The 55,243-nt window shown below is 61.6% G+C and carries 61 protein-coding genes and 1 tRNA gene (2 of these 62 running past the window's edge); 35 read left to right on the top strand and 27 right to left on the bottom strand.

Going from position 1 to position 55,243, the window contains the following annotated elements; all coding sequences use genetic code 11:
- Positions 1-171 carry the start of a winged helix-turn-helix transcriptional regulator gene (locus PQU95_RS09690; protein WP_272751796.1) on the bottom strand. It extends 270 nt beyond the left edge of the window, so 171 of the gene's 441 nt are visible here — the first part of the coding sequence; its start codon is at positions 169-171; its stop codon lies beyond the left edge, outside the window.
- A gap of 191 nt (positions 172-362) precedes the next feature.
- Between PQU95_RS09690 and PQU95_RS09685 the strand changes: the two genes are divergently transcribed.
- Entirely contained in the window at positions 363-1,193 is an 831-nt protein-coding gene (locus PQU95_RS09685) for an alpha/beta fold hydrolase (protein WP_272751795.1), read from the top strand.
- A gap of 45 nt (positions 1,194-1,238) precedes the next feature.
- The gene (locus PQU95_RS09680; RefSeq protein WP_272751794.1) at positions 1,239-2,255 is read left to right on the top strand and encodes an NADP-dependent oxidoreductase; all 1,017 of its coding nucleotides are present in this window, start codon (positions 1,239-1,241) and stop codon (positions 2,253-2,255) included.
- A gap of 263 nt (positions 2,256-2,518) precedes the next feature.
- Here PQU95_RS09680 and PQU95_RS09675 read toward each other — a convergent pair whose 3' ends face one another.
- Positions 2,519-3,496, bottom strand: a complete 978-nt coding sequence (locus tag PQU95_RS09675; protein WP_272751793.1) for a helix-turn-helix domain-containing protein — start codon at positions 3,494-3,496, stop codon at positions 2,519-2,521.
- Between the two features lie 355 nt (positions 3,497-3,851).
- Between PQU95_RS09675 and eat the strand changes: the two genes are divergently transcribed.
- The 4 genes from eat to PQU95_RS09655 all read left to right on the top strand — a co-directional run bounded on the left by eat (position 3,852) and on the right by PQU95_RS09655 (position 9,150).
- Entirely contained in the window at positions 3,852-5,273 is a 1,422-nt protein-coding gene (eat, locus tag PQU95_RS09670) for an ethanolamine permease (RefSeq protein ID WP_272751792.1), read from the top strand.
- A 43-nt stretch (positions 5,274-5,316) separates the two neighbouring features.
- Positions 5,317-6,696, top strand: coding sequence for an ethanolamine ammonia-lyase subunit EutB (locus tag PQU95_RS09665; RefSeq protein WP_272751791.1), 1,380 nt, complete (start codon positions 5,317-5,319; stop codon positions 6,694-6,696).
- A complete protein-coding gene (gene eutC, locus PQU95_RS09660) occupies positions 6,693-7,520 on the top strand; it encodes an ethanolamine ammonia-lyase subunit EutC (protein ID WP_272751790.1) in 828 nt (275 codons plus the stop codon). Before PQU95_RS09665 ends, eutC begins: the two co-directional genes overlap by 4 nt.
- 220 nt (positions 7,521-7,740) lie before the next feature.
- Positions 7,741-9,150 carry a sodium:proton antiporter gene (locus PQU95_RS09655; RefSeq protein ID WP_272751789.1) on the top strand — a complete coding sequence of 470 codons (1,410 nt, stop codon included), beginning with the start codon at positions 7,741-7,743 and terminating at the stop codon, positions 9,148-9,150.
- Positions 9,151-9,244: 94 nt separating this feature from the next.
- Here the strand turns inward: PQU95_RS09655 and coq7 are convergent, their stop codons facing one another.
- A complete protein-coding gene (coq7, locus tag PQU95_RS09650) occupies positions 9,245-9,865 on the bottom strand; it encodes a 2-polyprenyl-3-methyl-6-methoxy-1,4-benzoquinone monooxygenase (protein ID WP_272751839.1) in 621 nt (206 codons plus the stop codon).
- A gap of 109 nt (positions 9,866-9,974) precedes the next feature.
- On the opposite strand from coq7, the gene ppa reads away from it, so the two are divergent.
- Positions 9,975-10,505 carry an inorganic diphosphatase gene (ppa, locus tag PQU95_RS09645; RefSeq protein WP_017510136.1) on the top strand — a complete coding sequence of 177 codons (531 nt, stop codon included), beginning with the start codon at positions 9,975-9,977 and terminating at the stop codon, positions 10,503-10,505.
- 68 nt (positions 10,506-10,573) lie between these two features.
- Here the strand turns inward: ppa and PQU95_RS09640 are convergent, their stop codons facing one another.
- A complete protein-coding gene (locus PQU95_RS09640) occupies positions 10,574-11,128 on the bottom strand; it encodes a flavodoxin family protein (protein WP_272751788.1) in 555 nt (184 codons plus the stop codon).
- Between the two features lie 234 nt (positions 11,129-11,362).
- Between PQU95_RS09640 and PQU95_RS09635 the strand changes: the two genes are divergently transcribed.
- Positions 11,363-12,253 carry a LysR family transcriptional regulator gene (locus PQU95_RS09635; RefSeq protein ID WP_272751787.1) on the top strand — a complete coding sequence of 297 codons (891 nt, stop codon included), beginning with the start codon at positions 11,363-11,365 and terminating at the stop codon, positions 12,251-12,253.
- 8 nt (positions 12,254-12,261) lie between these two features.
- Positions 12,262-12,927 (top strand): hypothetical protein, encoded by a 666-nt coding sequence (locus PQU95_RS09630; protein ID WP_272751786.1) that lies wholly within the window; start codon positions 12,262-12,264, stop codon positions 12,925-12,927.
- A 48-nt stretch (positions 12,928-12,975) separates the two neighbouring features.
- On the opposite strand, the gene PQU95_RS09625 is transcribed toward PQU95_RS09630, so the two are convergent.
- Entirely contained in the window at positions 12,976-13,548 is a 573-nt protein-coding gene (locus PQU95_RS09625) for a phasin family protein (protein WP_272751785.1), read from the bottom strand.
- 364 nt (positions 13,549-13,912) lie between these two features.
- On the opposite strand from PQU95_RS09625, the gene minC reads away from it, so the two are divergent.
- From minC to PQU95_RS09605, 4 genes are read left to right on the top strand one after another with little or no spacing between them, the layout of a single operon-like run.
- Positions 13,913-14,641, top strand: a complete 729-nt coding sequence (gene minC, locus PQU95_RS09620) for a septum site-determining protein MinC (RefSeq protein ID WP_272751784.1) — start codon at positions 13,913-13,915, stop codon at positions 14,639-14,641.
- Between the two features lie 31 nt (positions 14,642-14,672).
- A complete protein-coding gene (gene minD, locus PQU95_RS09615; protein WP_272751783.1) occupies positions 14,673-15,485 on the top strand; it encodes a septum site-determining protein MinD in 813 nt (270 codons plus the stop codon).
- A 3-nt stretch (positions 15,486-15,488) separates the two neighbouring features.
- The gene (minE, locus tag PQU95_RS09610) at positions 15,489-15,746 is read left to right on the top strand and encodes a cell division topological specificity factor MinE (RefSeq protein ID WP_017510129.1); all 258 of its coding nucleotides are present in this window, start codon (positions 15,489-15,491) and stop codon (positions 15,744-15,746) included.
- 2 nt (positions 15,747-15,748) lie between these two features.
- Positions 15,749-16,687: a LysR substrate-binding domain-containing protein gene (locus PQU95_RS09605; RefSeq protein ID WP_272751782.1), complete on the top strand. Its 939-nt coding sequence runs from the start codon at positions 15,749-15,751 to the stop codon at positions 16,685-16,687.
- Positions 16,688-16,762: 75 nt separating this feature from the next.
- On the opposite strand, the gene PQU95_RS09600 is transcribed toward PQU95_RS09605, so the two are convergent.
- A complete protein-coding gene (locus PQU95_RS09600) occupies positions 16,763-17,176 on the bottom strand; it encodes a GNAT family N-acetyltransferase (RefSeq protein WP_272751781.1) in 414 nt (137 codons plus the stop codon).
- A 70-nt stretch (positions 17,177-17,246) separates the two neighbouring features.
- Positions 17,247-18,398 (bottom strand): aminotransferase-like domain-containing protein, encoded by a 1,152-nt coding sequence (locus tag PQU95_RS09595; protein ID WP_272751780.1) that lies wholly within the window; start codon positions 18,396-18,398, stop codon positions 17,247-17,249.
- 79 nt (positions 18,399-18,477) lie between these two features.
- Between PQU95_RS09595 and PQU95_RS09590 the strand changes: the two genes are divergently transcribed.
- Positions 18,478-18,915: a MarR family winged helix-turn-helix transcriptional regulator gene (locus PQU95_RS09590; RefSeq protein WP_272751779.1), complete on the top strand. Its 438-nt coding sequence runs from the start codon at positions 18,478-18,480 to the stop codon at positions 18,913-18,915.
- A gap of 69 nt (positions 18,916-18,984) precedes the next feature.
- On the opposite strand, the gene greB is transcribed toward PQU95_RS09590, so the two are convergent.
- The 5 genes from greB to PQU95_RS09565 form a co-directional block, all read right to left on the bottom strand.
- Positions 18,985-19,545, bottom strand: coding sequence for a transcription elongation factor GreB (gene greB, locus PQU95_RS09585; RefSeq protein WP_272751778.1), 561 nt, complete (start codon positions 19,543-19,545; stop codon positions 18,985-18,987).
- 61 nt (positions 19,546-19,606) lie between these two features.
- Positions 19,607-20,875, bottom strand: coding sequence for a 23S rRNA pseudouridine(2605) synthase RluB (rluB, locus tag PQU95_RS09580; protein WP_272751777.1), 1,269 nt, complete (start codon positions 20,873-20,875; stop codon positions 19,607-19,609).
- A 101-nt stretch (positions 20,876-20,976) separates the two neighbouring features.
- Positions 20,977-21,567, bottom strand: coding sequence for an SMC-Scp complex subunit ScpB (scpB, locus tag PQU95_RS09575; protein ID WP_017510122.1), 591 nt, complete (start codon positions 21,565-21,567; stop codon positions 20,977-20,979).
- A 75-nt stretch (positions 21,568-21,642) separates the two neighbouring features.
- The gene (locus PQU95_RS09570; RefSeq protein WP_272751776.1) at positions 21,643-22,155 is read right to left on the bottom strand and encodes a GNAT family N-acetyltransferase; all 513 of its coding nucleotides are present in this window, start codon (positions 22,153-22,155) and stop codon (positions 21,643-21,645) included.
- A 59-nt stretch (positions 22,156-22,214) separates the two neighbouring features.
- Positions 22,215-22,535: a YnfA family protein gene (locus tag PQU95_RS09565; protein ID WP_272751775.1), complete on the bottom strand. Its 321-nt coding sequence runs from the start codon at positions 22,533-22,535 to the stop codon at positions 22,215-22,217.
- Between the two features lie 279 nt (positions 22,536-22,814).
- Between PQU95_RS09565 and PQU95_RS09560 the strand changes: the two genes are divergently transcribed.
- Positions 22,815-23,324 carry a hypothetical protein gene (locus PQU95_RS09560; protein ID WP_272751774.1) on the top strand — a complete coding sequence of 170 codons (510 nt, stop codon included), beginning with the start codon at positions 22,815-22,817 and terminating at the stop codon, positions 23,322-23,324.
- Between the two features lie 209 nt (positions 23,325-23,533).
- Positions 23,534-24,172: a DUF4279 domain-containing protein gene (locus PQU95_RS09555; protein WP_272751773.1), complete on the top strand. Its 639-nt coding sequence runs from the start codon at positions 23,534-23,536 to the stop codon at positions 24,170-24,172.
- Between the two features lie 211 nt (positions 24,173-24,383).
- Here the strand turns inward: PQU95_RS09555 and PQU95_RS09550 are convergent, their stop codons facing one another.
- Positions 24,384-24,830 carry an SRPBCC family protein gene (locus PQU95_RS09550; protein WP_272751772.1) on the bottom strand — a complete coding sequence of 149 codons (447 nt, stop codon included), beginning with the start codon at positions 24,828-24,830 and terminating at the stop codon, positions 24,384-24,386.
- Positions 24,831-25,043: 213 nt separating this feature from the next.
- Here PQU95_RS09550 and PQU95_RS09545 point away from each other — a divergent pair, with 213 nt between their 5' ends.
- The gene (locus PQU95_RS09545) at positions 25,044-25,502 is read left to right on the top strand and encodes a carboxymuconolactone decarboxylase family protein (RefSeq protein WP_272751771.1); all 459 of its coding nucleotides are present in this window, start codon (positions 25,044-25,046) and stop codon (positions 25,500-25,502) included.
- A 52-nt stretch (positions 25,503-25,554) separates the two neighbouring features.
- Entirely contained in the window at positions 25,555-26,259 is a 705-nt protein-coding gene (locus tag PQU95_RS09540) for a helix-turn-helix domain-containing protein (protein WP_272751770.1), read from the top strand.
- 93 nt (positions 26,260-26,352) lie between these two features.
- Here the strand turns inward: PQU95_RS09540 and PQU95_RS09535 are convergent, their stop codons facing one another.
- The 10 genes from PQU95_RS09535 to PQU95_RS09490 form a co-directional block, all read right to left on the bottom strand.
- The gene (locus PQU95_RS09535; RefSeq protein ID WP_272751769.1) at positions 26,353-27,171 is read right to left on the bottom strand and encodes a segregation and condensation protein A; all 819 of its coding nucleotides are present in this window, start codon (positions 27,169-27,171) and stop codon (positions 26,353-26,355) included.
- A gap of 236 nt (positions 27,172-27,407) precedes the next feature.
- Positions 27,408-28,604, bottom strand: a complete 1,197-nt coding sequence (locus PQU95_RS09530; protein WP_272751768.1) for a tryptophan--tRNA ligase — start codon at positions 28,602-28,604, stop codon at positions 27,408-27,410.
- 20 nt (positions 28,605-28,624) lie between these two features.
- Positions 28,625-29,269 (bottom strand): site-2 protease family protein, encoded by a 645-nt coding sequence (locus PQU95_RS09525; protein ID WP_272751767.1) that lies wholly within the window; start codon positions 29,267-29,269, stop codon positions 28,625-28,627.
- 18 nt (positions 29,270-29,287) lie between these two features.
- Positions 29,288-29,908, bottom strand: coding sequence for an L-threonylcarbamoyladenylate synthase (locus PQU95_RS09520; RefSeq protein WP_272751766.1), 621 nt, complete (start codon positions 29,906-29,908; stop codon positions 29,288-29,290).
- Between the two features lie 4 nt (positions 29,909-29,912).
- The gene (locus tag PQU95_RS09515) at positions 29,913-30,797 is read right to left on the bottom strand and encodes a 3',5'-nucleoside bisphosphate phosphatase (protein WP_272751765.1); all 885 of its coding nucleotides are present in this window, start codon (positions 30,795-30,797) and stop codon (positions 29,913-29,915) included.
- The gene (locus tag PQU95_RS09510) at positions 30,784-31,020 is read right to left on the bottom strand and encodes an oxidoreductase-like domain-containing protein (RefSeq protein ID WP_272751764.1); all 237 of its coding nucleotides are present in this window, start codon (positions 31,018-31,020) and stop codon (positions 30,784-30,786) included. Before PQU95_RS09510 ends, PQU95_RS09515 begins: the two co-directional genes overlap by 14 nt.
- Positions 31,017-31,235, bottom strand: coding sequence for an RNA-binding S4 domain-containing protein (locus PQU95_RS09505; RefSeq protein ID WP_147683057.1), 219 nt, complete (start codon positions 31,233-31,235; stop codon positions 31,017-31,019). Before PQU95_RS09505 ends, PQU95_RS09510 begins: the two co-directional genes overlap by 4 nt.
- 218 nt (positions 31,236-31,453) lie before the next feature.
- Positions 31,454-32,014 (bottom strand): AAA family ATPase, encoded by a 561-nt coding sequence (locus PQU95_RS09500; RefSeq protein WP_272751763.1) that lies wholly within the window; start codon positions 32,012-32,014, stop codon positions 31,454-31,456.
- A 478-nt stretch (positions 32,015-32,492) separates the two neighbouring features.
- Positions 32,493-33,491 carry an asparaginase gene (locus PQU95_RS09495; RefSeq protein ID WP_272751762.1) on the bottom strand — a complete coding sequence of 333 codons (999 nt, stop codon included), beginning with the start codon at positions 33,489-33,491 and terminating at the stop codon, positions 32,493-32,495.
- A 62-nt stretch (positions 33,492-33,553) separates the two neighbouring features.
- Positions 33,554-34,876 carry a sodium-dependent transporter gene (locus PQU95_RS09490; RefSeq protein WP_272751761.1) on the bottom strand — a complete coding sequence of 441 codons (1,323 nt, stop codon included), beginning with the start codon at positions 34,874-34,876 and terminating at the stop codon, positions 33,554-33,556.
- A 376-nt stretch (positions 34,877-35,252) separates the two neighbouring features.
- Between PQU95_RS09490 and PQU95_RS09485 the strand changes: the two genes are divergently transcribed.
- Positions 35,253-35,326 (top strand) — tRNA-Gly (locus PQU95_RS09485).
- Between the two features lie 37 nt (positions 35,327-35,363).
- Positions 35,364-37,538, top strand: coding sequence for an AsmA family protein (locus PQU95_RS09480; RefSeq protein ID WP_272751760.1), 2,175 nt, complete (start codon positions 35,364-35,366; stop codon positions 37,536-37,538).
- Positions 37,539-37,755: 217 nt separating this feature from the next.
- Here PQU95_RS09480 and PQU95_RS09475 read toward each other — a convergent pair whose 3' ends face one another.
- Positions 37,756-39,723, bottom strand: a complete 1,968-nt coding sequence (locus PQU95_RS09475) for a monovalent cation:proton antiporter family protein (protein WP_272751759.1) — start codon at positions 39,721-39,723, stop codon at positions 37,756-37,758.
- A gap of 102 nt (positions 39,724-39,825) precedes the next feature.
- Here PQU95_RS09475 and PQU95_RS09470 point away from each other — a divergent pair, with 102 nt between their 5' ends.
- The 15 genes from PQU95_RS09470 (at position 39,826) to PQU95_RS09400 (ending at position 51,348) form a co-directional block, all read left to right on the top strand.
- On the top strand, positions 39,826-40,800 hold the full coding sequence (locus PQU95_RS09470; protein ID WP_373321393.1) for a KpsF/GutQ family sugar-phosphate isomerase: 975 nt from the start codon (positions 39,826-39,828) through the stop codon (positions 40,798-40,800).
- Positions 40,801-40,808: 8 nt separating this feature from the next.
- Entirely contained in the window at positions 40,809-41,333 is a 525-nt protein-coding gene (kdsC, locus tag PQU95_RS09465) for a 3-deoxy-manno-octulosonate-8-phosphatase KdsC (protein ID WP_272751758.1), read from the top strand.
- Positions 41,330-41,893 carry an LPS export ABC transporter periplasmic protein LptC gene (gene lptC / locus PQU95_RS09460; protein ID WP_272751757.1) on the top strand — a complete coding sequence of 188 codons (564 nt, stop codon included), beginning with the start codon at positions 41,330-41,332 and terminating at the stop codon, positions 41,891-41,893. The genes kdsC and lptC overlap by 4 nt, the downstream gene beginning before the upstream one ends.
- Positions 41,883-42,383 (top strand): lipopolysaccharide transport periplasmic protein LptA, encoded by a 501-nt coding sequence (gene lptA, locus PQU95_RS09455; RefSeq protein WP_272751756.1) that lies wholly within the window; start codon positions 41,883-41,885, stop codon positions 42,381-42,383. The genes lptC and lptA overlap by 11 nt, the downstream gene beginning before the upstream one ends.
- Entirely contained in the window at positions 42,380-43,108 is a 729-nt protein-coding gene (lptB, locus tag PQU95_RS09450) for an LPS export ABC transporter ATP-binding protein (protein WP_227302682.1), read from the top strand. Before lptA ends, lptB begins: the two co-directional genes overlap by 4 nt.
- Before the next feature lie 5 nt (positions 43,109-43,113).
- Positions 43,114-44,517, top strand: coding sequence for an RNA polymerase factor sigma-54 (locus PQU95_RS09445; RefSeq protein WP_272751755.1), 1,404 nt, complete (start codon positions 43,114-43,116; stop codon positions 44,515-44,517).
- Between the two features lie 60 nt (positions 44,518-44,577).
- Positions 44,578-44,898, top strand: a complete 321-nt coding sequence (gene hpf, locus PQU95_RS09440; protein ID WP_272751754.1) for a ribosome hibernation-promoting factor, HPF/YfiA family — start codon at positions 44,578-44,580, stop codon at positions 44,896-44,898.
- 352 nt (positions 44,899-45,250) lie between these two features.
- A complete protein-coding gene (gene ptsN / locus PQU95_RS09435; RefSeq protein ID WP_272751753.1) occupies positions 45,251-45,706 on the top strand; it encodes a PTS IIA-like nitrogen regulatory protein PtsN in 456 nt (151 codons plus the stop codon).
- Complete coding sequence (gene hprK / locus PQU95_RS09430) at positions 45,699-46,655, top strand: HPr(Ser) kinase/phosphatase (protein WP_017510096.1); 957 nt, start codon at positions 45,699-45,701, stop codon at positions 46,653-46,655. The genes ptsN and hprK overlap by 8 nt, the downstream gene beginning before the upstream one ends.
- Positions 46,636-47,487: an RNase adapter RapZ gene (gene rapZ, locus PQU95_RS09425; protein ID WP_272751752.1), complete on the top strand. Its 852-nt coding sequence runs from the start codon at positions 46,636-46,638 to the stop codon at positions 47,485-47,487. Before hprK ends, rapZ begins: the two co-directional genes overlap by 20 nt.
- Before the next feature lie 2 nt (positions 47,488-47,489).
- Positions 47,490-47,861, top strand: coding sequence for a NusG domain II-containing protein (locus tag PQU95_RS09420; protein WP_272751751.1), 372 nt, complete (start codon positions 47,490-47,492; stop codon positions 47,859-47,861).
- Positions 47,842-48,393, top strand: coding sequence for a Gx transporter family protein (locus PQU95_RS09415; RefSeq protein ID WP_272751750.1), 552 nt, complete (start codon positions 47,842-47,844; stop codon positions 48,391-48,393). The genes PQU95_RS09420 and PQU95_RS09415 overlap by 20 nt, the downstream gene beginning before the upstream one ends.
- Positions 48,363-48,977, top strand: coding sequence for a flavin prenyltransferase UbiX (locus PQU95_RS09410; RefSeq protein WP_272751749.1), 615 nt, complete (start codon positions 48,363-48,365; stop codon positions 48,975-48,977). The genes PQU95_RS09415 and PQU95_RS09410 overlap by 31 nt, the downstream gene beginning before the upstream one ends.
- Positions 48,974-50,452: an NAD(P)H-hydrate dehydratase gene (locus PQU95_RS09405; RefSeq protein WP_272751748.1), complete on the top strand. Its 1,479-nt coding sequence runs from the start codon at positions 48,974-48,976 to the stop codon at positions 50,450-50,452. Before PQU95_RS09410 ends, PQU95_RS09405 begins: the two co-directional genes overlap by 4 nt.
- On the top strand, positions 50,449-51,348 hold the full coding sequence (locus PQU95_RS09400; protein ID WP_272751747.1) for a DMT family transporter: 900 nt from the start codon (positions 50,449-50,451) through the stop codon (positions 51,346-51,348). The genes PQU95_RS09405 and PQU95_RS09400 overlap by 4 nt, the downstream gene beginning before the upstream one ends.
- Positions 51,349-51,431: 83 nt before the next feature.
- On the opposite strand, the gene ispH is transcribed toward PQU95_RS09400, so the two are convergent.
- The 3 genes from ispH to ileS form a co-directional block, all read right to left on the bottom strand.
- Positions 51,432-52,376: a 4-hydroxy-3-methylbut-2-enyl diphosphate reductase gene (gene ispH, locus PQU95_RS09395; RefSeq protein ID WP_272751746.1), complete on the bottom strand. Its 945-nt coding sequence runs from the start codon at positions 52,374-52,376 to the stop codon at positions 51,432-51,434.
- 81 nt (positions 52,377-52,457) lie between these two features.
- Positions 52,458-52,964, bottom strand: coding sequence for a signal peptidase II (gene lspA, locus PQU95_RS09390; protein ID WP_272751837.1), 507 nt, complete (start codon positions 52,962-52,964; stop codon positions 52,458-52,460).
- 10 nt (positions 52,965-52,974) lie between these two features.
- Positions 52,975-55,243 carry the 3' portion of an isoleucine--tRNA ligase gene (ileS, locus tag PQU95_RS09385; protein ID WP_272751745.1) on the bottom strand. It continues 512 nt past the right edge of the window, so 2,269 of the gene's 2,781 nt are visible here — the last part of the coding sequence; the start codon falls outside the window, past its right edge — the gene reads right to left on this strand; the stop codon is at positions 52,975-52,977.

Below are 55,243 nucleotides of genomic sequence, written 5' to 3'. Positions count from 1 at the left end.
CAGCCTGCGAGTCAGCATGGTGGGCGCAATACCCATGCTCTTTCTGAATTGGTCAAAACGCGTGAGGCCAGCATGGGCATCACGCAGGATCAAAAGGCTCCATGCATCACCGGCAACTGCCAGGCTACGCGCAATGGGACAAGGCTCATGATGGTTATCGTTATTGTCCATACTATTTTGATAGTGACTTTCCCGTGAGTTTGCGATATTGTTAGTACTGATTTGATACTAACACTGCGGCGGCACGCAATCCACTCGACACGGAGATTTCATTGATGGGCACCAGCAATACCACAATAGCGGCAGTACAAGGGGGCGCAACAGGCGTGGCTGCCACGGCGGCAGGTCGGCAGGCGGGCCGTATGCTATGGAAAAATGCCCCTACCCGCACGATAGACGCAGGCGGCGTGGGCTTTGCCTATCGGGAGCTAGGCCCAGACTCAGGTGTGCCGCTCATCTTCCTGCACCACCTGATGGCAGTGCTTGACGATTGGGACCCCCGTGTTATCGACGGTATTGCCGCGCAGCGCCGGGTCATTGCCTTCGATAACCGCGGCGTCGGCGCTTCGGGCGGTGCGGTACCGGATACCGTAGAAGCAATGGCACGCGATGCCATCTTGTTCATCCGCGCAATGGGGCTGCAGCAGGTCGATTTACTGGGTTTTTCGCTGGGCGGCGGCGTGGCGCAAATGGTGGCCTTGCAGGCCCCGGAGCTGGTTAGGCGGATCGTACTTGCCGGCACCGGGCCGCGAGGTGGTGGCGGCATCGAGGCGGTAACCAAGGTTGCCGCCGTGGCCTACCTCAAGGCGGCGTTGACCTGGCATGACGCAAGACACTTTCTGTTCTTTCCGCGTACGCCAGAAGGCAAACGCGCAGCCAAAGACTACTTTGCCGCGCTGGCGGAACGCACCCAAGACCGCGACAAACCCATCTCTTTGCAAGCCAGGCTTGCACAGTTGAAGGCTATCAAAGCCGCCGGGCTGGGGGCGCCGGATGACCTGTCGCGCATCACGCACCCCGTTTTCATCGCCAATGGCGATAACGATCTCATGGTGGCCAGCCAGCACTCGGCAGACATGGCCCATCGTCTACCCGATGCCAGGCTCACGCTCTACCCGGACTCGGGGCACGGCGGCGTATTCCAGTATCACCGGGTCTTTGTACCCGCCGTGCTGGCCTTCCTTGCGGACTAATCCGCTCAGGCAAACACCCACAGAATAGACAGGGAGCATCACACCATGAAAGCACTCACATTCCAGCGCTACGGCAAATCCCCCGGTATCGCGCTGCGCGATGTCGCCCGCCCCGCCACCAAAGACGACGAACTACTGGTACAGGTACACGCTGCCAGCATAAACCCGATCGACAACATGATTCCAAGCGGTATGTTCAAGCCGGTGCTGCGCTTTCAGCTGCCCGCCATCATGGGAAGCGACCTGGCGGGCGTTGTGATAGAGGTTGGCCGCAAGGTCACCCGCTTCAAGCCGGGCGACGCTATTTTTGCCAGTATTTTTGACTTGGGTACCGGTGCGATCGCCGAGTTTGCCGTGGTGCCGGAGCATGCGGCAGCGCTCAAACCCGCCAATCTGGATTTTGTACAAGCCGCATCAATCCCCATGGTAGCGCTTACCTCGTGGCAAGCCCTGAAAGAGCGCGCCAACCTGCAAGCCGGCCAGAAAGTATTCATCCCTGCCGGGTCGGGCGGTATCGGCACATTTGCCATCCAGCTGGCCAAGCAGCTTGGTGCTACCGTGGCCACCACGACCAGTACGGGCAACGTCGAACTGGTACGGCGCCTGGGGGCCGATGAGGTCGTCGATTACAAGAAGCAGGATTTCGAGCATGTGCTGCACGGCTACGATGCCGTACTCGGCACGGTCAAGGGTGACACCATCGAAAAATCGCTGGCCATCCTCAAGCCCGGTGGCCGCATCGTCTCTCTGGTCGGCCCTCTGGATGCCGCCTTCGCGCGCAAAAAACAGCTGAATGTCTTGCTGACCTTTGTCTTTGGGCTGATGAGCCGCAAGATCATGCGCCTTGCCGGCAAGCAGGGTGTCAGCTACGCGTTTATGTTCGTCCGCCCGGATGGTAGCCAGCTGGGCCAGATCGGCCAACTGCTTGCCGATGAGCGGATCCTGCCCGTCATCGATAAAGTCTTCCCGTTCGACCAAGCCAAAGAAGCCCTTGCCTACCTTGCCCAAGGGCGCGCCAAAGGCAAGGTCGTGGTCCAGATGTCACCAGACCGGTGGCCGTGACCTAGCTCTCCTTTAGCTTCCCTCTGTGCATTGTCATGGATGCATGGATTTGGCCAGCTGTTGCTGGCCTTTTTTGGCTATGCCCCGGCAGCCCCTTGCAACCAAGCCTCTTGCCGGCAATACACCCGCAGCAGCTATCGCCCAGCCAAGTACACCGGATACAGGCTCGCTACACGATCGTGCCATCCATCCACGGCACTGCGCCGCTGGCTAAAGCTGGCACCAGATCACAGCCAAGGCCTGCCCTTTGGCAAAAGGCCGTATTAACTGCCACGGCCCTGCCACGCCAGCAGTCGCGTCTGGCTGGGCGTTTCAGCAAACTGGCGGCGGTAGTCGTAGCTGAAATGGCTGGGGCTGGCAAAGCCCCAGGCGGCTGCCAGGTCATTGATGGGGGTATTGTCGTCCGGCGCGCTACGCAGCGCCTGACGGACATGGTGCAGGCGTAGCGCACGCAGCCATTGCAAAGGGCTGGTGGCCACCACCTCCTGAAAGCCGTTTTGCAAGGTGCGTCGGGTAACATGCAGCCGGGCGCACAGCTCGTCCACCGTTGGCAGCGCGTCGGCAGGACTGGCTGCCAGCGCACTGGCGGCACTCACCCAGTCCAGGTGGCGCTGCTGGATGGTACTGCGGCCAACATGGCCCCCACCCTGCCCCTGCAACAGCGCCTGCACCAGCGCCGTGATGCTGGCCTGCGCCAGCCGTGACGGCGCGACACTGTCAGCCGGGGTATCAAGCATGCTATCGAGCGTATGGCACAGCTGGGTATACGCAGCAGCCGGCAGGGTCAGCATGCCGCGCTGGTGCCAGCTGGCCGGCACATCGTGGCCAGTCAGCAGCTGGGCGTGCAGCTCCAGCAAGGCCAGCGGCAGCACAATGCCGTAGATCAGGAAAGCAGGCGGGGTACGCAACGTGAAGTCGCTGCCACCAGGTGACAGCAACACGGTGTACTCGGGCACGCTGCGACCACAGTAGCGCAGTTGGCCGCCGCTGCCCGGGCGCGCAATGCCGAACCACACAGCGCCGGGCCAGGCCTGGCAGTGCTGCCAGGTTTCGCAGGATGAAAACTCGCGAAACAGCTGTAGTCGCGGCAGGCACAGTTCGTCCAGCCGCCCCTGGTAGCGGCCGCAGGACAGCTGGGCGTAGTCCTGCTGCCAACCGGTAATAAAAGCCGCGTGATCGGCCGCGTCTTCGGCCATGCGGGTAGTCAGCTGCATGCTGGCCATGCCGGTAAGCGTTTGCATGGCATCCTCCGTTGATCAAAAACCACAGCGGTACCAGCAATATCCACACCAGCGCACCGGCATGACATTGGCTATCCAAAACCGGCAAATTCGCCAGCTTTGTGCACACCTGGCGGCCAGCGTGCGCCAGCCAGGTGCAGCGCGGGCACGCAGCGGCCGGCATGTGCACTGTGGCAGGGCAAACCACCGGCACAGCTTTTGCTGCACTGCGGCAAAGTCATTCATCCCGCTGCCACACACCAGACGCTATTTCCGTTTTGCGATACCGGCCGCGGGCAGCCGCTTTCTACCATGGCGTAGAGGGCCTGACAGCGGGTGCTGCAGGCAGGGAGCAAACAAGCATGGAGCCATCACAATGAGTACAAGCAACCATGGCCTGGCACGCAAGCTGGGCGGCTGGCAGCTCTGGGGCATCGCCGTCGGGCTGGTGATCTCGGGCGAATACTTTGGCTGGAGTTACGGCTGGGCGCAGGCGGGCACGCTGGGCTTTCTGGCGACCACGCTATTCGTGGCGCTGATGTATACCGCGTTTATTTTCAGCTTTACCGAGCTGACCACCGCCATCCCGCACGCCGGCGGCCCGTTTGCCTACGCCCGGCGTGCCTTTGGCCCGGTGGGTGGCTTTGTGGCCGGTTTTGCCACGCTGTGCGAGTTCGTGTTTGCGCCGCCGGCCATCGCGCTGGCGATCGGGGCGTACCTGAACGTGCAGTTCCCGGCGCTGGACGCCAAGTGGATCGCCTGTGGCGCCTACCTGGTGTTCATGACGCTGAACATCGTGGGGGTGAGCATTGCCGCCACCTTCGAGCTATGCGTGACCTTGCTGGCCATCTTCGAGCTGCTGGTATTCATGGGCGTGGTGGCGCCGGGCTTTGACTGGGCCAACTTCACCGCCCACGGCTGGGCCGGCAGCGACGTGTTCAGCGCCACCGCCATCGGCGGCATCTTTGCCGCCATCCCGTTTGCCATCTGGTTCTTCCTGGCCATCGAAGGCGCGGCCATGGCTGCCGAAGAAGCGCGCGACCCGGTACGCACCATCCCGCGTGCCTACATTGCCGGCATCCTGACGCTGGTAGCGCTGGCGCTGGGCGTGATGATCATGGCCGGTGGCGTGGGCGACTGGCGCACGCTGTCCAATATCAACGACCCGCTGCCGCAGGCAATGAAGGTAATCGTGGGCGGTGACAGCGGCTGGCTGCACATGCTGGTGTGGCTGGGGCTGTTTGGTCTGATCGCCAGCTTCCACGGCATCATCATGGGCTACTCGCGCCAGATCTTTGCGCTGGCGCGTGCCGGCTACCTGCCACCGGCGCTGGCGGTGATCCATCCGCGCTTCAAGACCCCGCACCGCGCCATCCTGGCCGGCGGCGTGATCGGTATCGCGGCCATCTTCAGCGATAGCTTCATCCAGATCGGCGGCCTGCCGCTCACGGCCAACATCGTCACGCTGTCGGTGTTCGGCGCCATCGTAATGTACATCGTGTCCATGCTGTCGCTGTTCAAGCTGCGCCGCAGCGAACCGGGCCTCGCCCGCCCCTACGCCGCGCCACTGTTCCCGCTGCTGCCGGCACTGGCACTGGGCTGCGCGCTGATCTGCCTGGCGGCACTGGTGTACTACAACACCCTGCTCACCGGCCTGTTCCTGGCCATTCTGGCTACCGGCTTTGCCTACTACCTGGCCACGCATAGCCAGCGCGCCGCCGCCGCGCACGACGTACTGCTGCACGGCGAGGCCAGCGCGCCGGACGTAAAACCGGTACTGGCCACCGACACACCCTGATACCCCGTGGAGGCAGGGCCGGCGCCGCCGGCCCTGAAGCAGCATGTACCAGATCACCATCGGCCCGCGCCGTTACCACTTTGCCGACCTCAAAACCCTGCTGGCGCGCGCCTCGCCACTGCGCTCCGGCGACCTGCTGGCCGGCGTGGCCGCCGCCAGCGCCGAAGAGCGCGTAGCGGCGCGCTACTGCCTGGCCGATGTACCGCTGCGCGACTTTCTGCAGCACGCCATCGTGCCGTATGAAGAAGACGAGGTCACGCGGCTGATCATCGACAGCCACCACGCCGCCGCCTTTGCCACGGTAAGCCACCTCACCGTGGGCGGCTTTCGCGACTGGCTGCTGTCGGATGCGGCCAACCCTGCCACCTTGGCCGCACTGGCGCCCGGGCTCACCCCGGAAATGGTGGCCGCCGTCAGCAAGCTGATGCGCAACCAGGACCTGATCCTGGTGGCGCGCAAGTGCCGCGTGGTCACCGCCTTCCGCAATACCCAGGGCCTGCCCGGCCACATGGGCGTGCGGCTGCAGCCCAACCACCCCACCGACGACGCGCGCGGCATTGCCGCCGCCATGCTGGATGGCCTGCTGTACGGCGCCGGCGACGCGGTGATCGGCATCAACCCGGCCACCGACAGCCCTGAGACCATCCACACCATGCTGGCGATGATGGACGAGGTGCGCCTGCGTTACGCCATCCCCACGCAAAGCTGCGTGCTGACCCACGTCACCACCACACTGGAACTGATAGGCCGTGGCGCGCCGGTGGACCTGGTATTCCAGTCGGTAGCCGGCACCGAACGCGCCAACAGCGGCTTCGGCATCAACCTGGCCGTGCTGCAAGAAGCGCACGACGCCGCGCGCAGCCTGCAGCGCGGTACAGTGGGCGATAACGTGATGTACTTCGAAACCGGCCAGGGCAGCGCGCTGTCGGCCGGCGCGCACTGGGGCGCAGACCAGCAAACCTGCGAGGCCCGCGCCTACGCGGTGGCACGCCACTTCAGCCCGCTGCTGGTCAACACCGTGGTGGGCTTTATCGGGCCGGAGTACCTGTACGACGGCAAGCAGATCATCCGCGCCGGGCTGGAAGACCACTTCTGCGGCAAGCTGCTGGGGCTGCCGATGGGCTGCGACATCTGCTACACCAACCACGCCGAAGCCGACCAGGACGATATGGACACCCTGCTGACACTACTGGGCACCGCCGGCATCCACTTCATCATCGGCGTGCCCGGCGCCGACGACATCATGCTGGGCTACCAGAGCACCTCCTTCCACGACGCGCTGTACCTGCGCGAGCTGCTGGGGCTGAAACGGGCGCCGGAATTCGAAGACTGGCTGGAAACCATGGCCATTACCCGCGGTGGCCGCCTGCAGGCGCACGGCCAGCAGCCGCCGCTCTTGGGCCTGATGGAGACGGTAGCATGAGCGTGATCCCTTTCCCCGGCCCTGCGGCCAATCCCGACACCATTACCGAAGACAGCTGGCAGGCGCTGGGCCAGCACACGGTGGCTCGCATTGCGCTGGGCCGCGCCGGCGCCAGCCTGCCCACCCGCGAAACGCTGCGCTTTGCCTTGGCACACGCCCAGGCGCGCGACGCAGTACACACCCCGCTGGATGGCGACGCGTTGGCCGCCACGCTGCAACAGGCTGGCCATAGCGTGCTGCAGGTGCAGTCGGCTGCGGCCAACCGTGCGCAGTACCTGCAGCGCCCCGACCTTGGCCGCCGGCTGCACACCGGCAGCCGCGCCCATCTGCTGGCACAGCAGGCAGCGGGTTGCGACGTGCTGTTCGTCGTGGGCGACGGCCTATCTTCGCTGGCCACCGCCAGCCACGCCGCGCCGCTGCTGGCGGCCACGCTGCCTTATCTGGCCGAAGCCGGGCTCAGCGTCGGCCCGGTGGTGATCGCCAGCCAGGCCCGCGTGGCGCTGGCCGACGAAGCAGGCGAGTGCCTGCGCGCCCGGCTGGTGGTGATGCTGATCGGCGAACGCCCGGGCCTGAGCTCGCCGGACAGCCTGGGCGTCTACCTCACCAGCGCGCCCAAGGTTGGCCGCATGGACTCGGAGCGCAACTGCATCTCCAATGTGCGCCCGGCCGGCCTGCCCTACCCGCTGGCGGCGTTCAAGCTGGCGTGGCTGCTTCGCGCCGCACTGCAGCAGGGCAGCGGCGTGGCGCTGAAGGATGGCAGCGCCGCCGAGCCAGGCTGGGCGGCGCTACTGGCTGGCACCCGGACAAGCACCCTGCCCGCCTGACATCCCCCACCACCCGGCACCGCCTTCCCACGCGGTGCCGTTTTGCTTGGCCTATCAGCTGTTTACATTCCGCAACAGCACGGGGAAAGCCCCGATAGCCCCACTGCCGGCAGATACTGGTAAACTGCCGCGCTTCCGGTTTCCCCTGACAGAGCAAACCATAAAGGACGACGCATCCGGCGCCGGAACGGGCTGCGTTACCGACAACACAGGATTCACCATGAACTTCTCCCGTCTGCCGCACTTGCTGGCCGGCGCCCTGCTGCTGTTACCTGCGTTTGCGCAGGCCAGCATCAACGGCGGCGAGCTGGCCATTGCCTGGGCACTGCCGTTTGCCGGCATGCTGCTGTCCATCGCCCTGCTGCCGCTATTGGCGGCCAACGTCTGGCACCACCACTTCGGCAAGATTGCCGCCATGTGGTCACTGCTGTTCATCGTACCGTTTGCCGCCAGCCACGGGCTGGGTAGCACGGCTTACGAAATGGCGCACACGCTGGTGCTGGAATACGTACCGTTCATCATCCTGCTGGTATCGCTGTTTACCGTGGCCGGCGGCATCTACCTGCGCGGCAACCTGCACGGCTCGCCGCTGCTGAATACCGGTTTTCTGGGCGTGGGCACCGTGCTGGCCAGCTTTACCGGCACCACCGGCGCCGCCATGCTGCTGATCCGCCCGCTGCTGCGCGCCAACGACAACCGCCGCTACAAGACGCACGTGTTCGTGTTCTTCATCTTCCTGGTGGCGAACATCGGCGGCTCGCTCACACCACTGGGTGACCCGCCGCTGTTTCTGGGCTTCCTGAAGGGCGTGGGCTTTGGCTGGACCATGGTACATATGCTGACACCGATGGTGCTGGCCAGCGTCATCCTGCTGGTGGTGTTCTACCTGCTGGACCGCTACTACTACCACAAGGAAGAAGACCTGCCGCCGCTGCCGGACCCGACACCGGATTCGCGCGTCAGCATCGAGGGCAAGGTGAACTTTGTGCTGCTGGGCGGCATTGTGGTGGCTGTGCTGCTGTCCGGTATCTGGAAGCCGGGCATCAGCTGGCAGATTGGCGGGCTGGATATCGAGCTGCAAAACGTGGTGCGCGACATCCTGCTGCTGGCGGTGACACTGCTGTCGCTCAAGCTCACCCCGGGCCGCTGCCGCCAGGCCAACGCCTTCAACTGGGGCCCGATGCTGGAGGTGGCCAAGCTGTTCGCCGCCATCTTCATCACCATGATTCCGGTGCTGGCCATGCTGAAAGCCGGCAAGGCCGGCGCCTTTGCCGAGCTGGTGTCCATGGTGACCACCCCGGACGGTGCCCCGGTAAACGGTGCCTATTTCTGGCTCACCGGCGCGCTGTCCAGCTTCCTGGATAATGCCCCGACCTACCTGGTGTTCTTCAACCTGGCCGGTGGCGACGCCGCCCACCTGATGCACGACGGTGCCAGCACCCTTATGGCCATTTCGATGGGTGCCGTATTCATGGGCGCCAACAGCTACATCGGTAACGCGCCGAACTTCATGGTGAAAGCCATCGTGGAAGAGCGCGGCGTGACCATGCCCAGCTTCTTTGCCTACATCGGCTGGGCCTGCCTGTTCCTGATTCCTACCTTTGTGCTGCTGACTTTCGTGTTCTTCTGAGCCTGTGCGGCCAACCCCTGGGTTGGCCGCACGGTTGGCCGCAACAAAAAAGCCCGCTTGCGCGGGCTTTTTTGTTGGCTGCTACGGCAGGCGGCTACACGCGGTAGCTGGTGGCGGTCATCACCTTGGCGGTGAGCTTCATCAGCCCTTTTACCGGCAGCGGCAGCGGCGCGGCGCCAAAGTCGTGCGCCATATCGGCGTGCTTCAGCTCGTCGTCACGCATCTGCGCCACGATGGCGCGGCTCTTGGCGTCCTGGTCTGGCAGCTGCTGCAGGTGGCTATCCAGGTGCGCGCCTACCTGCTTTTCGGTTTCTTCCAGAAAGCCCAGGTTCCACTTGTCACCCAAGAGGCCGGCAGTCACGCCAATGGCCAGCGAGCCGGTGTACCACACCGGGCCCAGCAGGCTGGGGCGGCCACCCAGCTCGCGGATGCGCTGCTCGGTCCAGGCCAGGTGTTCTACCTCTTCGAATGCCGCATGGCGCAAGGCATCGCGCGCCGCCGGGTTGCGCGCCGTCAGCGCCTGGCCCTGGTACAGTGCCTGCGCGCACACCTCGCCGCAGTGGTTCACGCGCATCAGGCCGATGGTGTGTTGCTTTTCCTCTGCCGTCAGCTCGGCCTCTGCTACCGCGTGGTCCGGGCGGGGGCGGCTACTCACTGCCGGCGCAAACAGCGTGCGCAGGCCACGGTCGAATTCTGTAATCAGTTTGTCTAGCATCATGCTGGCTTATGGCAGTCATCAATAGTGGCGATTATACCTTGCCGGTGCTGCTGTTATAATCCCGTGGTTTGTTTCAATCGACCCTACCCTAACAAGGACACCGCGTATGAATATCGACCTGATCAGCCCGGGCAAGGACATGCCCAACGACATCAACGTTGTGATCGAGATCTCCGCCAACAGCGCCCCGATCAAATACGAATTCGACAAAGAAACCGGCGCCCTGTGTGTAGACCGCTTCATGGGCACCTCCATGTTCTACCCGGCCAACTACGGTTTCGTGCCGCAAACCATCGCCGGTGACGGCGACCCGGTAGACGTACTGGTAGTTACCCCGTTCCCGCTGCCACCAGGCGTGCTGATCCGTGTACGCGCCCTTGGCCTGATCAAGATGGAAGACGACGGTGGCGTGGATGCCAAGCTGATCGCCGTGCCGGTAGAAAAACTGTGCCCGATGTACAAGGACATCCAGAAACTGGAAGACCTGCCACAGCTGCTGCGCGACCAGATGGTGCACTTCTTCGAGCACTATAAAGATCTGGAAAAAGGCAAATGGGTCAAGATCAACGGCTGGGGCACGCTGGAAGACGCTACCCGCGAGCTGAACGAAGGTATCGAGCGCGCCAAGCAAGGCTAAGCCTGCCGCTGCACGCAAAAAAGCCGGGGTTACCCGGCTTTTTTGTTGTCTGTATCAGTTTGGCTGCATCAGGCCCCGCGCTTGAACTGCGCTACCTTTTGCGCCACGCGCGCACCAAACAGGCGGGCGGTTTCCAGGTCGGCCGCATCCGGCGTCACGTCGGCGGGCGCATTGTCGGTGCGCGTCATCAGGCCCAGCGAGCTGCCGTAGCGGTTGATATCGCTGCCGACAGTACCACCCGGCATCAGGCCTGTGCCTACCCAGATCATGCTATGCTGGGCAGCAAAGACAGAAAGCTGCTGCAGCGTGTTCAGCTTGTCGCCACTGGGGCTGTTGGACACGGTAAAGCCACCGGCAATCTTGTCTTTCCAGCCCTGGCTGTACCACACCTTGGCGCTGGCATCCATGAAGGCTTTGAACGGTGCCGATACGCTGCCCATATAGGTAGGGGCGCCAAATACGATAGCGTCGAATGCGGCCAATTCGTCGATGCGTGCAGTGGCCTCGTCTGCATTGAACAGTACTACCTCGGCGTGGGCACGCGCGCCCTCGGCTACATGTTCTGCTACCTTGGCGGTGTGGCCATAACCACTGTGGTAAACAACGGCAAGCTTGGTAGTCATCGCATTTCCCTTATATAAATAGAACGAAGTCATAGCGTGAGGCGGCCAGCAGCGCGGCAAGTCAGCAGCACGCTAGTTCAGAAAATCTGGCAATAGCAAGTTGGCCGTGCCAATATCAAAAATGGCTGACAAACCAATGCTTTGTACTGCAGTAAACGGTGAATGGCAGTATATTGCTGAGCCGGTGATGGATATAGCGTAACTTTCTGACACTTTTTTTCAGATATTCTGAAGATGAAACTTTCTCTCGATGCCCTGATGGTGCTGGACGCCATCGACCGCCGTGGCAGCTTTGCCGCTGCCGCAGAAGAGCTATACCGCGTACCTTCTGCCATTACTTACAGTGTGCAAAAGCTGGAGCAAGACCTGAACGTGCAGCTGTTTGACCGCAGCGGCCACAAAGCCAGGCTGACCTCTACCGGCGAGCTGCTACTGAAGGAAGGCCGCTCCTTGCTGGACTCGGCGGCCATGATAGAAAGCCGCGTCAAAACCCACGCTACCGGCTGGGAGGGCGAGCTGCGCATTGCCATGTCCGACCTGCTGTTCTTTGACGATGTGCTGCTGTTACTGGAAGAGTTCAACCAGCTAGAGGCGGATACCGAGCTGCGTATCACACGCGAGGTATTCGGCGGCACCTGGGACGCCCTGGTAGACGGCCGCGCCGATCTGGCGATAGGTGCCACAGAAAACAGCCAGGGTGGCGTATTCCAGACCCGCAGCATGGGCAAGACCAAGTTTGTATTCTGTGTCGCACCCGACCACCCCCTGGCGCAGGCAGAAGAGCCGATACCGCAGCATCTGATACGCCGATATCGTGTGGCGGTGGCCGCAGATACATCACGCAGTTTGCCGCCGCGCAGCGTTTCGATACAAGAAGGTCAAAGCCGTCTGACCGTTGCCACAGTAGAAGACAAAATTGCTGTTCAACGCGCCGGCCTTGGAGTAGGTTTCCTGCCACTTTGCCGCATCCATGACGATGTTGCTGCCGGCCGCCTGGTGATCAAGGAAGTAGAAGAAAAACGCGCGCCAGTCCAGCTGCACTATGCATGGAAAGAAAGCCAGCCCGGCCAGGCCCTGGCTTGGTTCATCAAACGGCTGCAGACATTCGAATGGAAACTTAACTAGCCGCTACCATGCCTGTACCCTGTCATGACCGCGACACGCTGCTTCACCGCCTGCCCGCAGAGCTCGCTGCTCTCTGCGCGCCGCAAGGGCATGACACGTTTATCTGGCAAGGCATCACGCTACACTGCCGCCCACTGCCGCTGGGCGACAGCCTGCCTGCCGGCCACCTTGAGCTATGCCTGCTTTGGCAGCCACTGCCGCAATCCCCCACCGCCCTGCTGGTAGCGGGAGACCCAGCCAGCCATCAGCAATGCCGGCCCTTGCTGCAAATACTGGCCGGCCCCGAACAACCTTGGCTGTACTGCGGCCCGCCAGGTGCGGCAGGGCTGTGCAAACGCGTCTTTGACAGCCTGTTTTATCTGGCCGGGCCGGCGCTGGCGCAACACGCCAGCCAGCAGCATGGCGCCGCTGTCCAGATAGACTGGCTTGGCCTGGTACGTCAACAGCAACAGCTAGCAGACAAGCTAGCCGCCTTATGCCGGCATTATCTGGCGCAACATGGCGTGCACCAGCTACCCGATGACGCGCAGAGCGTGCTGAACAGTTTCCGCCAGCCACCGCAACAGCAAGCCCACTACGCCCTGACGCTAGCCACGCTGCTGGCGCTGGCCCTGGAGTTGGGCGACCCCGCCAGAAAGCTGTTCGACAGCCTGCTCCCACGCACGGGCACATAGCATGGAAAAAGCCCGCCGAAGCGGGCTTTTTCATGCAGCGCCGGCGAATCAGGCGGCTGGCGTAGCCGGGGCCTTGCGAGCGCGGCTAACGGCAGCACTCGCAGCCTTGGCGGATGTTTCGGCAGCTTCTACGCTGGCTTCGGCAAACTCGGAACCGACTTTCTTGGCGGTTTTGGACGCATTTTCAAAAGCAGCGCTGCTGGAAGTCACCAGGTTTTTCAGCGCCTGCACAGCAGGCTCGGAGCCGGCCGGTGCGTTTTTGGCAAAACGGTCCAGCACATCCAGCACCTGCTTGTTGGTTTCGGCAACCTGCTCTTCCACAAAGGAGCTCAGCTCGGTCTGGGTCACCAGGGTAGCGTCGTACACTTCGCGTGCGGTAGTCAGTGCCTTGTCCAGGCTAGGCTGGGCCAGACCGGCCTGGAATTCGGCAAAGGCTTTCGGGTCCTTGATGGCGGACAGCTGCTTCAGGGTTTCAGCGTTGGCAGCCAGCAGCTTGCGGGAAATTTCCAGCTGCAGATTGGTCAGGCGCTCGGCGCTGGACAGGAAAATGGAAGACAGGCGAACGGCTTTATCAAACTGTGCCTGACCGAAAGCGGAAAATTCTTGTGCGTTGGTAAACATGGACATGATCCTTTTCGAATGTGAGAACTCAGCAGCAAAACCGTCGTTTAGTCTCGTTGCTGCATTGCAGCAATACGGATTCTATATTGCAGTGCAGCAAAGTCAAGCAGAGTTATACCTGCCCCGCGCCTAAGGCACTCTTTTTACAACAGCTTTTAGTACATCATGGTGAGATAAAATGACAATAACGTTAAATATTGCTACCCCGGGATACCTTACCAGAGCAGTAAGGCCGAAAACGCCACAGGCCTTTTTGTGTTTTGCCACCAGGGTGCACGAATCTGTCATGCATGCGTTGAAAGGCCGCCGCCAAAGCTTTACACTCCGGTGATAAATTAAATCTATCCGGTAGCGAAGCCACACAATGAGCCCTGCGGCCAACCTTTTTGATATCAAATCTGCCAGCCTGGATCTGCTGGCAGTGTTGTTGCGCAGCAGTGATTGCGCACAGCTTGAGGCGGCACTGGAAACCCGCTTTGGCAACAAGATAGATGCCACGCAAAGCGAATCCTTCCTGCTGGACCTGGATGCCATCGACACCCCTGCCAGCCTGGATCTGGACCAGATTCGCGCACTGTTCCTGGCCAAAGGCATCCGCATCATTGCCCTGCGCCATCGCGACATGGCCGTGGCCGAGATCGCCCGCCAGCATGGCCTGGCCTACGTCAATACCAGTGCAAGCCCGCGTAGCGAGCTGGCACTGCCAGCCGCCAGCGAGCCGCCCGCCCCTGCCACGCCCGCAGCAGCCCCCGCGCCGGCCACTACCCTGATCGTGGATCGCCCGGTACGCGCGGGCCAGCAGATCTACGCCAAAGGGGGTGATCTGGTCGTACTGGCGACGGTGAATGTCGGCGCCGAGTTGATTGCAGACGGCAGCATCCATGTTTATGCCCCCATGCGTGGCCGTGCGCTTGCCGGTGCCCGTGGCAACACCCAGGCGCGCATCTTTGTGCAAAGCATGCAAGCCGAGCTGATATCGATTGCCGGTGTCTATCGCACCATCGAGCAGGCCCTGCCCGACAGCATCCAGGGCAAACCGACACAGATCTACCTAGAAAACGAGCGCCTCGTGATGACGGCGCTTGGCGAATAACACGAATCACGACGAAGCAAGGAAGACCATCGTGGCAAAAATCATTGTTGTTACCTCCGGCAAGGGCGGTGTGGGCAAGACCACCACCAGCGCCAGTTTCGCATCCGGCCTGGCTCTGCGTGGCCACAAGACCGCGGTTATCGACTTCGACGTCGGCTTGCGTAATCTGGACCTGATCATGGGCTGCGAACGCCGCGTGGTATACGACCTGATCAATGTGATCAACGGCGAAGCCACACTGAACCAGACGCTGATCAAGGACAAGCACTGCGACAACCTGTACGTGATGCCTGCCTCGCAGACCCGCGACAAAGACTCGCTCACCGAAGAGGGCGTGGAAAAAGTCCTGAAAGACATGGGCGACATGGGCTTTGAGTACATTGTGTGCGACTCGCCGGCCGGTATCGAAAAAGGCGCACTGCTGGCGCTGCTGTTTGCCGATGAAGCCGTGGTAGTCACCAACCCGGAAGTCTCGTCGGTACGCGACTCCGACCGCATCCTGGGCATTCTGTCGTCCAAATCCCGCCGCGCCATCGAAGGCCGCGAGCCGGTAAAAGAGCACCTGCTGATTACCCGCTACTCCCCTAGCCGCGTGGACAAAGGCGAAATGCTGTCGGTAGACGATGTCAAAGAGATCCTGCGCGTGAACCTGATCGGCGTGATTCCGGAATCGCAGGCCATTTTGCAAGCCTCGAACTCCGGCACCCCGGCCATTCACCTGAAGGGTAGCGACGCGGCCGAAGCTTACGCCGACGTGGTTGCCCGTTTCCTGGGCGAAGACCGCCCGATGCGCTTCCTCGAAGCCGAAAAGATCGGTTTCCTCAAGCGCCTGTTCGGAGGCTAAGCCATGTCCCTGATCGATATGATTTTTGGCAAACGCCAGAAAACCGCCTCCATCGCCCGCGAACGCCTGCAGATCATTCTGGCGCACGAACGCAACGGCCGTAGCGCGCCGGACTACCTGCCTGCGCTGCAGCGCGAGCTGATGGAGGTGATCTCCAAGTATGTCTCGGTAAACCTGGACGATATCAAGGTACAGGTAGAGCGCCAGGACGACTTCGAGGTTCTGGAAGTCAATATCGTGCTGCCGGAACACCAGCGCTAATCATGACCCTTACCGAACTGCGTTATATCGTGGCAGTGGCGCGCGAGCGCCACTTTGGCCGCGCGGCGCAAAGCTGCTTTGTCAGCCAGCCCACGCTGTCCATTGCCATCAAGAAGCTGGAAGACGAGCTGGGTGTGACCTTGTTTGAGCGCGGCGGGCAAGAGGTGTCTGTCACCGAGATCGGCGAGCGCATCATCGAGCAGTCGCAGCGCGTACTGGAAGAGGCCGACACGGTAAAACGCCTGGCCGGCGAGCACCAGAACGAGCTGGCCGGCCCGCTGAAGCTGGGGGTAATCTTCACCATCAGCCCCTACCTGCTGCCGCGGCTGATCCCGGCGCTGCGCATTCTGGCGCCAGACATGCCGCTGATTCTGGAAGAAAACTACACCTCGCGCCTGGCCGAAATGCTCAAGCGCGGCGAGGTAGACGCCATCATCGTAGCCGACCCGTTTGACGAGCCGGGCACCGAAGCCTACGCGCTGTACGACGAACCCTTCATGGTAGCCACACCCAAGGGCCACCCGTGGGAAAAGCGCGAGCGCATCCAGGCTTGCGATCTGCGCGAGGAAAGCGTGCTGCTACTGTCACAAGGCAACTGCTTCCGCGACCAGGTACTGCAGGCATGCAGCGAAGTGGCCAGCAAGCAATACCAGGCCAACAGCCTGGCTTCGATGGTACAAGGCAGCTCGCTGAACACCATCCGCCATATGGTAGCCAGCGGCATGGGCGTGACGGTGTTACCGGCCACCTCGGTATCGCCTGCCGATGAAGGCCTGCTGTCGGTGATACCGTTCCAGGCACCAGCGCCACAGCGCCGCGTGCTGCTGGTAACGCGCCGCCAGTTCTTCCGCAAAAAAGCCATCGAGACACTGCAGCAAGCGGTATTCCGCTCCGGCCTGCCCGGTGTCACCATGCTGGAAGACAACGCCATCAGCGCCTGAGCTGCACCCGCAGGTTCAGATGTAACAAGGCCGCCAGGCATGCCTGGCGGCCTTGTTTTACGCTTGGGAAAACGATTAAAGTTGCTTGGTCATGAAAAACTTGCAACCCGTTTGCGGGTAGGCCTGCTGCGTCCATACCACCTGATAACCATGACGCAGATAAAACGGTTGCGCCTGAAAATCCAGCGTATCCAGCAGTACCTCGACACACCCTCGCTCCCTTGCCTTGGCTTCCAGGCTAGCCAACACTTTTGAGCCCAGATCCTGCCCACGGTAATCGGGTGATACCCACAGTGTATCCAGTAATAACCAGCGGCCAAAAGTACGGGCTGCCGCTCCGGCAATGACTTCGCCAGCATCATCGCGCACCGTCACGGCCAGAGGGAGACGCTGCTTTACCTCCCAGTGCTGCCAGTTGTAGTCGTCAATCTTTTGCTCCAGCCAGGACACCAACTCCTCAGACGGACTATCGATGACCTCGAACTGCATTCGATTCCTCCCCCATACATAAAAATTGGCCGCCAGCAAACGCCGCGGCCAACCTTGCCCTGCTAAGCGCTTACTGCGCGGCGCGAATCACGCCGGCCAGGCGCTTGATGCCTTCTTCGATGCGCTCTGGCGAGGCATGGCTGAAGTTCAGGCGCAGGTGGCCGATACCCTCTTCCGGCTGGGCGTAAAATGCCTCGCCCGGCATGAAGGCCACGTTATTTTCTTCCAGCGCCACCTTCAGCAGCGGGCGAGTATCGCGAGGCTGTTTCAGTGTGAGCCAGAAGAACAGGCCGCCTTGCGGTACCAGCCAGTCGGCCAGGTCGGCAAAATGGGTTTCCAGTGCCTTTTGCATGGCGTCGCGGCCAACCTTGTAGCTTTGCTGCAGCTCTTTGAGGTGGCCGACATAGTCACCGCTGTTCAGCCACTGGGTATTGAACCACTGGCCCAGGCGGTTGGTATGCAGGTCGGCAGCCTGTTTCAGCTTCAGCAGGTAAGGCATCAGCTCGGGCGAGGCCACCATGTAGCCGATACGCAGGCCTGGGGCCAGCGTCTTGGAGAAGGAGCCACAGTAGATCCACGGCGCTTTTTTCAGGTGCGTTACCAGCGGGCGCGGGGCTTCACCATCGTAAGACAGCGCGCGGTACGGGTCGTCTTCGATGACCGGCATGTTGGCCGCATCGATCACCTCGGCCAGGCCGCGGCGGGTTTCTTCGCTGTAGCAAGCACCAGACGGGTTCTGGAACGACGGAATCAGGTAGGCCAGCTTGGCCTGGCTGGCAGCAATCGCCTCGGCCAGCTTGGCCGGCGGCAGCTGGCCCTGCTCTTGCTGTACGGTGGTGATATCGGCACCGAACAGCTTGAATACCTGCAGCGCAGCCAGGTAGGTCGGGCCTTCGGTAATCACGGGTGTCTTGGGGTCGATGAACAGCTTGGCGGCCAGGTCCAGCGCCTGCTGGCTACCGGACAGCACCAACACCTGCGAAGCATCGATATCCAGGCCGATACGCGCCAGCTCCTGCACAATGGCGGCACGGAATTCCGGCTCGCCTTCACTGGTGCCGTATTGCGCCAGATGCGGCGGTACGCCACTGAAATCCAGCTTGGGCAAACAGTCTGCCGCGGGCAGGCCGCCGGCAAACGAAATCACCTCCGGGCGCTGTGCAGCGGCGAGAATCTCGCGGATCAGCGAGCCGGACAGGCGTTCGATACGTTCTGAAAACATGTTACTCTCCTTGGCAGACACGTATTGTTTTTAGTCAAATTGTTTGACCAAACTAACGCTTTGTGACGAGCACGTCAACATGAATTCCACCCCCACAAACACATTGTTACGCGATGCGATGAAGGCGTTTTTTCATGCCTATCAGGCCTTTACCGACAAGCCGGACGAAATGCTGGCCAAACGCGGCCTGGCGCGCGTGCATCACCGCATCCTGTTCTTTGTGGCGCTGCACCCCGGGCTGTCGGTAAAAGACCTGCTGGCCTGTCTGGGCGTGACCAAACAGGCCATCAATATTCCGCTACGCCAGCTGGTGGAAATGGATCTGGTGGAAGCCGGCACTGCCGAGCACGACAAGCGTGTGAAAGAGCTGCGCCTGACCGAAGAAGGCCGCAAGCTGGAAGAAGCACTACATCGCGAGCAGGCCCGCCTGCTACTGCAAGCCTTTGGCGAGGCCGGCCAGCAAGCCACCGAAGGCTGGCTGAAGGTAAACCAGGTCATGGCACGGCCGCAAACCTGAGCGACGGCCAAGCGGGCCATGCACCCGCGCCTACGGCACGCCACTTACTCCTGCATACAATAGACAGCCTTAGTCCCCGATGCGCTGATAGCGCACCGCCAGAATCTCGATCTCTTCTTCGCCATCCGGGCCACGGAAATACACGGTGTCCCCTTCGCGCGCTTTCAGCAACACGCGGGCGATGGGCGAAATCCAGCTGATGTGGCCCTGCGCCAGGTCGATCTCGTCTACCCCCACAATACTCAGCGTTTGCTCGCTGCCATTGCCGCGCAGGATATCCACCGTGGCCGAGAAAAACACCTGGTCGGTGGCTTCGCGCCGCTCCGGGTCTACCACTTCGGCGATTTCCAGCCGCTTGGTCAGAAAGCGGATGCGGCGGTCGATTTCGCGCAGGCGGCGTTTGCCATACAGGTAATCGCCGTTTTCCGAACGGTCGCCGTTACTGGCGGCCCAGTTCACCACCTGGGTCATGTGCGGGCGCTCGTGCTTTACCAGCTGGTTCAGCTCCTGGCGCAGGCGCTCCCAGCCGGCGGGGGTAATGTAGTTCTTGGTTGACGCAGGCAGGCGCTGCTCTGCCGGCAGATCGTCGTCGGCGTCTTCGTCCTGCTCTCGGGTAAAGGCCTTGCTCATGGTTACCTCGTTACAAAAACAAAACGCCCCCGCAACAGCGGAGGCGTTATCAGCGTGATGTCTAGTCGCGCTTGCCGGTTTTGGCCTGGCCGGTTGCCGTCAGGCCCGCCCATTTCATTACCGCTGCCACTTCCGCCTCGTTCAGCTCGTAGTACTGGCCACGCTTCAGGCGCGGGGGCAAGCCAATGTTACCAAAACGCACGCGGATCAGGCGGCTGACGGTGAGGCCGAAGTGTTCGAACATGCGGCGCACTTCGCGGTTACGGCCTTCGCGGATCACCACGTTGTACCAGCGGTTGGCGCCCTCTTCCGCGCCACCTTTTTCGCTGACGCGCTGGAACACTGCCGGGCCGTCTTCCAGCTCCACGCCCTTGGTCATTTCCTGCATCTGCTCGCGGGTCAGCTCGCCCAGCACGCGTACCGAGTATTCGCGGTCGAATTCGAAGCTAGGGTGCATCATGCGGTTGGCCAGCTCGCCGCTGGTAGTAATCAGCAGCAGGCCGGAGGTGTTCACGTCCAGGCGGCCAATGGCTACCCAACGGCTGGATTTGGCTTGCGGCAGGCGGTCGAATACGGTGACGCGGCCTTCCGGGTCGTCACGGGTAACGATTTCGCCTTCCTGCTTGTGGTACATGATCACGCGTGGCAGGCGGTCAGCCCACTTCAGCTTGATCGGGTTGCCTTTGGCAGTGACGCGGTCTTGCGGGCCAACCTTGTCGCCCAGCGCGGCTTTTTTGCCGTTTACCGTGATAAAGCCGGCTTCGATCCATTCTTCCATTTCACGGCGCGAACCCACACCGGAGGCGGCCAACGCTTTTTGCAGGCGGATCGGCTCGATCTTGCTGTAGTCCACGCGGGTTTCGCGCAGGCGGGCGGAGCGATCGACGATTTCCTGCTTCGGCGCGCGCAGTGCCAGCTTCTTGGCACGCTGTACTTTCGGGGCCGGGCCTTCGCGGCGGGCCTTGCCGAATTCCGGCTGCGGCGCGTCGGTGGCCGGCATGGCGGCGTTTTTATTGCCAAAGCGGCGCTCGTGCTGCAATGCGGCCTCGCCACGTACAGGCGCGGCGCGGCGGGTATCGTAGTTTACCGGGGCGCGGCGGCCTTCCGGGTTGATCGGCGCGGCATCACGGCGCGCAGCCGGTGCCGGTTTGCCCTGCGGCGCAGCCGGGGCGTTGCGCGGGGTCAGAAAGTTGCCGGTGGGTTTGCCACGACCGGACGGCTTGCTGCCGCCACCGCTGCGGCCCATATCGGGCTGGCGGGGTTGGCCGCTTTCCTGGCCGCGTACGCGGGCCACGGGTTGGCGGGAGGTATTGCGTTGTCCTTTAGACATGGTATTTCCTGTTTAGCTGTGCGGAAGGCAGCTGCATGCGCAGGCTGAGTACTACCTTCCCGGCATGGCCTTGCCCGGCGGGGCCGGTGTGGGCGATGCGCTTATTGGGGCGCCTCATCAGCGAGGGGCTCTTCGTCCGGTGGCGCCGGCTCGCTGACCACCAGGGTGGACAGCTCGGCCAAAGGCGGCAAATCACGCAGGGTATGAAACCCGAGGTCGTCGAGAAACTTGTGCGTGCTGGCGTATAGCCCCGGGCGTCCGGGCACGTCCTTGTGCCCGATCACTTCGATCCAGCCCCGCTCCAGCAGGGTCTGCATCACACTGGTAGACACCGATACACCGCGTATGGCTTCGATATCGCCACGGGTAACCGGCTGTTTATAGGCGATGATGGCCAGTGTTTCCATAACCGCACGCGAATAACGCGGCGGCTTTTCCGGCGTAAGCCGTGCCAGGTACGGGGTAAATTCGGCGCGGGCGCGAAAGCGCCAGCCGGACGCCAGTTTCACCAGCTCTACCCCGCGGCCTTTCCAGTTTTGCTGCACCTCGTCCAGGATGTCATTGATCAGGGCCGCTTTCACGTCTTCAGTGAACAGCTTTTTCAGCTGACCCACGGTTAACGGTTCCTGCGCGGTAAGCAGGGCGGTTTCCAGCACGATCTTCAGGTAATTGAGGTCGGTAATGGTGGACATGACAGCCACGAAACGGGCAAAACTGAACGGAAGGCGCGGATTTTACACGATTTTTTGCCCACCGGTACGGCTGTTTCAATACCGGCGCGACGGCAGATGATAGTAGCGCAGCCATGCCTCGCCCGGCCCCTGCGCCGTGGCGGTCAGCAGCACGCCGCCGGCGCGGCTGATCACGCGCTGCGATGCGCTATTGTCATCGGTACAGATAATCAGCCAGCCACCATCCTGCTGCGGCGCCCCGTGCTGCTGCACATGCGCCAGCAGGCGGCCTGCCACGCCCAGGCCACGGGCGGCAGGGTGTACTTCGTAACCGATATGGCCGCATTGGTCCAGGATAAATGGCGTACTGCCCAGGCGCAGGCGGATGGCGCCCAGAATATCGCCGCCCTCGTCCAGCGCAAACCAGGTCTGCGTGGGCACGTAGCCCGGCGGCAGGTGGTGGCCGGCGGCGTGGTCCAGCACCTGCTGGTAAAACACCGCAGGCGTGGCCTGGCTATGGCTGTAGTACTCGCAGCCATCGGCACGGCACTGCTGGAAATACGCGGGGTAAGCGTGGCTGTGCAGCACGCTGGCGGCTTCGATACGCATGATGGTCACCTCTTGGCCATTTATCGATATCGTAGCGTTTATCCACTTGGGCTAGCAAGCTAGCTGCGCGGCGCCAGCATGATCACCAGCATGCCGGCCAGGCATAGCGCTACGCCAGCAGCATCCCACAGGGTTGGCCGCACGCCGTCCACCGCCCACAACCACAGTAGCGCCACGCTGACGTACACCCCGCCATAGGCGGCGTAAATGCGGCCGGACGCGTCCGGGTGCAGCGTGAGCAGCCAGGCAAACAGCATCAGGCTGGCCGCCGCCGGCAGCAGCAGCCACACCGACGCCCCCTGCTTCAGCCACAGCCACGGCAAATAGCAACCGATGATTTCGGTCAGGGCAGTCACGACAAACAGGGCAAAGGTACGCATGGGGGCTTTCGTTCTGGTAGGCAGGGTGCGGTGTGGGCAGTGGTTCAGGGGTGTACTGCCAGGGTGGGCTGCATGATGCCACGGCAGGTGTGACGGGCGCGAGATGGGGTGTAGAGCAAAGTTGGCCGCAAGGCGTTTTGCCCGCATGGCATTTGACGATATCATCAAACGCATGCGTCATTGGCGGACAACCGCCAGATAGTGGCAGTCCTGCCGCAGGGTGGGCAAAGCGCTGACAGACGCAGCGACATTGATACCAGTCTAACTGGAAAAGAACCGATGGCACCCCACCCTCACAATCTGGCCATGTCTTTGCTTCATGGCGGGGCAAGAGCCGCCGCCATCGCATACCTTGAGGCGCTTGCGGCAGACTTCAGCTTACCGGTAAGCCCTTGTTCTTACGCTTCACTGCGGGTCACCGGCATCAACGGACAGCCGCTTCCGGATGGCAGTTTTACTAACGGCAGCGGCGCTTCAGCAGATGGCGGTACAGCCATACTCGCCGATTACCTGCAGGCACGGCACGTCACCGAGCTACTGGTTCGGGAACCTTATCTGGACATTGGTGAAGCCGACTTGCCCGCCCATCTGATAGACGGTGATATCTACTACCTGTATTCGGGCGTGCGGCTTCTGAAGCAAACGCTGATCACAGTCGTAGCCGAAAACTGCGTCCCCTGGCTTTTCTTTGCACTGGCGCACTTACGCAGCGGCAACACACTGATGATAGTGGGTGCCTATGATGGTGAAGGCTTTCTGATTTTTGAAAAAAATACCGATAGCAAGTAGGATTGACAAAGCGCCGCTTGCCCACCGGCATGACAGCTTGGGTTGAGCGTGGCAAAGCCCAACATTGACCGCGCCGAATAGGGTCTCATCCTGCAAAGGATGTATTGCGAATGGCGGTAAACGCTGGGCTTCATTTCATTCAGCCGTAACTTACGGTGCTAAAACGGTAACCCTACAACACCACACCCATACATCACATGAAATAAATCATGAGAAAATATATAGAATGTGCGGCACGTGAAATTGAAGAGCAATCGTTCGAACTGACAAAGCAATACCTGAAGGCAAACGCAATACATAAAGAAAACAATCAATATGCCATTGAGCGAATTTCGGAGCAAACCGAAGACATCACAATTTACTTCAAATTATACAGTGAGAAATACTTTCTCGGCATCTGCATCGACAAGAAAGCAATAGAAGTCACTTGGGTTTTCATTGAAAACAGCAACGAATGCCATTTAACAGCAAGCTCTGACTGCCTTAGCCTGGAAGAGCTCTCTCGCCATTTGCCCTTTAAGTACAGCAAAGGTTGGTCAAAAGGTGAGCTCAGCAAAAACGGCAAATCACGCCATGCATTTAGCCGCATTTTCTTTGAGATACTCCCGTCGCACTGCTACGACACCGAAGAAGCATTAAGCCTGTTATTGGATCTGCTGGCCAAACACAAAGAAGAAGTCGACAAACTAGCCAAAGTCTCAAATCTATACATTAGCATCTGCAAACATCAATACCTATCCGCCAACGCCGGACTGCACCTCAGCACCGACCTGATCAGGCGATTAAGTGAATTCAATCTGGCTGTAGACATAGATACGTATATTGTTGGCCAGCCAGTCATCTCGTAGGCAAAAAATAAGGGACGTAGAACGCAGCGTGCCCACTACGCTCCCCGATACGAATGGGCGCGGCTTTAGCGCGGTAGCTTGGGCTGAATGGTATGAGACCCAATTTTCACCGTGAATCAAGGTTGGCCTCATCAGGCTTTGGAAATAAAAGACGCTAGTGATGGTGTATTAACTTGCCTGTACGGTAGGCACGGCCTTTCGCCTTTATGCCCTATTCACGGATTTCCGCTTCGACGAGCTGCGCAAGCAAGACCAACGAGTCTTGCCACCCCAGATAGCAGGCCTCCGGCGGAATGGCCTCGGGGATGCCTTCCTGCACGATATCCAGCGCCACGCCACAGAACACCGCTCTCAGGGATACCGTGGTTTGCATCGTTCCTGGCAGATTGGGGTCGTCGAACCTGGCCGTGTAGCGGATTCGTTCATGTGGTACCAGTTCAAGATAGTCGCCGCCGAAAGCATGGCTGTGGCCAGTGGTGAAGTTAGTGAACGATATGTCGTAGCGCCCGCCAACCTTGGCGTCCAGGTGATGCACTTGGCCAGTAAAGCCGTTTGGCGGAAGCCACTTGGCCATGGCGGCGGCATCCAGAAACACGCGATAGACGCGCTCTGGTGATGCCTTGAGTACGCGGTGAAGCCGGACAGTATGTGTGGCCATGATTTATCTCCAGAACAGTGGAAGTCCCGCAACGGCATGATCGAAAAAGCACAGGTAGACAAAGCATAGCCTGCCTGATGTTGGCGGTGGTATTTGGCACGCGATAGGAGCGCTAAAAGCTGGCTGAAAACCGGCACGCCATGTCGGTTTTATTCAAGAGCGGATCGGCACGCCTCAGTAAGCTGGCATCTCTACTCACCGGGAACAACTACCATGCGTATCGACTATTTTGCCTTAGCCACACCGGCCATGAAGATCTTGATGGCGCAAGAAAGCTACCTGCATGAACAGTTTGCACGGTCAGACACGCTGACGCTTGCTGTGTGGGAGCTGGTCAAGCTGCGGGTTTCACAGATTAACCAGTGTGCGTTCTGTCTTGACCTCCACAGCAATGAGGCACGCGAGGGCGGAGAAAGTTACACGCGCATGATAGGCTTGAGTGCTTGGCGCGATATGCCGATATACAGTAGCACTGAACGTGCAGCACTGAGCTGGGCCGAGTTAGTAACGTCCGGTCAACGTATCGAGGATCAGCACTTTGACGATGCGAAAGCAACACTAGGCGAGCAGGCCGTGGTGGATCTGACCATTGCGGTCAATGCCATTAATAGCTGGAATCGTCTGGTGAAGGCATTCAAACCCGAGGTAGCCAGCCATAACAAACCGCGTTAAATCCAGTGCGTTCGACTTCAAGCTGCGCAAGCCTGACAAGCAGCTTGAAGCCGTGGTACAGGCCGTATGGTCTGCTGCGGTATGCGCCGATCACCCCGGGCCGGTTATCAGACGCCTTTACTCTGATGCCAGCAGCGGCATTCTGTTTGCACTGGCCGGCAAGATCGAGATTGATGATATCGGCCTACCGCTCGGGGTAATTCTGTGCCCGGTGGCTAAATCATCCGGCGAGGTGGCGCTATACCCCGGTTCTCGCCTGGCTGGCATCCGCTTTCATCCGGCGACAGCGTATGGTGTTCTTGGCCAGCACTATGAAGACATGACGCGGCTTGCCCCTGCCGACGATCACCGCCATGCGCTTTACCCTCTCTACCAGCAATTGTCGGATTGTGACGATACGCACCGCCACCTTGAGCTACTCAGCCACTGGGCGGAGATGCATCTTGTTTTACGGCAGCTGGTTCCATCTGCGTTGCAAAGTGCCTTACAGGCTCTGGCACTCGCTGATTCAGCCGCCTTGCCCGACACATCACTGCCACGCGGCCAACGCCAGATAGAGCGCCTGTTCCGGCAATGGCTGGATATGACGCCCAAACAGTATCAACGTATCCTGCGGGTAAGCAATGCTGCCAGTTTCCTGTTGTTACACCCCGACGCCAGGCTGGCCGAGGTAGCACTACAATTCGGTTTTAGCGATCAGGCGCACATGTGCAGAGAGTTTCGCTCGCTGGCCAACACCACGCCTGGGCGAGTCTGAGCCGCTTTGCTTCACTGCCAAAACGTGCCATTCACCCCGCACAGACGAGCCCTGTCATCACCATGGTTAATCCACCCCGCGATTCCTAGCGGGCTACACCAGCGCCAGCCTCACGTAGATGGGCTGGTAGGGCTCGTCCTGGCTGACTTTCACCATGCCCTCTTTCACCAGCTCCAGCACGGCGATGAAGTTCACTACCAGGTGGGCGACGCCTTTGTGGATGTCGAACAGCTCTTCAAACGCTACGTAGTCGCGGCCGTCCAGGTAGCGCAGGATCCAGCTCATCTGCTCGCGTACCGATAGCTCGTCTTTTTCTACCTTGTGGTGGCGGTTGTGCTTTGCGCGCGACAGGATGGCCAGCCAGGCCTGGCGCAGGTCCAGCGGGCTGACGTCGGGCAGGCGCTGCTCGGCAGACTGCTCTACCAGTACGGCCAGCCAGGCAAAGTCGCGGTCGGCTTGCGGCAGCTTGTCCAGCGCCAGCGCGGCCAGCTTCATTTGCTCGTATTCCAGCAGGCGGCGCACCAGCTCGGCGCGCGGGTCGTCCGGGTCGTCTTCGCCTTCTACCGGCGGGCGCGGCAGCAGCAGGCGCGATTTGATTTCGATCAGCAGCGCGGCCATCAGCAGGTATTCGGCGGCCAGCTCCAGCCGGCCGTCGCGCATGGCGTCGATATAGCCCATGTACTGTGCGGTAACCTCGGCCATGGGGATGTTGAGCACGTCCAGGTTCTGCTTGCGGATGAGGTAGAGCAGCAGGTCGAGCGGGCCTTCGAAGCTTTCCAGAATCAGCTGCAGCGCGTCGGGCGGGATGAACAGGTCTTGCGGCACTTCCAGCACCGGCTGGCCGAACACGTGCGCGATGGGTGTGGCAGGCGGCAGGTCGGGCGGGGTAAGCTGGAAGTCGGTGTCGGTCATGGTATCTCGTGTCTGCCGCCGGGGTGTGGCAGGCGGTGTGCATGAATTGAACAGGCGTGGTACGCCACAGGCCGCTATTGTACGCCAGCTTGTCTGGCCACGCGGCAGGCGGCGGCATACTCGGCAGGCCGCTTGGCAAGCAGAATGCGGCAAGGCCGCTGCCGGCGTGTGCCGGCAGCGGCCTTGTTACGTTACAGGGTTGGCCGCATGAGGCTGCGGCCAACCCTGGCTAGCGCTTAGTAGCCCAGCCCCATGGCCTGGCGCACGTCGTTCATGGTGGCGCGCGCCACTTGCTCGGCCTTCGCGTTGCCTTCGGCCAGAATCTCCTGCACCAGCTTGGGGTTGCTCAGGTATTTCTCGGCGCGCTCGAACATCGGCTGCTGCTCGCGCACCACGGCGTCGATCACCGGCTGCTTGCAGTCCAGACAGCCGATGCCTGCGCTGGTACAGCCGGCTTTCACCCATTCCTTGGTGGTGCCGTCGCTATACACCTCGTGCAGCTGCCATACCGGGCAACGGCTCGGGTTGCCGGCGTCGGTGCGGCGCACACGCGCCGGGTCGGTAGGCATGCCGCGGATTTTCTTGGTCACCGCCTCCGGCGCTTCGCGCATGGTGATGGTGTTGCCGTAGGACTTGGACATCTTCTGCCCGTCCAGGCCCGGCATTTTGGAAGCAGCGGTCAGCTTGGCCTCGCACTCCGGCAGGATGATCTTGCCCTTGTTTTCCAGCCAGCCCAGCAGGCGCTCGCGGTCGGCGCCGCCCAGGTTCTGGCTTTGCGCCAGGATCTCGCGCGCTTTTTCCAGCGACTCGGCGTTGCCGTCCTGCAGGTAGGCGGTGCGCAGCTGCTCGAACTGTTTACCGGCCTTGCCGATTTTCTTCACCGCCGCCTTGGCCAGCTCTTCAAAGTTGGGCTCGCGGCCGAACATGTGGTTGAAGCGGCGTGCCACTTCGCGGGTCAGCTCGATGTGCGGCACCTGGTCTTCACCCACCGGCACCAGCCCGGCTTTGTACACCAGGATGTCGGCGGCCTGCAGCAACGGGTAGCCCAGGAAGCCGTAGGTGGTCAGGTCCTTGTGGCTCAGCTTGTCCATCTGGTCCTTGTAGGTGGGCACACGCTCCAGCCAGCCCAGCGGCGTCACCATCGACAGCGCCAGGTGCAGCTCGGCGTGTTGCGGCACCTTGGATTGCACGAAGATGGTGGATTTTTCCGGGTCCACGCCGGAAGCCAGCCAGTCGATGACCATCTCGTTGATGGACTTGCCGATGATGGACACATCGTCAAAGTTGGTGGTCAGCGCGTGCCAGTCGGCCACCATGAAGAAGCATTCGTGGCTGTGCTGCAGCTCTACCCAGTTCTTGATCACGCCGTGGTAGTGGCCCAGGTGCAGGCTGCCCGTAGGGCGCATGCCGGAAAGGATACGGTTGGCAAACATGTATGGCTTTCAGAAAAAGGTCAGGCTCTTACCAGCAGGTAGAGCAGGTTCAGTACGATTTCGATAAACGGACTCAGGATGGGCGACAGCGTGCGGGTGAACACCAGTGCCAGCAGTATCCACATGCCGTACGGTTCCAGGCGGGAATATTTATACGCCAGGCCCGGCGGCAGCAGGCTTTCCACAATGCGGCCACCATCCAGTGGCAGCAGCGGCATCAGGTTCAGCACCATCAACACGACGTTAATGCCGATACCGGCCTGGCTCATCAGCGCCAGCGGCTCGCTGTAGCTGTTGTTCATCACTACGGCCAGCTTGAACAGCAGTACCCACAACACCGCCATGGCAAAGTTGGCCAGCGGACCGGCTGCGGCTACCCAGCGCATGCCTGCGCGCACATTGCGCAGGTTGCCAAAACGCACCGGCACCGGCTTGGCCCAGCCAAACAGGAAACCGCCCACCGCCAGGCACATCAGCGGCAGCAAAATGGTGCCCACCAGGTCGATGTGGCGCAGTGGGTTCAGCGATACACGGCCCAGATTGTAGGCGGTGTTGTCGCCCCAGTACTTGGCCACGTAGGCGTGCGCGGCTTCGTGCAGGGTAATGGCAAACAATACCGGCAGTGCGTATACGGAAATCTTCTGGATCAGGTTGAGTTCTTCCAAGATGCGGTCCTTGCAGGTTTACAGGCCCAGGCGCGCGGGGTCGCCCTTGCCCTGGCGAATCAGCGCCACGCCGTCGGTCATGTCGATGACGGTGGTGGGCTCGGTGCCACACCAGCCTCCATCGATCACCAGTTCCACCAGATGTTCCAGCCGCTCGCGGATTTCGTAAGGGTCGGTCAGTGGCGCCTCGTCCCCCGGCAGCTGCAGCGTACAGGACAGAATGGGCTCGCCCAGCTCTTCCAGCAGCGCCAGCGCCACCGCGTGGTCCGGCACGCGCAAGCCGATGGTGGCGCGCTTGGGGTGCAGCGTGCGCTTGGGTACGTCGCGGCTGGCTTCCAGAATAAAGGTGAAGCTGCCCGGCGTGGCAGCCTTCAGCAGGCGGAACTGCGCGTTATCCACACGGGCGTAGCTGGCCAGCGAGGACAGGTCGGCACACACCAGCGTCAGGTGGTGCTTGAGGTCGATCTGGCGGATGGCCAGCAGGCGCTCCATGGCTTTCTTGTCGCCCAGGTGGCAGCCCAGCGCGTAACAGGAGTCGGTGGGGTACACCACCACGCCGCCGTCGCGGATGATCTTGGCTGCCTCGCGAATCAGGCGTGCCTGCGGGTTTTCCGGGTGAATCATGAAGAACTGGGACATGGCATTAGCTCGCTAGGTTGGCTGCAGGGTTGGCCGCAGGCTGCTGGATGCGCGCGGCCAACGGTAGCCAGACCGGCTGGCAAATGGGGGGCAGCAGCTGGGTGCTGCCTACGTCGCGCCCGCCCTCGCCTGGCGCGTGAAAATCGCTGCCGGCGCTGGCGTACAGCTCGTGGCGCTGGGCGTGCAGGGCAAATTTGATCATGTCGTCCAGGCTGTGGCTGCCGCTAGCGATTTCGATGCCCTCGCCGCCTGCGGCCTTGAAGTCCAGGATCAGTCGCTCGATCAGCGTGCGCCCCATATCGTAACGCCCGGGGTGGGCGATCACCGCCATGCCGCCGGCGGCGCGTATCCACGCTACCGCGTCTTCCAGGCTGGCCCACTCGTGCGGTACGTAGCCTGGCTTGCCGTTGGTCAGGTATTTGCGGAACACGGTTTTCACGTCTTTCACCTCGCCGCTTTGCACCAGGAAACGGGCAAAGTGGGTGCGGCCAACCATTTCCGGGTTACCGGCAAAGCGCATGGCACCGTCAAACGCGCCGTGGATACCGGCTTTTTCCAGCGATGCCGACATCTGGCGCGCACGCTCCACGCGGCCGTCGCGGATAGACTTCAGCCCGGCTTGCAGCACCGGGTTGGCCGCATCAATGCCCAGGCCAACGATGTGCACGGTATGGCGCTGCTGCCAGCTCACCGAGACTTCCACGCCATTCAGGAAAGGCACACCGCAGGCAGATGCGGTGGCCGCCGCCTCGGCCAAGCCGGCGGTGCAGTCGTGGTCGGTCAGCGCCAGCAGCGTGGCGCCGCGCTCGGCGGCACGGCGTATGACCTCGGCCGGCGGCAGCCCGCCGTCGGAGGCGGTGGAATGAAAGTGCAGGTCAATGCTGTTCATCGGTGCCTTTGTTTGCCGCACGGCCCTGGCGTGCGGCTTCGCGCAGCTGCCAGGCGGCCAGCTTCTGGCGGTACTCGCTGACCGCAGAATCATAGATATCCCAGACACAAGGCTGACAACCGCTATTGCAGCAAGCGTAGTCGTCTGGCGTCTCGGGGGCTTCCGGCTGCGGATCGAAGTCGTCGTCGAACGACTCGGGGCCGATGGCTTGCAGGGTACTCACGCTGCGGCTACCACCTTGATGGTAAAGCCATCGCCGGACACCAGCTGGCCGACGCGGATCTTGTTGGTCTTGCGCAGCTCTACCTGGCCGTCTACCAGCACATTGCCCTCGGCAATAAAGTGCTTGGCCATGCCGCCGGTGTCGCACACACCGCAGGTTTTCAACAGGTCGCACAGCGGGATGTAGTCGCCGCTCAGTTCGTAGATTTCGTTCATGGTTCTGTTCACAGTGGGTTGTACACACCGCCTTTTGACAGGGCTGTGTGCCGGCTGTGGACAAGCTCCACAAGCCTTTGTTTGTTCTGGCCTTTTTCTGGCTGACCATTTTTTAATCAGCCGGTTTTAACTTTCCACACCACAGCGGGACAGGCTTGTGCACCGGCTGTGGACAACACAGCTAACTGGCTGAGCCGTAAGGCGAAAGCCGATGCTGCCTAAAAAACAGGCAGCTGCGGCAATACGCGCCGTAGTGCCGCCCACGCAGCCGCCTCGCGTTGCGCCCCCTGCCCGGCTACCAGCTGATACGGCACACCGGCTACCTGCAACGCGGTGCGGTACAGGCCCAACAGCCAGTCGCGGCTATCGGGGTGGCTGCGTAGCGGGTCCGGCTGCCATGGCAGGTCGGGTGCGGTGAGCAGCGTCTGCGTATAGGCATGCGGCTGGTTCAGCGCCAGCAGGGCTGGCTCGGCCTGGCCAAAGGCAACTTCGGCCCAGATGCGGCAGGTCAGCACCGTGGTGTCGCACAGCAGTACGCTGGCACCGGCGTCGCAGGCGGCTTGCTCGGCGGCCAGTTGCCCGCGGGCAATGGCCAGGATATCGGCGGCACTGGGCTGGTAAGGCCGGTTGGCATAGTAAGCCCGGGCGTACTCGGCTACCGCTACCGCCGCCACACCATGTTGCTGCAGCCGCTTGGCCAGCTGCGCGGCCAAGGTGCTTTTACCGCAGGATTCCGGGCCGACAATGGCAATGCGTACGGGGGGGCAAACGTCAGACATATGCCACCTATTATACGCGGCAACCGCTCTGCCCTGTTACCCGCCTGCAGCACAGGCGAACGCCACAGGCCCGGCTATCCACAGCATGCGTAAAAACGCCCACATCCTGTGGGAGCAAGGGTGTGGGCGGGCTGTGGAGAAGCAGCGCAAGCCCATGATTTATAGAAACAAACACAGTTCAGCCTATTTTTTAAGCAGAACCCTGCACACCAGGCTGCCAGTGCCCAACTCTCACCTCGATAAACACCCCCAAGCCAGGTAACACGGCAAAACGCCCACACCCTGTGGGAGCAAGGGTGTGGGTGGGCTGTGGAAAAGACAGACAAGTCATTGATACGGCAGGCACAAAGCGCGGGTGACTATTTTTTAATCACCCACCGTGCTTTATGCACGCCGGCGCTGGAAAGCGCTGTGGGGGGCTTGTGGACAGATGCCCTAAGCCCATGAGGCACAATGCTTTTTCCGGGCTGACTGTTTTTTAATCAGCCAGCGTTACTTCACCGCGCAGGTTTGCCGCCCAGGCCTGGCGCAAAGCGGGTGCAGACAGACCTTGCGACAGCAGGTACAGCAGCTTGGCGTTGGCCGCTTCCGGCGTCATGTCGCCACCGGCCAGGGCACCGGCTTGCGCCAGCGGCTGGCTGGCTGCGTACGCGCCCACCTCTACCGCGCCTTTGCCGCACTGAGTCAGGTTCACCACCAGGCAACCGCGCTCGCTGGCTGTGCGCACGCCGTCCAGCAGGGCTGCGTCGTCCGGCGTGTTGCCGTTACCGTAGCTGTGCAGAATGGCGGCCTGCGGCGTATCTGCGGCCAACCAGCGGCCAAAGTCAGCGGCCATGCTGCCAGGCAGCAAGAAGCCGCTGCGGATGCTGGCCGGCTGCGGCAGCACGGCGCGGAAGGCACCACTGCCGCGGCGCCACTGGGTAGTGTCCCAGCTGGCGTGAATGCCAAAGCGGGCCAGCGGCGTGGCGTTCGGGCTATCGAAACCGGCAAAGCTGGCGGCGTCTACCTTGCGCGCACGGCAGCCGCGCAGCAGCAGGCGGTTAAAGGCGATGGCAACTTCGTGCAGTGCCGGCTGGCACGCCGCCTCGATGGCGTCGGCCAGGTTGCCCCAGCCGTCGCTGCGCGGGTGGCCCAGCGGCAGCTGCGAACCGGTCACAATCACCGGTTTGGCCAGGTTTTCCAGCGCAAAGGCCAGCACGCTGGCGGTGTAGGCCATGGTGTCGGTGCCATGAATCACCACAAAGCCGTCGTAGCGCTCGTAAGCGGCAGCCAGGTCGGCCACCAGCTTTTGCCAGTCGGCCACGGTAATGGCCGACGAGTCGATCAGCTGCGGGTACTCCACCACGTCCCAGCTCACGCCTTCGCGCGCCAGGCGCTGCAGCTGCGCCGGCAGATAGCCCGGCACGGGTGCCAGGCCAGCGGGGGTGGGCGCCATGCCGATGGTGCCACCGGTATAGAGAATCAACAGTTTGCTCATGCGCCATGCTCCTTATCATGAAAAACGGCGTACCCCGCAGGGTAACGCCGTTTGGATGTGCATTACAGATTGTGTACCAGAATGCCCAGAATCAACACCGGTGCCACGTAGCGGCAGAAACCGCGCATGGCTCGCAGCCACACCGGGGTATGCCCGGCCGCGGCCAGCTGGCCTTGCACCACCGGCCACACACGCCAACCGACAAAGATGGCCAGCAGGACTTCACCCACAGGCATCAGTACATTAGATGTGACGTAATCCAGCAGGTCGAAAAACCCTTTGCCGAACACGGTGTACTCGCTCCAGATCCCTAGCGACAGCGACGCCGGAATGCCCAGCAAAAACACGCCGGCGGACACCAGCAGCGCGGCACGGCGGCGCGGCAGCTTGAATTCATCCATTACCGCACTCACCACTACCTCCAGCAGCGATACCGACGAGGTCAGCGCCGCCACCAGCAGCAGGCAGAAGAACAGCACGGCAAACAGCTGGCCACCGGCCATCTGGGCAAACACCGCCGGCATGGTGATAAAGGTCAGGCCCGGGCCGGCGGACGGGTCAAAGCCAAAAGCAAACACCGCGGGCAACACCATCAGGCCCGCCAGGAAGCAGGTCATCACGGTGAGCGCGATCACCCATAGCGAGGAGCCCAGTAGCGGGGTGTCGCGGCCAACGTAAGAGCCGTAGGTAATCATCACGCCCATGCCCAGCGACAGCGAGAAAAACGCCAGACCCATGGCGTCTACCAGCATATTACCGGTGACCTTGCCAAAATCCGGCGTCAGGAAATACAGCAGGCCATCCATGGCGCCAGGCAGCGTGAGGCCGCGCACGATCAGCACCAGCATCAGCACAAACAGCGCCGGCATCAGAAACTTGGACAGGTTCTCGATACCCTTCTGCACGCCGCCCAGCACCACCGCCAGCGTCAGGCCGGCAAACAGGCCATGGTAGATCAGCGGCTGCACCGGGTCGGTAATGAAGTCATTAAAGGTATCGCCCAGCACTTTGGCGTCGCTGGTCAGGATGCTGCCGCCAAGCGACTTGCCGATATAGGCAATGGTCCAGCCACCCACCACGCTATAGAAAGAGTAAATCAGGAAGCACACCAGCACGCCGGTAAAGCCCACCCACGGCCAGGCGCGGCCACCGAGCTGGCGAAAACTGCCCACGGCATTGCTGTTGGCCGCACGGCCCAGTGCCATTTCCCCCAGCATCAATGCCAGGCCGACCGACAGGCAAATCAGCAGGTAAATAAACAGGAATGCACCGCCACCATTGGTGGCTGCCACATACGGAAACTTCCAGATGGCCCCCAGGCCGATGGCGGAACCCGCCGCAGCCAGAATAAAACCGAGGCGCGAGCCCCATTGAGATCGAGACATACAGACTTCACTTCCAAACGGTAACGAAACAGGGCTGCCGGTAAGCACCCCACGCAAGCGCCACAATGCCGGTAAGCATCATGGCGATTCACACGCTCGTTGCCGGTCTTGCCACGGCGGGTAGCACGGGCAAGGTCCTGCAGCAGCCGGGTAGGCTGGCCCTGGGTACGTGCAACCTGCCGGCCAGGTTGGCCGCGGTCACCACGCAGGCGGGCGGAACGCACTGGCCCTAAAAAGCCAGAACCGCCAGCGGCACAGCCTGCCTGGCGGTTTTGTATACGAAATACAGTACATAAAATACCATGTTGCCGCTTTTGCGTCAGCCACAGCCTTGCCTAGCCCCGCTGCTATGCGTATACTCGCGCTTCACCTGAGTGCGGGTGTAGCTCAATGGTAGAGCAGAAGCTTCCCAAGCTTACGACGAGGGTTCGATTCCCTTCACCCGCTCCATCCTGCCTTATCAATTCACGCCGCAGAACCAATGCCCATGAAATGGAACTCTGGCCGGCTATGGCTCAAAACCGCTGTCTATAGTCTCGTTGCCCTGGTTTCGCTGCTGGCCATCGGGCTGATCCTGTTTTTCCTGCGTTTCGATAGCCAAAGTGTGCGCAACAATCTGCAAAACTCGCTGGCCGACACACAACGCACCGTCACCATCAACGGCAAGATTTCCCCCATGCTGTTCCCCTCGCCCGGCCTGGCCATTGGCGAGCTGGACATCAGCGAGCCGGGGGGCCGCAAGCCCTTTGCGCGCATTGGCGAAGTAGAAGCCCGCCTGGCCTGGCTGCCGCTGCTGTTTGGCGAGCTGGAAATCACCCACCTGGCACTGCACGATACGCAGATCAATCTGGTGCGTAGCAGCGATGGCAGCATGAACTTTGCCGACCTGCTGCGCCGCCGCAAAACCAGCAAATTCAAGCTGGACCTCGATACCATGGCGCTGCGCGGCACCAGTATCAACCTGTCCGACCGCGTGAACGGCCGCCTGAGCCGCCTGGAAGAAGGCAGCCTGGACATAGAAGGGCTCAAATCCAATGCCCGCCTGTCATTTGGTGGCCGCCTGGTGAGCGGTAGCCAGGTGGTCAGCGTGGCGGTCAAAGCACCATTCACCCGCCAGGATGACCAGGTCAGCATCGACCAGCTCGATGCGCTCGCCATCAGCAGCACCGACAAGCTGGGCGAGGTTCGCCTGGGCGCCGAGGGCCGCCTGAAACTGAACTTTGGCACCCTGCTGGCCAGTGGCGAAGACCTCAAGCTGACACTGGATACTTCGCTACCCAAGGGCCATGCCGAAGCGCGGCTACCCCAAATCAGCGCCAGCCTTACCGAACTGACCACGCCTGCGGCCGCCATTACCGGCTCGGTGAATTACGCCCGCACGCAATACCGCTTTTCCAGCCAGCTGGCCGAAATCAAGCTGAATCGTGAAGGTGCGTTTGCCGACCAGATGCTGGGCAATTTTGCCTGGTCGGTAGGCGGGCACGCCATCAGCATGAACCTGCGCGCGCCGCTGAGCCTGGCGGCCTACCACCAGCTGCGCCTGGAGCCGCTGGCACTCACGGCGCACCTGAAAACGCCGGTACTGCCGCGCGGCCAACTCCAGGCATCGCTGCAAGGCGCGCTGGACGGCGACCTGACTGAAAGCCGGCTGAACCTGCGCGTGGCTGGCCAGCTGGACGGTGCCGCGCTGGCGGCCACGGCCACACAGTACGGTTTCATGCAGCCGCGCCACGAAGCCACGCTGACCGTGGGCAAGCTGGACCTGAACCGCTACCTGCCGGAAAACCAGGCCGAAAAAGCGGTGGCACTATTCCAGAACGGCACGCCCTTCCGCCTGGACTGGATGGATTTCCTGAACGTGGACGGCAAGCTGTCGGTGGGCGAGCTGGCCATGGGGCGCTTCCGCATCAAGGGCATTACCGCCGACATCAAGGCGCGGCCGGAGAGCATTACGCTGGACCAGCTGGGCGCCGAGATCTACGACGGCAAGCTCAAGGGCAGCATGAAGCTGCTGCGCGACAAAGAGCCGCGCGTGGAGCTGTCGCAACAGCTGATCGGCATGCAAATCAAGCCGCTGATGCTGGACCTGTTCGACTTTAATCGCGTGGAAGGCGCCAGCAACGGCTGGGTGCAGCTCAATGCCCATGGCACCTCGCTGGCGGCGCTACGCAATACCCTGAGCGGCAAAGTGGCGGTACGCCTGGAAAAAGGTGCGCTGACCGGCATCGACCTGGTATCGGCGCTGCGCGACCTGCCTGGCGAGCTGAAAGACTGGAACAACAACACCATGGTGGCGCAGGCCGACCAGAAAACCACCTTCTCGGCGCTGTCGGCCGGCTTTGAGCTGGACAACGGCATTGCCCGCAACCAGGACCTGAAGCTGGAGTCCTCGCTGGTGAATGTAAAAGGCGGCGGCAAGTTCGACCTGACGCAGAGCATTGTGGATTACACGCTGAATGTGCGCGCCAACCCGCAAGCCTTCAAGCAGCTGAACGGTATCAATGTGCCGCTGAAAATCACCGGCCAGATCAACAAGCCTACCTACTCGCTGGACTTCAACGCCATGGTCAAAGGCAAGAAAACCGAAGGTGAAAAGCAGCAGGCGCTGAAAAAAGAACTGACCAAGCAGATCACCACCATCCTGCCAGGCGGCAAGAAGTAAGCACACCGCCGGCAACAAAAGGTTAGCCGCCTATCGCTGCGGCCAACCTTGCCATGCAAACAGGCCGGCAACAGGTGCATAGCCTGGTAGCGCGCCCGGCTTTGCCAGGCACCCGGCAAGCACGAGCGCAATATTGCCAGCCAGCAAAAAGGTTGGCCGCACAGCACTGCGGCCAACCTTTTTCGTTTCAATACCCCCACACGGGTATGGCCGCCGCTCAGCCCTGCAGCAACAAGGTCTCCGCCAGCAGCAATTGCTCCGGCCGCGCCAGCAATACCAGCACATCGCCTTCGCACAGCTCGAAGTCCGGCGTCAGCTCGGTGTAGCGCGTATGGCCACGGCGCACGGCTTTGACTTCTACCTGGCGCTCGGGCAGCTTGATCGCCCCCAGCGGCGAGCCGATGGCGTGCGACCCGCTCACCAGCTGCACGCTATGCAGGCGTGACATCTGGCTATCGTCGATGCCGTCTATCTCGTCACTGGCGCCACGGAAGAAACCCTTGAACAGGTTGTAGCGCTCCTCACGCACGGAGCGGATACGCCGCAGCACACGCGCCAGCGGCACCCCCAGCACCACCAGCGCGTGCGAGGCCAGCATCAGGCTGCCTTCCATTACCTCGGACACCACCTCGTCGGCACCCGCCTGGCGCAGCTGCTCGATATCGGTATCGTCTATGGTGCGCACGATGACCGGCAGGTCGCTGCGCAGCTGGCGCACCACATCGATAATGCGTTCCGACGCATGGGTATCGGCAAAGGTAATCACCACCGCCTTGGCGCGCAGCGCGCCGGCAGCGGTGAGTACTTCGCGCTTGGCCGCATCGCCGAACACCACCGGGTCGCCGGCCTCGCCGGCCTCGCGCACACGCTCCGGGTCCAGATCCAGCGCAAAAAAGGAAATGTCTTCGCTTTCCAGCAGCCGCGCCAGGTACTGGCCGCTACGGCCGTAGCCGCAAATGATCACGTGTTCGTTCTTGCTCATGGTTTGCACCAGAATCTGGTGCAGGTCTACCGACATCAGCGCCCAATCCTGTTTGATCAGGCGCTTGCTGATGCGGTCGGCGTACTGGATCAGGAACGGCGCCACCAGCATGGACAGCAAAATGCCGGCGATGGCGGCTTGCTCGATAGCCGGCGCCAGCAGTTTGAGGCTGCCGGACAGCGACAGCAGCACAAAGCCGAACTCGCCACCCTGCGCCAGCGCCAGGCCGGCCTTGAGCGCATCGTTTGCGCGGTGCCCCATCGCCCGCGCCAGACCAAACACCACCAGGAGCTTGACCGGCAGCAGCAATAGCAGCATCAGCAAGACGGCACCGGACTGCTCGAACAGCACGCCTACATCCAGCCGCATGCCTACGGTAATAAAGAAAAAGCCCAGCAAAATGTCGCGGAACGGCTTGATGTCTTCTTCTACCTGGAAACGGTACTCGGTTTCCGAAATCAGCATACCCGCCACAAACGCGCCCAGCGCCAGCGACAAGCCCGCCTGCTGGGTAATGAAAGCCACGCCCAGGGTGATGAGCAGCACGTTAATCATGAACAGCTCGCTGGAACGCTGCCGCGCCACCAGGTGAAACCACGGCCGCATCAGGCGCTGGCCAAACACCAGCAGCAAGCTCAGCACCAGCAGCACCTTCACCGCCGCCATGCCCAGGTCGGCCGCCAGATGGTCCGAGTTGGCCGCAAAAGCCGGCAGCAGGATCAGCAAGGGCACCACGGCAATATCCTGGAACAGCAGCGTGCCCATGGCCAGCTGGCCATGCGGCTGCGCCAGCTCGAGGCGCTCGGCCAGCAGCTTGCTGACAATGGCGGTAGACGACATGGTCAGCGCGGCACCAATCGCAAAGCCGGCCAGCGTACTGCCGGTGAGCCAGCCGACCGCACCGGTTATCAGCAACAGGGTTACCACCACCTGCGCCAGCCCCACCCCGAACACCAGATGTTTCATGGCCTTGAGCTTGGCCAGCGAGAACTCCAGGCCAATGGAGAACATCATGAAGACGATGCCGATTTCACCCAGAAACTCGGTTTCCGGGCCTTCCGGTATCAGGTGCATGACGCCGGGGCCGGCCAGAAAGCCCACCACCAGATAGCCCAGCATGGGCGGTACGCGCAAGCTACGGCAGGCGGTAACCGCCAGAACGGCTACCAGCAACACCACTACTATGGGAAACAGGGAATGCATCGTGGGGGAGTGCTCCTCGCGACAAAAAACAGGCCAAGCAAAACTTGCACCCGCCAGGTAAGGTCGAACGATTATAAGCTGATATAATTGGTGACTATGGATATTGAGCAAAAACATCAGCAGCTGGCGCTGGCGCGCGAGGTGCTACAAATTGAAGCGGACGCCATCGTCAGCATGGCACAGCGCCTGGGCGATGCTTTTCTGGCAGCCATCGACCTGGTACTGGCCTGCCCTGGCCGCGTCATTGTGACCGGCATAGGCAAATCGGGCCACGTTGGCCGCAAGATTGCCGCCACACTGGCCAGCACCGGTACGCCGTCGTTCTTTATGCACCCTGCCGAAGCCGCCCACGGCGATTTGGGCATGGTGACCACGCGCGATGTCATCCTGGCGCTGTCCAACTCGGGCGAAAGCGACGAAATCATCGCGCTGCTGCCGGCGCTCAAGCGCAAGGGCATTGCCATCATCGCCATGACCGGCCGCCCGCAATCCACCCTGGCGCAAGAAGCCAATGTGCATCTGGACGTGGCGGTAGACAAAGAGGCCTGCACCCTGGGCCTGGCACCCACCACCAGCACCACCGCCGCACTGGCCATGGGCGATGCCCTGGCGGTAACCCTGCTGGACGCGCGCGATTTCAAACCGGAAGACTTTGCCCTGTCCCACCCCGGTGGCAGCCTGGGTCGCCGCCTGCTGGTACACATCAGCGACGTGATGCACAGTGGCGATGCCCTGCCGGTGGTACGCAGCGGCGCGTCGCTGAAAGACGCCCTGCTGGAAATGACCCGCAAAGGTCTGGGCATGACCGCCGTGCAGGATGCCGATGGTCGCCTGGCGGGCATCTTTACCGATGGCGACTTGCGGCGTACGCTGGACCATTCGCTGGACCTGGCCGGCCTCACCATCGATGACGTCATGGGCCGACAGCCCCGCACGATTGCGGCCAACCTGCTGGCCGCCGAAGCGGCCAAAGAAATGGAGCTGCGCAAGATCAACGGCCTGCTGGTGGTAGACAGCAACGGCACACTGATTGGCGCGCTCAATATGCACGACCTGCTCAAGGCAGGCGTGGTGTAAGGATTACCATGCAAAAAATGACTGACCTGGCCAAGCGCACCCGGCTACTGATCCTGGACGTAGACGGTGTGCTCACCGATGGCCGCATTTTCATTACCGCCAGTGGCGAAGAGTTCAAAGCCTTCAATACGCTGGATGGCCACGGCCTGAAAATGCTGCAGGCCACCGGTGTACAACTGGCCATCATCACCGGCCGCGCCGCCCCCAGCGTGGCACACCGCGTACGTGGTCTGGGCATCGACCACTACTACGAAGGCGTGCACGACAAACGCACTGCCTTTGCCGACCTGCTGGCCAAAACCGGCCTTGCTGCAGAAGACTGCGCCTATATTGGCGACGACGTCATCGACCTGCCGGTGATGAGCCGCGTCGGGCTGGCCGTCGCCGTACCGGACGCACCCAGCTTTGTACGCCAGCACGCCCACTTTGTCACAGGTAACCGCGGAGGACGCGGTGCCGTGCGCGAGCTGTGCGAGCTCATCATGCAAGCCCAGGGCAACTTTGACCGCGTCATGGCCAGCTACCTCGAATGAACCGCGCCGCCAAACTGTTCCCAATTGGGCTGATGCTGGCCCTGGGGCTGCTGTCATTCTGGCTGAATGTGCTCACACAGTGGCGCTCGCCCGAACAGCGCCAGCTCGACCCGTCGCAGCCGGAGTACACCATTGAGCAGCTCAAGATCACCCGGTTTGACGAGCAAGGCTTGCCCATGCAGCGCCTGAACGCCAGCAAAATGTGGAAACTGCCGCAAAGCGAGCAGGTACACATGCAGCAGCCCGACCTGAAACAGTTTCGCCAGGGGCTGCTGGATTACACCCTGCGCGCCGACCAAGGCCGATATGCCCGCAGTACCGGCCTGGGGCAATTCGATGGCCACGTAGACATGCTGCGCCAGCCTTACGGCGAACAGGCAGCCGTTCATTTGCAAACGCCCTCGCTACTGGTGAATAGCCAAAGCGGCATTCTTAGCAACCGGGCACCCGTGACCATCGATGATGGCCAGTCGCGCATCAGCGCCGTTGGCTTTTACTACAATCACCCGGCCGGGCAGCTGAGACTGCTGTCTCGAGTAAGGATTTCCTATGCGCCATAGCCTGATGCTGTTGCTGGTACTCGGCATTGTATGCAGCCCGGCATTCGCCGAAAAAGCTGACAGCAGCAAACCTATTGAAGTGAATGCCGACAGTGCATCGCTAGACCAAAAACAGGGTATCAATGTATTTGAGGGCAACGTCATCATCATCCAGGGTACGCTGAACCTGCGCGCACAAAAGACCGTCGCCACACAAGATGCCAGTGGCCGCCAGAAACTGCTGGCCACCGGTAGCCCGGTGTACTTTCGCCAGAAACTGGACGGCAAAAACGAATACGTAGACGGCCACGCCAGCAGCGTGGACTACGACTCGGCCAACAATACCGTCATTCTTACCGGCAAGGCACAGGTCAAGCGCGGCAAGGATGTCGTGAATGGCGAGCAGATCAGCTACAACACGGTGACCGAGATTTACCAGGTAAAAGGCCAGAGCGCCAGCAATGGCAGTGGCCGTGTCACCATTATTCTTCAGCCGCAGGAAAAACCATGAGCCAAAGCCGGCTGAGCATCCAGCACCTGAAAAAGACCTTCAAGAAGCGCACGGTGGTGCGGGATGTATCAATGGACATCGCCAGCGGTGAAGTCATTGGCCTGCTGGGCCCCAACGGCGCGGGCAAAACCACCAGTTTCTACATGGTGGTGGGCCTGATTGCAGCCGAAGCCGGCCAGATCCTGCTGGATGGTGAAACCATCACCCACTTGCCCATCCACAAACGGGCACGCCTGGGCCTGGGTTACCTGCCGCAAGAAGCATCGATCTTCCGCAAGATGACCGTAGAGGAAAACATCCAGGCCGTACTCGAAGTAGCCGGCTTGTCGGGGGAAGCGCTGGATAATGAACTGCAGCTACTACTGGACGACCTGAACATCGGCCACCTGCGCGAAACCAATGCCATGGCCCTGTCGGGCGGCGAGCGCCGCCGCGTGGAAATCGCCCGTGTGCTGGCCACCAAGCCACGTTTCATCCTGCTGGACGAGCCGTTTGCCGGTGTTGACCCCATCGCGGTGATTGATATCCAGAAAATTATCTCCTTCCTGAAAGAGCGCGGCATCGGCGTGCTGATTACCGACCACAACGTGCGGGAAACCCTGCGCATCTGCGACCGCGCCTATATTATTTCTGAAGGCCGCGTACTGGCATCAGGCCTGCCGGATGAACTGGTTAACAACGAACAGGTTCGCCAGGTGTACCTGGGCGAGCATTTCCACCTGTAAGCGAAATGAAACAAACCCTCCAGCTCAAAGTCAGCCAGCAACTTACCCTGACACCACAACTGCAGCAGTCCATCAAACTGCTGCAAATGTCCACGCTAGACCTGTCCAGCGAACTGGAGCGCTACCTGCTGGAAAACCCGTTACTGGAACGCAGCGACGGCAGCGATAGCCCTGCACCTGAAGGCGATGCCCCGGCAACCCAGGAAAGCAGCAACGACACAGCAGAAGACCGCCAGCAAGACAGCATGGAGCTCACCGACTGGGGCAGTGGCAGCGGTAGCGGGAACCGTGATGGGGACGACGAATTTGACCCCATCCTCAACGCCCCCTGCCGCCCCACCCTGCGCGAGCACCTGACAGCTCAGATGCGGGAAACCCAGCTGGGGCGGCGCGATAGCGCCCTGCTGGCACTGCTGATTGACGAGCTGGACGACGACGGCTACCTGCAAACCCCGCTGGAAGAGGTCGCAGCAGAACTACCACTGGAGCTGGATGTCGAAGCGGAAGAACTGGAAACCCTGCGCAAGCTCATGATGCAGTTTGAGCCCATGGGCATAGGCAGCCGCGACCTGGGGGAATTCCTGGCGCTACAGCTAGGCAACCTGCCGCCGCAAACACCATCGCTGCCCCTGGCACGCCAGCTGGCCGGCGAGCACCTTGCCTTGCTGGGGAGCCGAGACTATACCCGTCTGAAGAAAATCCTGGGGGTAGGCGAGGCCGAGTTACGCGCGGCGCATAGTCTTATCGCCACGCTAAGACCCCGGCCCACCAGTGGTTTCGACCAGGGTGAGACACATTATGTGGCGCCGGATATCCATGTCGTGCGTCGTGGCGGCCGCTGGGTTGCCCAGCTGAACCGGGGCTCTCTGCCAAAACTTCAAGTAAATCAGCTGTATGCAAACATGCTGCAGCAGCGCGACAGTAGCCATAACCTTTCGGGCCAGTTACAAGAGGCCAGATGGCTGGTAAAAAACATTCAGCAACGGTTTGACACCATCCTGAAAGTGTCGGAATCTATAGTCGAAAGGCAGCAAGCGTTCTTTGAACACGGTGAAGTGGCCATGCGCCCGTTGATACTGCGAGACATCGCAGACGAGCTGGGATTGCATGAATCCACCATTTCCAGGGTAACCACCCAGAAGTACCTGCTGTGCAGCCGCGGGCTGTTCGAGCTGAAATACTTTTTCGGTAATGCCCTGGAAACGGATAGTGGCGGTGAATGCTCTGCCACCGCCATCAAGGCGCTGATACGCCAGATCATCGACAGCGAGGACGGCAAGAAACCGCTGTCCGACAGCGCCATCGCCGACAAGCTCACGGCACAAGGTATTCAGGTTGCCAGACGTACGGTTGCCAAGTATCGTGAAGCTATGCAGATTCCGCCAGTTAGCCTTCGCAAGGCCTTATAGAAGTGCCAAAAACACCGGTGCGGCCAGCCCGACCGCACTGTTAACAGAAGGAGTCAGGGTATGAACCTCAAAATTACCGGTCTACACCTCGAAGTTACCCCATCGATTCGCGAATACATCGAGAGCAAACTCGAACGCATCACCCGCCACGTAGATAATGTCATTGGCGTTAACGTGACGCTGTCGGTTGATAAACTGGTACAGAAAGCGGAGGTCAATGTTCATCTGGCAGGCAAGGACATTCATGTCGAATCGGAAGAAGCCGATATGTACGCCGCCATCGATACGCTGATGGATAAACTGGATCGTCAGGTATTGAAGTTCAAAGAAAAACAAGGTGAGCACCGGGCCAATGCCCAGCAGGTCGATGCCACGTTGTAACCCTTAGTGATGCATAAGACGGGAGCCGGCAGGCTCCCGTTTTTGCTTTCACGTCACATGACGGTCACTTTTTTATCTGTTATGCCGATTTCAGTGCTTCCCCGGGTGTCAAACAAGGCAAAATGCGCCTGCTCGGCGCTGGCTGCCGGGTGAGCAAACTAGGCGACGCCACAGGCCCGAAACCGCCGCAGCCCGCCGTAACTGGCAGAAGTAGCAGCCAGCCCGGCCACAAGCGCGCGCGCACATGCCACGTAGCGGCACTTATCCGACCCCGGCGGGTCTCATCCTGCCCTATTGCAAACAGCCGACTCGGCGTAGAATGGCCGACGGTTTTTTCCGGCAAATGTAAATCATGAGCTTGATTGGCAAGATTCTTCCGCAGCAGAACGTGCTGGCGGATGTAGACGTATCCAGCAAGAAACGCCTGTTCGAGCAGGTAGGCCTGATGGTTGAAAACAGCCATGGCATCGCCCGTAGCGACATTTTCGATAGCCTGTTTGCCCGCGAAAAGCTGGGCTCCACCGGGCTGGGCCAGGGTGTCGCCATACCGCACGGCCGGGTAAAAGGCCTGAAAGAAGCCACCGGCGTGTTTATCCGCCTGGCCAGCCCTATTCCATTCGACTCGCCTGACGGCAAGCCGGTCAACCTGCTGTTCGTGCTACTGGTACCCGAGCAGGCAACCGACCTGCACTTGCAGGTGCTGTCCGAGCTCGCCCAGCTGTTTTCCAGCCGTAGCCTGCGCGAGAAAATGGCCAGTTGCGACGCGCCAACCCTGCACGAGTTGCTCACCGGAACCCCCCATGCCTAATATCAGTGTGCGCCGCCTGTACCAGGACAATCAGCACAAACTGAGCCTGAGCTGGGTAGCCAGCCGCGCCGGCTCTGACAACCTGATTTCCAACGAAGAGCAGCGGCCAACCCAAGCCCTGGTCGGCCACCTGAACTTTATCCATCCCAACCGGGTACAGGTACTAGGCCTGGCCGAGGTGGAGTACCTGAACAAGCTGGAGCAAGCTGCGGCCCGTACCGCGCTGGACCAGCTGTTCCACAAGACCATGGCCGTGGTGATCGTCGCCAACGGCCAGCCGGTGCCCAAGCTACTGCACGACTACTGCCAGACGCACAATGTGCCGCTGATGAGCACGCCGCTGGAAAGCCCTTACCTGATGGACGTGCTGCGCATTTACCTGGCACGCGCACTGGCGGTATCCACGGTAATGCATGGCGTGTTTCTGGATGTGCTGGAAATCGGCGTGCTGATCATGGGCGACTCGGCCATGGGTAAAAGCGAGTTGGCACTGGAGCTGATCTCGCGTGGCCACGGCCTGGTTGCCGACGATGCAGTAGAGCTGTACCGCATTGGCCCGGAAACACTGGAAGGCCGCTGCCCGCCGCTGCTGCGCGATTTTCTGGAAGTACGCGGCCTGGGCATCCTGAATATCCGCACTATCTTTGGCGAAACCGCCGTGCGGCCCAAAAAAGTGCTGAAGCTGATCATCCACCTGATGAAAGCCAACGACCAGGCCATGCAGGCGCTGGACAGGCTGAATATCCAGTCCGAGACCCAGGACATCCTGGGGGTGACGGTACGCAAGGTTGTGCTGCCTGTCGCCGCCGGCCGCAACCTGGCCGTGCTGGTAGAGGCCGCCGTGCGCAATTACATTTTGCAGCTGCGCGGCATAGACAGCACACGCGAGTTCATCGACCGCCATACCAACCTGCTACGGGACCAGGAACATGCAGCTGATTCTGATTAGTGGCTTATCCGGCTCCGGCAAGTCTGTCGCGCTGCGCGTACTGGAAGACAGTGGCTACTACTGCGTGGACAACCTGCCGCCCAGCATGCTGGCCGATGCCATTGCGCTGTACCACGAGCACGGCCACAGCCAGATTGCCATCAGCGTAGACACGCGCTCGGCCCCGACGCTGGCCGCCCTGCCCAATGCCATCAAGGCGCTGCGTGCGCTGGATATCGACGTCCGCCTGCTCTACCTGGAAGCCAGTACCGACATCCTGGTCAAGCGCTTCTCCGAAACGCGGCGCCGCCACCCGCTGTCCAATGGCCACCTGACGGTAGAGGAATGTATCCGCCTGGAACGCGAAATGCTCGAACATGTGGGCGAGCTTGGCCACCGCATCGACACCAGCCACTTGTCGGCCAATGCACTGCGCGGTTATGTGAAGCTACTGGCCGGCGCCGATAGCAGCCGCATGACCGTGGTGTTCGAGTCGTTCGGCTTCAAGCACGGCATTCCGCTGGATGCCGACTTCGTGTTCGACGTGCGCTGCCTGCCCAACCCCTACTACGAAGAAGCCCTGCGGCCGCTTACCGGCCGCGACCAAGCCATCTGCGACTTCTTTGCCGGCGAGCCGGAAGTACAAGCAATGGAAGACGATATCCGCACCTTCCTGGCCACCTGGCTGCCACGCTTCAAACAGGACAACCGCAGCTATGTCACCATCGCCATCGGCTGCACCGGTGGCCAGCACCGCTCGGTCTACCTTACCGAGCGGCTAGCCGCCAGCCTTGCTGACGAGCAGGTACTGATCCGTCACCGCCAGCTAGGTGGCCGCAGCGGCGACCACTAGCCGTGCGTCTGGCCCTGCTCAAGGCCGGCGACCTGCTGATCGCCACCCTGTTGGCCGCAAGCTGCTTCGGCAGCTTTTATTTTCTGTGGTACCACAGCGGCCGCGCCAGCCATGTGCTGCTGTACCAGAATGGCCAGCTGGTACAACGTTGGCCGCTACGGCTGGATAGCCGCTTTACCTTGCACGGCCCGCTGGGGCTCACGGTTGTCGAAGTACGCCAGGGCCGCGCACGCATCGCCGCCGACCCCAGCCCGCGCCAGTATTGCGTACAGCAAGGCTGGCTGAACGGCCCGGGCAGCACCGCGCTCTGCCTGCCCAACCGCACGGCCATTACCCTGGAAGGCGATAGCGGTCATGACTCGCTGGCATACTGACACCACGCTACAACCCAGCAGCTACGACCGGCAACTGGCCAGGCTTGCCGCCATTGGCCTGGCCCTGTCGCTACTGGAGGCAGCCATCCCCTCGCCCTTGCCCGGCATCAAACCGGGGCTAGCCAATATCGTTACCCTGATTGCGCTATACCAGTTAGGCTGGCGCGCCGCCGTCTGGGTGAGCCTGCTGCGCATCGTGGCCGCCGGGCTCATGCTGGGTAGCCTGTTTACTCCCGGTTTTTGGCTAAGCCTGACAGGTGGCGCAAGCAGTGTGCTGATGCTGGGGCTGGCCTGCCATCTGCCGGCACGCTATTTCAGTGCACTGAGCCACAGCATGCTGGCCGGCATGGCCCATCTTGCAGGACAATTGCTGCTGGCGCGGCTATGGCTCATCCCCCACGATGGTGTCTGGCAGCTGCTACCCCCTTTAATGCTCAGTAGCCTGCTGGCCAGTGTGGCCACCGGCCTGCTGACCCTGAAACTGCTGGAGCAACTCCCCCCATGCCAAGCCAAACCATTACCGTCGCCCTGACCGGCGCCTCCGGCCTGCCCTACGGCCTGCGCCTGATAGAGTGCCTGCTCGCCGCCGGGGTGCGCGTATGGGTGCTGTATTCCCAGGCGGCCCAGGTGGTGGCACAGCAGGAAATGAACCTGGCCCTGCCATCGCGCCCGGCCGCCTTCCAGAGCTGGCTGGAGGAGCAATACCAGCCAGCCGAAGGCCTGCTGCGCGTCTACGGCCGTGAAGAATGGTTTGCGCCACCCGCGTCGGGCTCCAACCCGGCTGATGCCATGGTGGTGTGCCCCTGCTCGATGGGCACGCTGGCCGCCATTGCCGCCGGCAGCAGCGACAACCTGATCGAGCGTGCCGCCGACGTCAGCATCAAGGAACAGCGCAAGCTGGTGCTGGTACCACGCGAGGCGCCACTGTCGGCTATTCACCTGGAAAACATGCTGAAGCTGGCACGGCTGGGCGTGTGCATCCTGCCGCCCAGCCCCGGCTTTTATACCCACCCGCAAAGCGTGCAGGACATGGTGGACTTTGTCGTGGCACGCATCATGGACCAAGTCGGCGTAGCGCATAGCCTGCTGCCACGCTGGGGAGAAGACCGCGCATGATCACACCAGAACACGGCTTGCTGGCATTGCCGGCACTACGGCAGCTGGAACAGAACGCCGAGGCGGCGGGCCTGCAGCTAATGCAACATGCCGCGCAAGCCATTGCCGGATGGTGCCAGGCGCATATCCCGCACGGTGCTGCCATTCTGGTGGCGGCAGGCCCCGGCAATAACGGTGGCGACGCCATCCTGGCGGCCTGCTTGCTGAAACAAGCCGGCTACGCAGTAGAAGTCCTGCTGCCTGAGCCTCGGGTAAATGCTGCCGTCGCTGCGGCATTGCAACACTGGCAGGCACTGGGCGGCAGCGTGCGGCCAACCCTGGGCGACACCCCACCGGCCTGGCTGCTGGACGGCCTGTTTGGCGTCGGGCTGAGCCGGCCGCTGGGCGGTGCCTGGCTGCACCTGATTCGCCGCCTTAACAGCCTGCCCTGCCCCAAGCTGGCGATCGACATCCCCAGTGGCCTGGACGCCTGGACAGGCCAGCCTCGCGGCATCGCGCTACGCGCCAGCCATACCCTGAGCCTGCTCTGCCCCAAACCCGGCCTGTATACCGCCCAGGGGCGCGACTATTGCGGCCACACCAGTATTGCCCTGCTGGATTGCCCGCCTACCCACTACCCGCAAGCCAGCGGCAGCATTGCCGTGCCCCAGGCACTGGCGCTGAAGCGCCGCCACAGCAGCCACAAAGGCAGCTACGGCAGCGTCAGCGTGATTGGCGGCGCACGCGGCATGAGCGGTGCCGCCATTCTGGCTGGCCGTGCTGCTTTGGCCCTGGGTGCCGGCAAAGTATTTGTGCATACGCAAGATGCACTGCTACTAGACCCGGCCACCCCCGAACTAATGCTGCGCTCCTGGCAAGACGGCATGAATGTACCTGCGGCCAACGTGATGCTGATCGGCCCCGGCCTGGGCCTGAGCGACCAAGCCCACCAGGCGCTGGACGCGTTGCTGCTGCACGACAACACCCTGGTACTGGACGCCGATGCGCTGAACCTGCTGGCGGCCGACAGCCAGCTGCAGGCCCGCCTGCGCCAGCGCAGCTATCCTACGCTGCTCACGCCGCACCCCAGCGAAGCTGCCCGCCTGCTGGACTGCAGCACCGAACAGATCCAGGCCGACCGCATTGCCGCAGCCCGGCAGCTGGCACAGCAGTTTGCCTGCACCGTATTGCTAAAAGGTAGCGGCACATTGCTGGCCAGCAGCGGCCAACCCTACCGCCTGCTGGTACACGGCAGCCCCGCCCTGGCCGTGGCCGGCCAGGGCGACCTGCTGGGCGGCGCCATTTGCGCCCTGCTGGCGCAAGGCATGCCGCTACTGGATGGAGCCCACCTGGCGGCAGACCTGCACGCCTGCGCCGGTGAACACTACGAAACAGCACAAGGTGGCCCTATCGGCCTGAGTGCCAGCACCACCTTGCAGTTGATGAGCCACGACCTGAACCAGCGCCTGAAACAGGCAGGAGCCCCCGCATTTTGACTTCGCAACACAAAGCTTACGTTTTTGGTTTATCCGCCGTACTGGCCTGGTCTACCGTGGCCAGCGCCTTCAAACTCAGCCTGGCGCACCTCAGCCCGGCGCAGCTGGTGCTGTACGCCAGCGTGTTTTCGCTGCTGTCGCTGCTGGCCATACTGGGCTGGCAGGGCCGGCTGGCCACCCTTCCCGCGGCGCTGCGCCAGCACTGGCGCCGCAGCGCCATCCTGGGTGCGGTGAACCCTTTCGCCTACTACCTGATCCTGTTCCAGGCTTACGACCTGCTACCGGCACAAGAAGCCCAGGCCATCAACTACACCTGGGCGCTGACCATGACGCTATTGGCCGTACCGGTGCTGGGGCAAAGGCTCAAGCTGCAGGACAGCCTGGCTGCCCTGGTGTGCTATAGCGGCGTATTGACCATCGCCACGCGCGGTGCGCCGCTGGCGCTGAATTTCAGCAACCTGTCCGGCGTCGGCTTTGCCTTGCTGTCCACCCTGCTGTGGGCAGGCTACTGGCTATTCAACGCCAAAGACGAGCGCGAGCCGGTGATGGGCCTCACGCTGAACTTTCTGCTCTCGCTACCGCTCACCCTGCTGTGGTGCGCCGCCACCGGCGAGCTGACCCCGGTAGCGTGGCAAGGCATCGCGGGTGCCGCCTATGTTGGCGCGCTGGAAATGGGCTTTACCTTTGTGCTGTGGCTCTCGGCCATGAAGCTCACCAGCAGTACCGCGCGCATTGCCAACCTGATCTTCCTGTCGCCCATGCTATCGCTGGTATTGATCAGCGCCCTGCTGGGCGAGGCCATCCTGCCCAGCACCCTTACCGGCCTGGCGCTGATTCTGGGCGGGCTGCTACTGCAAAAACTGCCCATCCCCGGCCTGCGCACGGCGCGCGCCTGAGCCCTAGCCTGCGCCACGGCAGCATAAGAAAAGCGGCCAACCTTTAACGGGTTGGCCGCTTTTTTTACAGCGCTTGCGGGTAATCAGACCGCCGGCTTGGCGTCGCGCAGGCCAGGCGGCAGTGCGAAGGTGATGTGCTCTTCCACGCCATCCAGCTCGCTCACCGTTTCGGCACCAAAGGCCTTGATCTGCTCGATGACCGCCTGCACCAGCACTTCCGGCGCGCTGGCGCCGGCGGTGACACCGACACGCTGCTTGCCGTCAAACCATGCCGCTTGCAGCAGGCTGGCATTGTCTACCATATAGGCATCCACGCCCTTCAACGCCGCCACTTCGCGCAGGCGGTTGGAGTTGGAGCTATTGGGCGAGCCTACCACCACCACGATATCGCACTCGTCTGCCAGCACCTTTACCGCATCCTGGCGGTTTTGCGTGGCGTAGCAGATGTCGTCTTTCTTCGGGCTGTGGATAGCCGGGAAGCGGGCTTTCAAGGCGGTGATGATATCGCGCGTTTCGTCCACCGACAGCGTGGTCTGGCTCACGTAAGACAACGCCGCCGGGTTGGCTACCTGCAGCGTGGCCACATCGTCTACCGACTCCACCAGATACATGCGGCTATCCACCTGCCCCATGGTGCCTTCTACCTCGGGGTGGCCTTTATGGCCGATCATGATGATTTCCATATCGGCTTGGTGCATGCGCTTTACCTCGACATGCACCTTGGTCACCAGCGGGCAGGTAGCGTCGTACACGGTCAGCCCTAGCGCCTCGGCTTCCTGGCGTACCGACAGCGGCACACCGTGGGCCGAGTAGATCAGCGTGCTGCCCGCCGGCACGTCTTTCAACTCTTCGATGAAGATCGCCCCTTTGGCACGCAGGTTGTCCACAACAAAACGGTTATGCACCACTTCGTGCCGCACATAAATCGGCGCACCGTATTTTTCCAGCGCGCGCTCGACGATGGCGATGGCGCGGTCCACCCCGGCACAGAAGCCGCGCGGGTTGGCCAGCATGATGGTCTTCGTCATCGGAAATCCTTTGCATGAATGAGGCCGCACGCTGGCGGCCTGTGTACCACAGGGTTGGCCGCACGCGGCCAACCTGCCCGTTTAACTGCGCGGCTGGCGGAAGCTGTCCAGCACCATCAGCGCGGCACCCACGCAGATAAAGCTGTCGGCGATATTGAACGCCGGGTAGTACCAGCTTTGCTGCCAGTGCAGCTGGATGAAATCGATGACGTGGCCGTGAATCAGCCGGTCGATCACATTGCCCAGCGCACCACCCATGATGAAGGCAGCGGCCAGATTCATCAGGCAGCTGAACTGGCGCTGCACGATCTGCCAACCTAGCCAGCCGGATACGGCAAACGCCAGGCCGCTAAAGAAGAACTTCTGCCAACCGCCGGCATCCGCCAGAAAACTGAACGCGGCGCCAGGGTTATACAGCAGGGTGAAGTTCAACAGCGACGGAATCACCTCGCGCTGCTCGCCGTACTGGTAGCTGCCGTTAAAGTAGATCTTGCTCAGCTGGTCCAGCACGATGATGGCGACCGCCAGCACGAACCACTTGGCCACGCTGGCTGGCTGTTCAGCTACCGGGGCTGCCGCCCCGGCCATCTTGCCTTGCTCAAGCATGCAGACGTGCCTCGCCCGCGCCGTCGATATTGTCTACGCAGCGGCCGCACACATGGCCGTGGCCAGCGTGGGTGCCCACGTCGGCACGGTAGTGCCAGCAACGATCGCACTTCTCGTGGCTGGACGGGGTCACGCTGATGCTGGTCTCGGCCGCTTCGGTCAGGCTTACCTGCGACACCATCAGCACAAACTTGAGCTCATCACCCAGGCTGGCCAGGTGCTGGTACAGCTCGCCACCGGCGGTCACCGCCAGCTCGGCCTGCAGGGAAGAGCCCAGTTGGTCGGCGCTACGCAGTGCTTCGATTTCCTTGTTCACCTGGGCACGGAAGGCACGGATGGCTTGCCATTTGGCCACCAGTGCTTCTTCGGCGCCCACGGTCGGGTTCGGGAACTCGTGCCATACGTGGAACAGCGGGGTTTCCTCATCGCTACCCAGCAGCACTTCCCACGCCTCGTCGGCGGTAAAGCACAGGATAGGCGACAGCAACAGCAGCAGGCTGCGCGTGATGTGGTACAGCGCGGTCTGGGCGCTACGACGGGCGGCACTGTCGGCCGCGGTGGTGTACAGGCGGTCTTTCAGGATATCCAGATAGAACGCACCCAGGTCTTCCGAGCAGTAGTTCACGATGTCTTGCACCGAGTGGTGGAAGGCATAACGCGGGTACAATTCGCCGGTGATTTTTTCCTGCATTTCCTTGGCCATCATCAGCGCGTAGCGATCGATCTCGCTCAGGCGCTCGTACGGCACGGCGTGTTCCATCGGGTTAAAGTCCGACAGGTTGGCCAGCAGGAAACGCAGGGTGTTACGCAGGCGGCGGTAGCTTTCGGTAACACGCTTCAGAATCTCGTCCGAGATCGCCAGCTCGCCGGAGTAATCGGTAGACGCTACCCAAAGACGCAGAATGTCGGCGCCCAGGCTGTCGTTCACCTTTTGCGGTGCCACCACGTTGCCTTTGGACTTGGACATCTTCAAGCCCTTGCCGTCCACCACGAAACCGTGGGTCAGCAGCTGCTGGTAAGGCGCGCGGCCGATGGTGGCGCAGCCGGTGAGCAGCGAGGACTGGAACCAGCCGCGGTGCTGGTCGGAGCCTTCCAGGTACAGGTCGGCCGGCCACGCCAGCTCGGCGCGCTGCTTGAGCACGGCAAAGTGGGTGGAGCCGGAATCGAACCACACGTCCAGCGTGTCGGTAAGTTTGCGGTAGTTGGCCGCATCGTCACCCAGCAGCTCGGCGGCGTCCAGGCTGAACCAGGCTTCGATGCCCTGCTTCTCGATACGCAGCGCGACCTGCTCCAGCAACTCGGCCGAACGCGGGTGCAGCTCGCCGCTTTCCTTGTGGATAAAGAAAGTCATCGGCACGCCCCAGTTACGCTGGCGTGATACGCACCAGTCCGGGCGGTTGCCGATCATGGCTTCCAGGCGGGCACGGCCCCAGGCAGGGAAGAACTCGGTACTGTCCACTGCCTGCTTGGCGCGCTGGCGCAGTACCTGGCCGTCGTGACCGGTTTTATCCATACCGATGAACCACTGCGGCGTAGCGCGGAAGATGATCGGGGTTTTGTGGCGCCAGCAGTGCGGGTAGCTGTGGAACAGCTTGTCCTGATGCACCAGCGCGGCGCGCTCTTGTAATACTTCGATCACTTTGGGGTTGGCTTCCCACACCGACAGGCCGGCAAACAGCTCGGTGGTGGACTTGTAACGGCCGTTGTCGGCTACCGGGTTGTCCACGGGGATACCGTAAGCCTGACCCACCTGGAAGTCTTCCAGGCCGTGCGCCGGTGCGGTATGCACCAGGCCGGTACCGGCATCGGTAGTCACGTGGTCACCGCAGATCACCGGCACTTCACGGGCGTAGAACGGGTGCGCCAGGCGCAGCAGTTCCAGCTTGTCGCCGGTGGTTTCGCCCAGCACGGTGTAGCCTTCCACGCCGTAGCGCTTCATGGTGGCTTCCACCAGGTCTTTGGCCAGAACCAGCTTGCCCTTGGCGCACTCCACCAACTGGTAAACCAGCTTGGCGCTGACCGATACCGCCTGGTTGGCCGGCAGAGTCCACGGCGTGGTGGTCCAGATCACCGCCATGGCACCGTCTACGTTGGCCGCGGCAAAGGCTGCGGCCAGCTTGTCGGTATCTACCACGCGGAAGCCGACGTCGATGGCAGGCGAGGTTTTGTCTTCGTACTCCACTTCGGCTTCGGCCAGCGCAGAGCCGCACTCGATACACCAGTGCACCGGCTTTTCACCCTTCATCAGGTAGCCGTTTTCA

Source organism: Vogesella aquatica, assembly GCF_028548455.1.
Taxonomy (GTDB): Bacteria; Pseudomonadota; Gammaproteobacteria; order Burkholderiales; family Chromobacteriaceae; genus Vogesella; species Vogesella aquatica.
This window is presented reverse-complemented; position numbering and strand designations above follow the sequence as displayed.

Coding starts and splice junctions, on each gene's coding strand:
- minE (WP_017510129.1), top strand. CDS start 15,489: ATGTCCCTGATCGATATGATTTTTGGCAAACGCCAGAAAACCGCCTCC.
- PQU95_RS09680 (WP_272751794.1), top strand. CDS start 1,239: ATGAAAGCACTCACATTCCAGCGCTACGGCAAATCCCCCGGTATCGCG.
- lptA (WP_272751756.1), top strand. CDS start 41,883: ATGCGCCATAGCCTGATGCTGTTGCTGGTACTCGGCATTGTATGCAGC.
- coq7 (WP_272751839.1), bottom strand. CDS start 9,865: ATGCTAGACAAACTGATTACAGAATTCGACCGTGGCCTGCGCACGCTG.
- rapZ (WP_272751752.1), top strand. CDS start 46,636: ATGCAGCTGATTCTGATTAGTGGCTTATCCGGCTCCGGCAAGTCTGTC.
- PQU95_RS09570 (WP_272751776.1), bottom strand. CDS start 22,155: ATGCGTATCGAAGCCGCCAGCGTGCTGCACAGCCACGCTTACCCCGCG.
- rluB (WP_272751777.1), bottom strand. CDS start 20,875: ATGTCTAAAGGACAACGCAATACCTCCCGCCAACCCGTGGCCCGCGTA.
- PQU95_RS09555 (WP_272751773.1), top strand. CDS start 23,534: ATGAGAAAATATATAGAATGTGCGGCACGTGAAATTGAAGAGCAATCG.
- ispH (WP_272751746.1), bottom strand. CDS start 52,376: ATGACGAAGACCATCATGCTGGCCAACCCGCGCGGCTTCTGTGCCGGG.
- PQU95_RS09515 (WP_272751765.1), bottom strand. CDS start 30,797: ATGAACAGCATTGACCTGCACTTTCATTCCACCGCCTCCGACGGCGGG.
- minC (WP_272751784.1), top strand. CDS start 13,913: ATGAGCCCTGCGGCCAACCTTTTTGATATCAAATCTGCCAGCCTGGAT.
- PQU95_RS09545 (WP_272751771.1), top strand. CDS start 25,044: ATGCGTATCGACTATTTTGCCTTAGCCACACCGGCCATGAAGATCTTG.
- eutC (WP_272751790.1), top strand. CDS start 6,693: ATGAGCGTGATCCCTTTCCCCGGCCCTGCGGCCAATCCCGACACCATT.
- PQU95_RS09665 (WP_272751791.1), top strand. CDS start 5,317: ATGTACCAGATCACCATCGGCCCGCGCCGTTACCACTTTGCCGACCTC.
- kdsC (WP_272751758.1), top strand. CDS start 40,809: ATGCAAAAAATGACTGACCTGGCCAAGCGCACCCGGCTACTGATCCTG.
- PQU95_RS09530 (WP_272751768.1), bottom strand. CDS start 28,604: ATGTTTGCCAACCGTATCCTTTCCGGCATGCGCCCTACGGGCAGCCTG.
- PQU95_RS09605 (WP_272751782.1), top strand. CDS start 15,749: ATGACCCTTACCGAACTGCGTTATATCGTGGCAGTGGCGCGCGAGCGC.
- PQU95_RS09505 (WP_147683057.1), bottom strand. CDS start 31,235: ATGAACGAAATCTACGAACTGAGCGGCGACTACATCCCGCTGTGCGAC.
- lptC (WP_272751757.1), top strand. CDS start 41,330: ATGAACCGCGCCGCCAAACTGTTCCCAATTGGGCTGATGCTGGCCCTG.
- lspA (WP_272751837.1), bottom strand. CDS start 52,964: ATGGCCGGGGCGGCAGCCCCGGTAGCTGAACAGCCAGCCAGCGTGGCC.
- PQU95_RS09675 (WP_272751793.1), bottom strand. CDS start 3,496: ATGCAAACGCTTACCGGCATGGCCAGCATGCAGCTGACTACCCGCATG.
- eat (WP_272751792.1), top strand. CDS start 3,852: ATGAGTACAAGCAACCATGGCCTGGCACGCAAGCTGGGCGGCTGGCAG.
- PQU95_RS09600 (WP_272751781.1), bottom strand. CDS start 17,176: ATGCAGTTCGAGGTCATCGATAGTCCGTCTGAGGAGTTGGTGTCCTGG.
- greB (WP_272751778.1), bottom strand. CDS start 19,545: ATGAGCAAGGCCTTTACCCGAGAGCAGGACGAAGACGCCGACGACGAT.
- PQU95_RS09405 (WP_272751748.1), top strand. CDS start 48,974: ATGATCACACCAGAACACGGCTTGCTGGCATTGCCGGCACTACGGCAG.
- PQU95_RS09500 (WP_272751763.1), bottom strand. CDS start 32,014: ATGTCTGACGTTTGCCCCCCCGTACGCATTGCCATTGTCGGCCCGGAA.
- PQU95_RS09445 (WP_272751755.1), top strand. CDS start 43,114: ATGAAACAAACCCTCCAGCTCAAAGTCAGCCAGCAACTTACCCTGACA.
- PQU95_RS09595 (WP_272751780.1), bottom strand. CDS start 18,398: ATGTTTTCAGAACGTATCGAACGCCTGTCCGGCTCGCTGATCCGCGAG.
- PQU95_RS09550 (WP_272751772.1), bottom strand. CDS start 24,830: ATGGCCACACATACTGTCCGGCTTCACCGCGTACTCAAGGCATCACCA.
- PQU95_RS09480 (WP_272751760.1), top strand. CDS start 35,364: ATGAAATGGAACTCTGGCCGGCTATGGCTCAAAACCGCTGTCTATAGT.
- PQU95_RS09410 (WP_272751749.1), top strand. CDS start 48,363: ATGCCAAGCCAAACCATTACCGTCGCCCTGACCGGCGCCTCCGGCCTG.
- PQU95_RS09625 (WP_272751785.1), bottom strand. CDS start 13,548: ATGTTTACCAACGCACAAGAATTTTCCGCTTTCGGTCAGGCACAGTTT.
- lptB (WP_227302682.1), top strand. CDS start 42,380: ATGAGCCAAAGCCGGCTGAGCATCCAGCACCTGAAAAAGACCTTCAAG.
- PQU95_RS09565 (WP_272751775.1), bottom strand. CDS start 22,535: ATGCGTACCTTTGCCCTGTTTGTCGTGACTGCCCTGACCGAAATCATC.
- hpf (WP_272751754.1), top strand. CDS start 44,578: ATGAACCTCAAAATTACCGGTCTACACCTCGAAGTTACCCCATCGATT.
- PQU95_RS09640 (WP_272751788.1), bottom strand. CDS start 11,128: ATGACTACCAAGCTTGCCGTTGTTTACCACAGTGGTTATGGCCACACC.
- hprK (WP_017510096.1), top strand. CDS start 45,699: ATGCCTAATATCAGTGTGCGCCGCCTGTACCAGGACAATCAGCACAAA.
- scpB (WP_017510122.1), bottom strand. CDS start 21,567: ATGTCCACCATTACCGACCTCAATTACCTGAAGATCGTGCTGGAAACC.
- PQU95_RS09520 (WP_272751766.1), bottom strand. CDS start 29,908: ATGTCCCAGTTCTTCATGATTCACCCGGAAAACCCGCAGGCACGCCTG.
- PQU95_RS09475 (WP_272751759.1), bottom strand. CDS start 39,723: ATGCATTCCCTGTTTCCCATAGTAGTGGTGTTGCTGGTAGCCGTTCTG.
- PQU95_RS09590 (WP_272751779.1), top strand. CDS start 18,478: ATGAATTCCACCCCCACAAACACATTGTTACGCGATGCGATGAAGGCG.
- PQU95_RS09630 (WP_272751786.1), top strand. CDS start 12,262: ATGCCTGTACCCTGTCATGACCGCGACACGCTGCTTCACCGCCTGCCC.
- PQU95_RS09495 (WP_272751762.1), bottom strand. CDS start 33,491: ATGAGCAAACTGTTGATTCTCTATACCGGTGGCACCATCGGCATGGCG.
- ptsN (WP_272751753.1), top strand. CDS start 45,251: ATGAGCTTGATTGGCAAGATTCTTCCGCAGCAGAACGTGCTGGCGGAT.
- ppa (WP_017510136.1), top strand. CDS start 9,975: ATGAATATCGACCTGATCAGCCCGGGCAAGGACATGCCCAACGACATC.
- PQU95_RS09415 (WP_272751750.1), top strand. CDS start 47,842: ATGACTCGCTGGCATACTGACACCACGCTACAACCCAGCAGCTACGAC.
- PQU95_RS09535 (WP_272751769.1), bottom strand. CDS start 27,171: ATGACCGACACCGACTTCCAGCTTACCCCGCCCGACCTGCCGCCTGCC.
- PQU95_RS09635 (WP_272751787.1), top strand. CDS start 11,363: ATGAAACTTTCTCTCGATGCCCTGATGGTGCTGGACGCCATCGACCGC.
- PQU95_RS09560 (WP_272751774.1), top strand. CDS start 22,815: ATGGCACCCCACCCTCACAATCTGGCCATGTCTTTGCTTCATGGCGGG.
- PQU95_RS09490 (WP_272751761.1), bottom strand. CDS start 34,876: ATGTCTCGATCTCAATGGGGCTCGCGCCTCGGTTTTATTCTGGCTGCG.
- PQU95_RS09655 (WP_272751789.1), top strand. CDS start 7,741: ATGAACTTCTCCCGTCTGCCGCACTTGCTGGCCGGCGCCCTGCTGCTG.
- PQU95_RS09685 (WP_272751795.1), top strand. CDS start 363: ATGCTATGGAAAAATGCCCCTACCCGCACGATAGACGCAGGCGGCGTG.